We start from the raw sequence: 57,671 nt of genomic DNA on the forward strand, positions 1-57,671 counted from the left end.
GTCCGTCCCGTACTCGAAACGGGACGTCGTGATCCCGCGCCTCACGTTCACCGAGATCCCCGGAACGGACGCGTTCACAAGCCGGACCTCGGCGGGCGAGAGCGGCGCCGTCGCTCCCACTCCAAGCACACCTGTGAGGTTTGCAACGCCGTCCACGTCGCGGTCCGTGAACGCGATCGTCGTCGCGGTCTGCGGCGGGCCGTTGAAGTTGGGGCGCGGCGACAACGATACGGCGATGAGGTCCGCGTCGAATTGCGTCGTTATCTGGCCCAAGATGGACTCTTGGATGCCTGCGCCAAGGGTCACGATACCGATGACCGATGCGATGCCGAGCACGACGCCGATGGCCGCAAGAAGGCTACGAAGCTTGTGCGTCCCGATGCTCGTCGCCGTGATGCGGGCCGCGTCGGAAAGCCTCATTCACGACGCCCCTGTCGGGCGGCTCCGGGCGACGTCGTTTCCCCGGATACGGCCGTCGAGCATCGAAACCACGCGGTCCGCGCGGCGGGCGATCTCGCGATCATGGGTCACGAGGACGATGGTGCGGCCCTCGCGGCGCAGTTCCTCCAATATGTCCAGGATCTCCTTGCCCGTCTGGCTGTCGAGGTTGCCGGTCGGTTCGTCGGCGAGGATGACCTTCGGATCGTTCACCAACGCTCGTGCGATGGCGACGCGTTGGCGTTGACCACCCGAGAGTTCAGACGGGCTGTGGCCACTGCGCTCAGCCAGCCCGACGCGGCGCAGTATCTCGAGGCCGCGCTCGCGGCGCGCGGGTCCTGAGAGCGTCGCCGAGTAGTACAGCGGCAACGTGACGTTCTGGAGCGAGGTCAATCGAGGCACCAGGTTGAATGACTGGAAAACGAACCCGATGCGGCGTCCGCGTAGCGCCGCGAGGCGCCGGTCAGAGAATCCGGCGACACTCGCGCCCTCGTGGAGGATCGCCCCTTTGGTGGGCGTGTCGAGGGCACCCAGAAGATGAAGCAGCGTCGTCTTCCCGGATCCCGACGGTCCCATGAGCGCCACGTACTCACCTTGGGCGATTGAAAGGCTCACATCGGAAAGTGCATGGAACTCGGAGTCCGTGCCAACGAAATAGGTCCTCCAAACGGCGCGCGCTTCGAGCGCCGGCGCGCTGCCCTTGGATCTGTCGGCAGAGCCCCGATCGACGACCGTGAACCCCTTCACAGGTCACCGACCCGCGCGGCAGGATCGTTCATCGCGGGGCTTCGACCGTCGTCGCATCGCGTCTGGTCCCGCTCATCCATGATGACGTCCACGCGACCAGGAACCGGCGGCGATTATTTAGCGACTCGCTGTCTTGGCCGCGACGTCTTCGGGACAAGGGTCGCCTCTTCCACCGTCAGGATGCCCGAATCACGACGCCATTCTTTCGATGATTTCCCGATTCGGAGCCGGGCCTCGAAATCCGGACCGTCGAGCACCAGGGACTCGTACTCCCCCCCTTCCCCGCCGATGTGGATGCCGTTCGTCACGTGCAACCGTTCCAAGGCGGCGACGGCCTCCGGATCGATCCGTCGCCCAAGCCACGTCTCGTCGAGCCCGTCGGCCGCACATGCGACGATCCGTGCATCGAAGCCGCCCGCGATGATGGAATCGAGAAGATGCCTCGGGTCCTTGTGCCAAAGAGGCGCGTATGACCTGATCCCAAGCTCGTGGCAGACGCGATCCACGCGCGTCCTTTGGTACTCGCTCGCGACCGCGCCGCTCACGATGCCGTCGATGTCGAGGCCCGCGAGAGCGTCGCGTAGCGCATCGAGTTCGTGTTCCTTCTCGCCCGGGGTATCACGTGTCACGAGCGGGATCCCCAGCGCTTCGGAAAGAAGGGGTGTGAGATGGAGGTTGGGGACGTGGAACATGTGGCTGTCAGAGGCCGCCGGCTTCACGGTGACGAGGTGAGTGACGTCCCAGCCCCAGTTCTTGGCGACGTGGATCGCGTACGTGGAGTCCTTTCCGCCGGAAAAGAGCGCCGCGACCTTCACGCCGCGTAGTAGCCGGTAAGTCGTTGAAAAAGGCGGCGCATTAACTCTAAATAAGCCGCGGCCGCTGGGCGAGCGTGACCGGGCCGGCGGATGAGAAGAAGGAGGTCCGTGTCCGTCGCATGTTCGAGCGGATAGCCCCGACATACGACCGGGCCAACACGATCCTCACTTTCGGGCGTGACGCGGTGTGGCGACGACGCGCCATACGTTCGCTCGACCTGAAACCAGGTGAACGCCTCATCGACATCGGCTGCGGTACGGGGAGGCTCCTTGCGGAAGCTCGACGCCAACAACCGGCCATCCTCCTCACCGGCCTCGATTTCGCTCGCGAGATGCTGCGCCAGGCAGGAGACCAGGGAGCGGGCGGCTACGCGCAGGGCGACGCGCTCCGGCTGCCGTTTCGAGACTCGTCCTTCGACGCCGCGGTGACCGCGTGGGTGCTTAGAAACGTCAACGACATCGACCTGTTCTTTTGCGAGGCCACACGCGTTTTGAAGGCGGGCGCCCGGATAGCGAGTGTTGAGATCGCGAAACCAACGGGAGCGGCCGCGCGGGCGGTCCATTCGCTCTACTTCGACACCATCATGCCTCCCATCGGCGGCCTCATCTCGGGCGAAGGATGGGCCTACTCCTATCTTTCGGTCTCCCTGAAGGAGTTCCCATCGCCGGAAAAGATCGCCGCCTCGATGAGAACCGCCGGTTTCGAGGACGTGCGGTTCAGGCGCATGGGCGGCGGGGCGATAGTGCTACACACGGGCCGGAAAGGATGATGCGGTCTTGCCCCGGGCGCCGTGGGCATCGTAATGATGGAAACTATTAATCGGGACCATCGTCTCCACGCCCGATACCGTGGGCTATCGCGACCTTTCCGAGTGGATCGAGACCCTTGAATCAAAGGGCGAACTGAGACGCGTCAAGGCGCCCGTCAACGTCGAACTCGAAATCAGCGAGATAACGGACCGCGTCACGAAGACCGGCGGCCCCGCGCTTCTTTTCGAGAACCCCAAGGGCTACGACATGCCGGTGTTCATCAACGGTTTCGGCACCGAGACGCGCATGAACATGGCGCTCGAGACGCGTGACCCCAAGGAGATAGGCGAACGCCTCGTGGGGTTGATGAAACCCAAGATCCCGCGAGGGCTTGGTGACATCCCGGAGGCCCTCGACACCGTGAAGGAACTCTTCTCCTTCCCGCCGAAGAAAGTTTCGAACGGCCCCGTGAAGGACATCATAGCGACGGGCGCCGAAGTCGACATCACAAGACTACCGGTGCTCAAATGCTGGCCCGGCGACGGCGGACGATTCATCACGCTTCCCCTCGTCATCACCCAGGACCCGGAGACGGGCACGAGAAACGTCGGCACCTACAGGATGCAGGTCTTCGACAAGAACACGACGGCCATGCATTGGCAGACGCACAAGGGTGGCGCAAAGCACTTCTTCAGGGCCGAGAAGCTCGGCCAACGCCTCGACGTCGCCGTCGCGATCGGCTCCGATCCCGCCACCATGCTCGCCGGGATCATGCCGCTACCCGAGGAGTTCGACGAGTTCATGTACGCGGGGTTCGTGCGAGGCGAGCGCGTCCCGCTCGTGAAATGCGAGACGAACGACCTCATGGTGCCTGCGAACGCGGAGATCGTGCTCGAAGGCTACGTCGACCCGGGGGAGCGGCGCGTCGAGGGGCCCTTCGGCGATCACACGGGCTACTACAGCCTCGACGACGAATTCCCGGTGTTCCACGTGACAGCTCTCACGAGACGGGAGAAACCGGTCTACGCGACGACGATAGTCGGCAAGCCCCCGCAGGAGGACGGTCCCATCGGAAAAGCGGTGGAACAGATGTTCCTTCCAATGATGCAGCTGCAGTTCCCGGAAATCGTCGATATCAACCTCCCCGTTGAATCCATCTTCCACAACCTCGCGATAGTCTCCATCAAGAAGCGTTATCCGCATCACGCGAAGAAGGTGATGATGGGGCTTTGGGGCCTCGGCCAGATGATGTTCACGAAGATCTTCATCGTCGTCGACGACGACGTCGACGTGCACAACATGCGGGAGGTCCTTTGGGCGTTCACAACAAGGTACGACCCTGCACGGGACACGGTGATACTCTCGGACATGCCCGCCGACACCCTTGACCATGTCGGACCGCGAAAAGACGTTGGGGGAAAGGCCGGCATCGACGCGACGAAGAAGTGGAAGGAAGAAGGTTTCGATCGCCGCTGGCCGGACGTGATCGAAATGGACGATGCGACGAGGAAACTCGTCGATTCGCGGTGGCGCGAGTATGGACTCGGCCCTTGACGCCCCGGCGATCGCCCGCCCCGGCGGCGCGACGTTGGCCACGCGGCGCCCGTTGGCGATGCGCCTCATGGAATTCGTGAAGATCGAACACTCGCTCTTCGCCCTTCCCTTCGTCCTTGCCGGCCTCGTCCTCGGCTTCGAGGCGGTCGCCGTCTCGCCGTTCACCGCTCCCGGCATCCGCATCGTCGCGCTCTCACTCGTGGCCGCCGTCGCGGCGCGGACCCTCGCGATGACCTTGAACAGGCTCATTGACGTTGGGATAGACTCGCGTAACCCACGGACAGCGGAGCGCTCACTTGTGACCGGTGAGATCTCCAAGGAGACCGCCGTGGGGATAGCGATACTGAGCCTCGTGGCCCTCGTCTATGCGGCGGGGGAATTGAACCCGTTGGCCTTGCTCCTCGCGGCCCCCCTTGTCGGGCTCTTTGTGTTATACCCGTACACGAAACGCTTCACTTGGGGGTGCCACTTCGTCCTGGGGCTGGCACTCGGATGCGCGCCCCTCGGCGGCTACATCGCGGTGACCGGTTCGACGGCCGGCATCGCACCCGTGACGCTCCTCGGGTTCGCGGTCTACCTATGGGTAGCCGGGTTCGACATCCTGTATTCGCTGCTTGACATCGATTTTGACAGGAAGCACGGTATTGGATCGATTGCCGGTGCTTTCGGGGCGGACACGGCCAAGTTGACCGCCCTGTCGCTTCACGCGGGGATGCTGGCGGTGTTGGCGATGTTCGCGGCCGTCAAGGACCTTGACATCGTTTTCACGGGTGCCCTGGGGATCGCGACGCTACTCTTGTTCATGGAGCATCGCCTCGTCAGGAAGGGCGATGTGGCCAGCATCAACAAGGCGTTTTTCAACGTCAACGCGATGATCGGTTGGATCCTCCTTGCCGGGATCTGGTTGGGGCTCGGGCACCAATAGTGGAAGACCATTCGCCGGCACAAGGTAGGTTACGCTTCGATTGAGAGCCCGGATTCCCGCGCCAGCCCGACCCGCTGTTGCTCGTCACCTTGCCAGCCGGTTCTAATTCCAGAACCGGCGCGCCGCGGTGACTCGCTGTTGCTCGTCACCTTGCGCGTAGATTCAGTTCCAGAATCTCCGCGCCCTCGCGGACTCGCTTCGCTCGTCCGCTTGCCCGTCGCTTCAACTCCAGAAGCGCCGGGCTTCGATGACTCCGCTTCGCGTCGTCATCTCCCGCTCCGGTCCTAATTCCAGAACCGGCGCGCCGCCCGGATCTTCTCGACCTTCACGGCGGTCGAGGCGACCTCCTTGAGGAGGTCTCCGAGCATCACATCCACGATCGCGTCTCGGAAGTCAGGCGTGATCGTGTAGAGATCGCAAAGCAATTCGCCGTTGTTCGGCACCTGATCGAGGGAGCATCGGCTCTCCACCATGTTCGAGCAGTTGCCGCACGAAGCGTAGAGCTTGCCGCCATCGGCCATTCTAGGGCCCGAGGGGGGCGGTGATTGTGGCCCCAGGGACGGTTCCTTCGGCAAGTTTTCGTCGTGTTCGCCAAGACGGTCTTCGGTGTTCACGCCTCCAAATTATTCCGGCAACGTTATAAAAACTTCCGGGAGTCCGGTTCCGGGGTGGAGATGTCGTTGAAACTAATCGTCCAGGGAGTGACCACGTTTTCATATATCATCGAAGATAATAGTTTCGGGCCGCATCAAAGTGGGGTTCCACGCGAAAACGTTCATCAGCAAAAACGCGCTTTCCGAGGCGTGCATCACGCGGAGATTGTGCGCCGGTTCGTCTGGTTGAGCTTCGCCGTCGTGATCGCCGCGATCGCAGTGGCCATCGCCTACAGTGTGTTACGGGCCTTGGCCGGCGACAACCCAATCGTGGGCCTCATTGCGTTCATCTTCGCAATCGCCGCGCTCATGTTCATCGTCGCCGCCATGTTCTTCTCAAGCGGGCCGAACCTGGGTTACTTGTTGAAGCGCGGGAAGGAAGAGTAGGGGCGCCGCCGCGGATCTTGGCGAGCGCCGACCCGTGACGCAGGACACTATCCTCCGGCGTTGGCCGCGTTTCATCGGACAAGCCCACCAGACAGGCTCAAGGCCGGGGGCGCGTATCCGGCATCATGCGAATCAAGCCGCGACGCGCCGTGCGCGCGATGACGCAATACGTCCCCGGAAGACCCATCGAGGACGTGAAGCGCGAACTCGGGCTTACGAGCGTCTTGAAGCTTGCAAGCAACGAGAACCCGTTGGGACCTTCCCCGAAGGCCGTCGAAGCGGTGAAGACGGCCCTCGCCGAGGCGCACCGCTACCCCGAGCCCACGAGCCGGGCGCTACGCGAGGCGATCGCGTCGAGATGGTGCGTCGCGCCAGACGCCGTCTTCGTGGGTAACGGCAGCGACGAGATCTTCAGGCTCCTCGCGGAGACCTACCTCGAGACCGGCGAGGCCGTCGTCTCGCCGCGGCCGTCCTTCTCCGTCTACGCTTCCGTCGCGCGCCTCGTAGGGGCCCGGGCCGTGGAAGTCCCGTTACGCGGTTTCGAGCACGACCTCGAAGGGATGGCGGAGGAGGCGTCGCACGCTCGATTGGTTTTCCTATGCCGCCCGAACAACCCGACGGGGACGACGTTCGACGAGGCTTCGTTCAAGACGTTCATGGGCGCCGTCCCGCCCGACACAATGATCGTCCTCGACGAGGCGTACGCGGAGTTTGATGATTCCGGGTTCGACGCGAGACCCTTCCTTTCGAGGCACCGGAACCTGATAGTGAGCCGGACGTTCGCCAAGGCATATGGCCTTGCGGGGTTACGCTTGGGATACGCGGTCGGCGACCCCGAGGTCTTACGCCCGCTCTTCACGACGCGCGATCCTTTCAGCGTGAACCGCCTCGCTCAAGCGGCAGGGCTTGCAAGCCTCGAGGACGAGGCGCATCTTCGAAGCACGCTCGAAACCGTCCGCATGGGGCGAACGCAGATCTACGACGCGGCCAGGGCCTTTGGACTATCCTACACGCCGAGTCAAGCGAATTTTGTCCTCTTGGAGATCGGCGACGCGGCGAAACACGTGACCGATTCGCTGCTCAAGGAAGGCATCATCGTGCGTCACACGGAAAGTTTCGGCCTTCCGCATCACATACGGGTGACGGTCGGGACGAGGGACGAGAATGAAAGGTTCATCCAAGGGTTGAGGCGGGCGATCGGAAAGTAGGCGCCAAGGGGTTCACTTGACTTCCATGACGGCGGCGTCCGGTCCCTCGGCTCCCCCGTAGATCTCATCGAACTTGTAATCCTCCCACTTGCGCCTGCCGAGCACTATCTCGACCTCTTGCGGCGTGAGCATGGGGACCGGGTAACGGGCGACGTCCTCCACGGCTATCCGCGGGCAACTCGTGTTCACCCACGCCCCGAGGTGCCGGAAATATTGGAGGATGTCGGGGCTGAAGTAGTTGACCGAGATGATGACCGCCTCTCGACCGTCGGCTTCGAGCACCCGCTTCAGGTGATGGGCGTACTTGAGCCTGTTCTGCCCCACCTTCGTCCCCACGAACACGCCCCACTTCTTCGCACCTTGCGCGCGGGCGATCGCAGCGTAGCGTTGGCGGAGTATCTTGTCCTTGAGAGCGGCGATGTCCCTCGCCGTGTTGTCGACGGGGTCGGCCACGATCATGGGCTTTCCGGTCGCCATCGCAAGGCCGAGGGGATGGAAGTCGCCGGTGCCCACGTAGAGGAAACAATCGACCTCGTCCTCGTGGAGGCTTCCCGCGGTGTAGTTGCAGCCCAGAAGCTGCCCCGCGTCGGCGAGCCGGTTATCCCCCTTGCCGACCAGTGGTTCGAAACCGCCCCTCACGAGCGCCGCTTCGACCTGCGGCAGTTTGTGGCTATGCTGCGCGGTGGACACTATCCCCACCTTGCGGGCGCCGATGCCGGTCAAGAGAGGCACCGCCGCTTCCACGGCCTTTTCCACTTCGACGCGGCTTCTCGCTCTCACGTACATTATCGGCGTGTCTGGGATCAACTTCTCGACGCTCGGCATGGGGGCGTGGCCGAAGTGGACGAGCAGTTCGACGCCTTGGCCGAAAAGGTCGAGTGAAAGGTCGCAAGCCCCATAGCAGGGGTCGCCGCTCACGATGGTGGAAATGCCCGTCGCCTTCTCGATCCCTCTCGCGATGTCGGCGGCGCGGTCGCGAAGGCCATCCGGAAACTGGAGCCCGACGCTTTTCACGCCGCGCTTCCTGATCGCCTCGATTATCCCATCGAGCTCAAGGTCGTAATCGGCGAATGTCCACTTCTCGACCACGGGCGGTCAGATCTCCCCGTGCGCCCGGAGCACGCGGCGAAGAACCGGCAGGAAGCGTTTGAGCGCCGGGCGCATCACGTGCGGCATGACGGTGATGCGCAGTCCCACGGTAAGATTGGCCGGTGTGAGGAGCCACCCTTTCCTCTTCAGCGCGTCCCGTACGACGCTCGGCCGCTTCACGCGAAACGTGACGATGTTGAGGACCGGCGGTGTCGCGAGTCCGACGCCCATCGCCTGGAGTTCGCTTGCGAGGAAGCGGGAATCGGCGATGCACGTCTTCACCACTTTCCGGTAGCCTTCGACGCCCAGGTGCTCCATGACGGCGTATGTCGCCGCGGAGGCGGCGCCCGGTCTCGTCCCGCGGATGGTGGGTTGCCTTTTGGTCGAGACGTACGGCGTCTCGGTCCCGATGAGGTCGATGTCCGCGCCGTCGCGCGCCGCGAGAAATCCGGACGGGATGGGCGCCATCCCCATCTTGTGGCCGTCGACGGCGATGGTCGAGACGCCGCCGTTCTTGAAATCGAAGGCCGGGCAGGCAACGTCGCGCGGCAGGAACGGGATCACGAAGCCGCCGAAGGAGGCGTCGACGTGAAGGTGGACGCCGGCCGCGGATGAGATCCTCGCGAGTTCCGGGATGTCGTCGACTGTGCCGAGTTCCGTCGTCCCCGCGATGCCGACGATCGCCGCGGTCTCTCTACTCACCAGTTTCCGGACCGCTGTCGTGTCCACGGTGAAATCGGTCCCTACGGGTGCCGTCACGAGCGTGAGGCCGAGGTAATCGGCGACCTTGTTGAAGCTGAAGTGCGCGGTCTCCGGGACGATGACCTCCCGTTTTCCGCTGCGTTTCGTGGCGATGCGCAGCCCCGTGAGGTTCGCATCGCTTCCCCCCGAGGTCGGCGCGGCCCACCCGGCCGCGGGGGCGTTGAGCATCCGAAGCACTCCCCGCAAGGCCTTCACCTCGATCTCGGTGGTCCCCGGATGCAAGTGCGGGTCGCCCATGTTGGTCTCAAGGAAGGCCCCGTACGCGGCGACGGCGATGGGGTGGGGAGCGGTGCACATCGAGCCGAGGATGCGGCCCGACCGGAAGGTGTGGTCTTTCTTTCGGGCCCGAGCGAGTTCGGCGACGACCGATGAACGCGAGCGTCCCCTAGGTTTCATTTTGTTATCAAGGGGCGCGTAAGGGCTTCCCGTTGATAAGCGTATCCGGGTCCCATGTGGAGGACGGCGCTACGGGCCCGCGCCGTTATCCACGCCGGTCGGATAGTTCTGGCTTTCAAAAAGGCACGAAACAACGCCTCTTGAGCTTTTACCCGCCGGTCTACGTCAAGAGCCGTTTTCATTCAGACAAGGTTATAAATCCCTTGGAGTGTGGAAACAGTATGTTCCGCAAGGATGGGAAGCGGGAAGCGGCGCCGTCACGCCCGCACGCGTTCGGCCACGGCGGCGTCGGGGCGCTCGCCCCGTTGTCGCGTTGGGTGGCCGAGACGCTTTCCTACAACGACGCCGACGACGAGGCACGACGGTCGGCCGCGCGAAAGCACTGAACGCGCGCCGGTCCCAAGCCGATCTGGACGGCCTCTTCTTCCGCCCGTTTCTCGCCCCGGCACCCTTTAAGGGACGATTCGCCATTGTGAACCCGATCCACGTGGGCAAGGCCGACAACTTTTCCGATTGGTACAACGACATCGTCGAGAAAGCCGGGCTCATTGACAAGCGTTACCCGATAAAGGGCATGGACGTGTGGATGCCGTACGGGTGGGAGATCATGCGCGCAATGGACGGGCGCATCCGCGCGGAGATGGCGGCGACCGGTCACAAGGAGGTCCTTTTCCCGCTCCTCATCCCACAGACGGAGTTCAACAAGGAGAAAGACCACATCAAGGGCTTCGACGCCCAGGTCTATTGGGTGACCAAGGGCGGCAAGAACGACCTCGACGTCCCGCTCGTCGTCCGGCCGACCTCCGAGACGGCGATGTACCCGATGTTCGCCCTTTGGGTGCGTAGTCATGCCGACCTCCCATTGAAGATCTTCCAAATAGTCAACGTCTTTCGCTACGAGACGAAGCAGACGCGCTCGTTCATGCGTGTGCGGGAGATCCACTTCTTCGAAGCGCACACGGCGCACGACACGTTCGAGGACGCCGAACGCCAGATCGTGGAGGACCTCGAGATCGCCACAAGGTTCGCCCGCGGCCTCGGCCTCCCGTACGTCCTCTCCAAACGCCCCGATTGGGACAAGTTCGCGGGCGCCGACTACACCGTCGGCGTGGACGTCTTCATGCACGACGAGGCGAAGACCCTTCAGATCGCGAGCGTCCACCAGTACAGGCAGAACTTCGCAAAGCCGTACGGGATAAGCTACGAGAAGCCGGACGGCTCCCGCGAGCACTGCCACCAGACGACCTACGGGATGAGCGAGCGGCTCATGGGAGCGGTGATCGGCGTCCATGGGGACGACCGCGGGATAATAGTCCCCCCCGGGATCGCGCCCATCCAGGCCGTGATCGTTCCGATCATCTTCAAGGGCAAGGAGGCGGGAGTCCTCGAATCATGCCGCGCTGCCCTCGCGGAACTCAAGTCGGCGGGCCTACGCGTGCACCTCGACGACCGCGACATCACCGCCGGGTCGAAGTACTTCGATTGGGAGATGAAAGGCGTGCCGCTACGGATCGAGATAGGCCCGCGCGACATCGAGAAGGGCGAGGCGGTCCTCGTGCGCCGGCACGTCTCCGATTTCAAGGCGGCGAAGGTGACGGCGAAACGGGCCCAGCTTGCCGCGGACGTGGCAAAGGCGCTCGAGTCCATAACCGACGACCTGCGGGAAACGGCCGTCCAAAGGATGCACCAGAACGTCCGCACCGTCTCGACCCCGGAGGAGGCGAAGGCGCGCGAGGGGATCTCGGCTTTGAGCTGGTGCGGTGTCGAGAAGTGCGGCCTCGACATCGAGGCGCGAACGGAGAAGACCGTGCTCGGCATCCCGAAAACGCTCGAGGCGCACGATTCGACGCACGTGGTCGTCGATCTCGAAAAGGGCCACCAAGGCAAGTGCGTGATCTGCGGCTGCGAGACGAAGACGCTCGTCTACGTCTGCAAGACCTACTGATCGCGCCGCGCGCGGGGCGGTGAACGCGCGACGCGGGATGCGCAATCGACGGGGCAACCGGTCCCGCAGCAAGGCCTCGGGAAGACGCGCGGCCCCTCGTCTTTCGGCCTCCCTCGGAGCGGGATCGGATGAGGAAGAAATCAACGTACATCCACGGGACATCGGAGGGAGAGCAAGAGCGTCTACGCCGTCTCAACGCGCTCACGAACCTGCCCTTCGTCGATTTTCTATCGCTCTCGCCCGGGGAGAAGGTGCTCGACGTCGGGTGCGGACTTGGCACTCTCGCCCGTGATGTGGCGACGAAACTCGCACCTGGCTCCGTCACCGGTGTCGAGTTCTCGCTCGACCAGCTGCGGGCGCGCCCGGCCCTGCCGGGAAACGTGCGTCTCGTGCGCGGCGACGCCCACGCGCTCCCCTTTGGCGACGACGGGTTCGACGTCGCGTATTGCCGGTACCTCCTAGAACACGTCCCGGGGCCCGTCGAAGTGCTTCGTGAGATGAGGCGTGTTCTCAAGGTGGGAGGCCGTGCGATGGTGCAGGAGAACAACATCCTAGCGACCGCCTTCGATCCAGATTGCGAGGCATTCGACCGCGTGTGGGCGCGGTTCGCGACTCTGCAAGAGCGCCTCGGTGGCGACGCACTCATCGGCAAGAGGCTCTATGGATTGTTTCGCAAGGCCGGTTTCAAGGACGTCTCCCTCAGCGTGCAACCGGAACTCCACCACGTCGGGATGCAAAGCTTCGCCCCGTGGGTCGAGAACCTCATCGACAATCTCAAGCCCGCAGCCCCGGCCCTTGAAGAGCACGGCCTCGCAAGTCGGGAAGAGGTGGAGACAGCGTGCGAGGAGTTATCTTCGCTCCTGCGTATGGAGCACGCCAGCGCCCTGTTCTACTGGAATCGCGCATCGGCCGTGAAGTGACCCACGGCCATGGGACGCGACAAACCGATGATCCGTGGCGATTCCAGGAACCTTTGTGCAATAAAGCTTAAAGACCACGCAAGGCACTGGCTATTTAAGCCCATGAGAGCCACCCCCGTTTTCGGCGCGTTGATCATGGTCGCGGCAAGCCTAGCAGGTTGCGTCGACCCTGGTGCTGCGCCCGTTTCCCCTGCGTCCACCGACGACCAGTCGAAGGTGACCTTGGATTTCGATGCTCGGCTCGACGAGTCGCGCCCGGGAGCGATACTCGGCGTCGTCGGCGACCTCACGTTCGCGCCCCTCAAAGGCGCCAAGGTGTCGATCGACACGATGAACGTCTCGAGGGTTACGGACGAGTCCGGGCGGTACGAGTTCATCGATCTTGAGAACGGCCGCTACCTCGTGAGCGCTTCGCTCGAAGGCTACTTCACGAAGACCGCTAGCGCCGTGGTGAAGAACGGCACCATATACGAGCTCAACTTCAAGCTCGAGCAGATACCTACGAAGAACCCGTACTCGGTGCCTGCCGAGGCGAAGGGCCAGATATCCTGCCACGCGATCGCAAGCCACCCGTTCACGGGGGACGGGACGGAGTACAGTTGCGGCCAACTCGACCCGAACAACAAGGACCGGTTCCGGTGGGACTTGAACGAGGACGCCGCCGGCATCGTCATCGAGATGCGCTACACTCCGCAGACGTCGGCGAGTTCCCGCCTCTCCCTCACGGCGAGCACCGAAGGCTTCGGCGACCTCGACACGGACCTTGGACGCACGATCGGGGAGAACGGTTACGCTCGAATCGACGTAGGCCCGAGCGTCTTGAAGCGGTATTACGCGCGCGGCGGCACGTTCACGTCGTTCACGAAGCTCGCCCCGTCGCTCGGCGACGACGAGCAGGACACGAGCGGCGGCCTCGCCGTGAACCAGCAGTTCGAGATCGTGGTGACGGTCTTCTACGTCTTGCCAGGGCCGGCCAACTATTCCGTCTACCAAAAATAAGGCCTGGCAGCGCGGTCCGGCCTCACGCGCACGGATCACCCCGTTTTGATGCCCGCCGTGGATTCTGCCGGTGCCGAAGGATTAAGGTTAAGTCGGGGTGCCGTATTCCTCGAACCCCGGTGCGCCATGGGAATCTTTGACAGCATCAACCGCGGTTGGAACCTCACGAAGGCGAGCTACGAGGTCTTGAAGCTCGACAAGGAGCTCCTCCTCTTCCCCATCATCTCCACGATCGTCATGGTCATCCTTGCGGGCGGCGTCTTCCTCGGCATCGCGATCCCCGCGGCATCGTCTGGCAGCGAGATGTTGTTCTACCTTGCTCTTCTCGCAGCATACATCATGGGGACCTTCGTCGTCATCTTCTTCAATGCGGCCATCATCGCGTGCGCGAAGATCCGCTTCAGCGGCGGGAACCCGACGCTTGCCGACGGGATCAACGCCTCGATGCGCCACATAGGAGCGATCTTCCTGTGGGCCATCATCGCCGGCACGGTCGGTCTTGTCATCCGGATGCTCGAACGCGACAGCAGGTCGTGGATCACCCGCATAGTCATCGGCTTCGTCGGCGCCGCCTGGGCGGTGGCCACGTTCTTCGTCATCCCTGCCATCGTCCTCGAAGGCAAGGGGCCTGTGGAGGCGATGAAGTCGAGCATAGAGGTCGTGAGACGCACGTGGGGCGAGATGGCCGTGAGCCGCTTCGGGACGTGGGTCATATTCTCGATCCTCGGTCTCATAGGCGTCATCATGCTATTCGCCGTGATCCTCCCGGCGAGCGCGGCACTCGGGCCTTCCGGCTTCATCATCGGTGCCAGCCTCTTTGTGCCCTACGGTTTCATCATCGGTGTCGGCATCTTCGTGTTCTACATGGTGCTCGTGTCCGCAAGCTATGCGGCGATAAACGGCATCCTCACGGCCGCTCTGTACGAGTACGCGAAATCAGGCCGCGCCCCCACAGGGTTCGACGCCAACATGCTCTCCTGAAGGGCAGTGGCGGTCGATCGACGCCGAAGAGAAAGCCAGGACCCCGGGGAATCCCGCGGACAGATATCCACGACGGACCCGTGGGCGGCCGCGTAGGCCCCACCTTAACTGGCAAAACGCCTCTCCTTGAATCTCCCCCTTTGGGCCATATCCCGTAACCTAGGCCTTAAAAGCCGCCTTCCATAGAAGCAATTCCGATGGACGCGTGGATCGAGTTCCTCCTCAATGAGGTGGAAAGCGTCAAGAATCGCGGTTGGGCGCAAGAGAAGGATGCGCAGCGTGCGGGCCTCATCGACGCTTTCATGACGAATTTCAAGTTCCCCGTGGAATCGCGGATCAAGGGTTACGTCGTGGGGACGAGCAGCGTGCGCATCCCGCGCCTGAAAGTGAACGTCCGTGCGACGACCCGCAGCTCGCGTGGGAATCCTGGCTCCTCCGCTTCGGGTTCCAGCACGTCCCCGCGAAGCGTCGAAGCGAATGAGACGCGACGCCCGCACGGCGTGATGCTCGATTGTATCGAGGTGGTCCCCGAAGGGTGGACCGACGCCGCGTACGATCTCCTCGGTGGCCTATTCGTGCCCTGCGAACGGAAGCTCGAAGCCGGCTCCGTGATAAGCGCCGACATCGCGATACTGGACCCTAAGAGCTACATCTACAGGAAACCGGGTTTCGCGTGCGAGCCAAGGCGGCTCGACGTCCTCGTGGCGGTAGAAGCATAGACGGGGCCGCGAAGGAGCCCCATGCCACGATACATGTAGGCCGTGGGGCCCGACGCTCGTCAATTTTTCTTTGGAACTTCAAGTCCTAGGCCGCGGGCCACCTTTTCCATGGCTTCGACGTAGGAGTCCGGGCCGCACTCAAGAAGTTCCTTCACCAACGCGGTCGCGTACTCGGCGAGTTCCGCCTCCTCTTTCGAAAGCAGCCATGCGTCGTCGCGCGTCCCGCCCAACACGCGTCGCACCGCCGCGGACAGCGGCCTCAACGTCGGCATCTTCTTCTCCTCGGCGATGAGGATGCGCAGCGCTTCGGAACGGCCGTGGGCACGGTATTCCTTCGCCACGGCATCGAGGACCGCCAACTCCGGTGCGATGCTCTTGAAAGACGGGAGCTTGCCGACGATCGAAGTGCGCTTCGAAGCCTTCTCGGCCGAGCGCAGTTTGTCCATGGGGCTTCCGCCGCCCGCGAGGATGCGTTTCGCTGCCGCTTCGTCGCCCGCGACGGCCGTCAACGCCGCTTCGCCGCGGGTCGGGAAGAAGCGTTCGATGACCTTTGCGGCCGTGTCGTCCTCGACCACCACGACGCCGTCGTGACCGTCGAGCATGGCCTTCAATGCCGTCCTTTCGAGCGCGTCGGGGTCGAGCGCCTCGATGAACGCCCTCGCGTCGCTTGCGAAGAATGAATCGCCACGGACGTAAAGCGGCCCCGGAAGGGCTTGGAGCGCCTGTTTCCTTTGGGCGCGGGTCTTGCGCAAAAGGTCGCCGTCGCCGATCTTGCCCTTCCAATAGTCGTCGAGGATCGAAGCACTTGCCTCACTTGGGACGTTAGGCTCGTCTCCCGCATAGAGGTCGAGGCGATGGAGCTTCGCCTCCACTTTGAAATGCTCCCGTGGGGACGCCGTGCCGATGTGCCCGAAGAGCCGCGACAGCGAATTGGCGTTGCCGTCGCATCTTGCGCATTTGAGGAAACGGGCGTTGGCGCCTCGCCACGTGATCATGAGGTGGTCGGACTCCGGGACGACCGTGATGTGCGGGCATGCGTGGAAACCCGGGGCCTTCTCGATGAGACCCAGGAGCTTCGCTTTCTCCGCGATGAACCCGTCAGGCGGCTGCGGCGTCGTCCCGGAGCACAGCATTTCGTCCTCCATCGCATAGAAGTTGAGGCCCTTCTTCACGACGAGGTTGTGCATTGAAAGAAGCCTCAGCATCCGGTCGTCGTGGTGCTGGAACCCGACCAATTCTTCCTTCAGGGCGCCTCCGCGCACCGCATACGGGACGACGTTCGTCCCGATCCGCATGTTGGCGACGTAAGGGACGGAGCCCGTGAGGGCAAGAAGGAGCGTTGCCGCATACGCCCTGACGACGCGATGCGTGAAGAATCCCTTCGTGTGCCGGATCAAGCGTTTCTCGTCGCCGCGGTCGCGACTCACACGTTCGAGCTCTCTTGCAATCCTGCGGGAAGGGCACTTGTCGTTTCCACAGATGCAACGCGGGGCCGCGGTCTCGGGGTTTTCCGCGAGGTGCCTGGCGTTTCGGATGAGGTCGGCCTCCTCGACGCGGCCGGTGCTTCGAACGAGCGACCTACGCTGTTTCTTGGCCAATGCGCTTCACCACGTTAGGCGCGAAGCGTGGAATAAGGATTCTGTCCGAAGGATGCATGTGGGAGGGTCGTCTCCACCTCGAAAAGGGGTCGCGGTCACTTGGCCTTGACCCAGGAGAAGTTCCGCAAATACGCGGTCTTCCCGAAGCCGCAGGACGCGCACACGCGATGTCCCGCATGGAAGGAGTGCTTCCCGCAGCGGCGGCACCGGACGTGGGTCTTGGAGTTACGCTTGCCCTTGGACGCGGTTCCCTTGGACATCGGCTAGACCGTGGAAGCGAGGAATGGAGCACCCATATAAAAACGTTCCCAGCACCTTTTGCGAAAAGGTGCGTCAAAAGCCGGCCATCTTCGCGACGCTTCGCGTCGCTCGATGACCGTTAGGGACTGATATAGATGATATTGTCGCCTCTGATTATGACCGTCTCCCGCTTCGTCGTCTTTTCCTCCGGGGTCCCCGTCTTCTCGACCTCTTCCACGTTCTTCAGGACGAGATTCATGTGCGGGTGGTCGTAGCCGTCGAGTGTGCCTCGGTACTCCCGGTTGCCACGTAGATGCACGATGACGCGGCCGTTGAGGCTTCCGTGGAGGACATCGAGCGGCTTCTTCGACATGGACACTCCGCGATGATTCAAGAGTTACTTATACGCTCGTATCTCAGGGTCAGCGGCGGCGCGACGCGATGGCAAGAAGTAGCGCTCCGGTGGCTGTCGCCATCAATACGGCGCCCATCTCGAAGCCGGGCGTCCGCGTGGTGTTCCCGCCTGCCGTCGCGTCTTGTTGTGTGGGGTTCCCGCCCGTCTCGCTGGCGGGTGTTGCCGGGGCGGCGCCAGTCGTCTCTTTGATCGTGAGCGTGCGCATGTTCCAGAGATCGCCAGGATCCGGCACGCCGTCGCCGTTCACCGCGTTCACCGAAAGTCTGAAGGTAACGTCGCCTGTCCCTCGCGCGGGCGCCGTCCAATGGACCATCCATTCGCGCTGGTCGTTTCCTGCGGCCGTATGCGTGGCGGCACCGGATTGGATGCGATAGCTCGTCTCGCCGCTTGGGGCGTGGAAGCTTCCGGCCGAGCTTGCGAGAGCGAAGCCGCCTTGGTTCTGCTGCACGGGGAGTGTGGGAAGCCCTCCGCCGATGACGACTTTCAGGGAGTACGACTGCATGGCCACGTATTCGCCGGGCGCTTCGAGTGTCGCTACGATGGTCGTCGAAGGTTGGAGGCCGTGGCAGCCTTGTCCGCCGCAGCCAAGGGCGGCCCGGTCGCCGAACCCGTCGGCATGCGCCGCGACGTCGCTTGCGATGGAAAAGAACGACAATGACATCGCGACGAGGAATACGCCGACCTTGAGGGCCCTGGCCTTCATGCGCTCTAACCATGGGGCGCGCTGATAAGCCTTGTTGGGCGGCAGTCGGCCTTCCAACCTCACCGGCCCGCGATCATCTCGAGGAGCTTGTACCGCCGCACGCGCCCCACGCCGGAGCGTTCCTCCTCGGGGACAAGCCTCACCTCGTCGTAGATGTGGAGGAGTCTGTCCGTCGTGCCTTCTATCGCGTAGCTTTTCGCCGTCTCGATGGCGGCCGAGCTGACGCGCTCGCCGTGCCGGTACGCCTCGACCGCGTGGCGCGCGAGGCCACGCGAGTCGCCGGGGTCGAACATGTACCCGTTCTCGCCATGCCTCATGTAGTCGACGAGCCCGCCGGCCGATGCGCAGACCACCGGTGTGCCCTTGTGCATCGCTTCGAGTGCCACCATACCTTGTGTCTCGAACTGGCTTGGCATCACGAAGACGTCGGCGCGCTCGTACAAGGCGCCGAGTTGGGCGTCGGGGATGTATCCTGTGAAAGTGAAACGATCGGAGAGCCCTGCGTTTCTCACTTGGTCTTCGTAGTGTGCTTTGGCCGGTCCTCTACCGGCGACGATGAACTTCGCGTCCGGGAGGGCGTCGATGATCTCCGGCGCCGCACCGATGAGGGTCTCCAGCCGCTTCTCCAAGGCGATGCGTCCGGCGGAAAGCACCACGGGTGTGTCTTGCGCGAGGCGTAACCCATCGAGGATCGAAGCGTCGGTGGCCGCGAAGCGCGAGTAATCTACTCCGTTCGGGACGACGTAGAGCTTGGCGATGTCGGTCGGGCGTTCGGCAAGGATCGCGTCCTTCGTCGCTTGCGTGGGCGCTATCACTGCGTCGCACCGGCGGAAGTACCATCCGAGATGCGTCCAGATGAAACGCGCGAGCGTCCGCTCGCCGAGTTCCGATTTCGCGATGTAGTTCGTGGCGAGGTCGACGCGCGTGTGGTACGTCATGACGAGCGGCAGGTGCAGCCAGCGCGCGACCCACACCGCCCGTAGCCCCATGAACGCCATCCCGTGGCTGTGGACGAGGTCTATGCCGAGCCTTTTCACGTGCGAACGGACGGGGTACGGAAGGACCGGCAACCTGTAGTCGGGGTATGAGCGAAGGGGACGTCCGGGGAAGAAGATCACGTTCGGGTCTACGTTGGTCTCGCGGCTCGTGGCATCGCCCGGGGCGAAGATGAAGACCTCGTGGCCCTGTTTTTCGAGAAGCCGTCGAGTCGAGACGAGCGATGTGACCACCCCGTCGATGGTGGGTAGGTACGTGTCGGTGAACATCGCGATGCGCAATTCGTCCTCACGGCTCCTTGGCCGGGTGAATGCCGGCGTCGGTCACGACGCCGAAAGCGGCGAAGGGGCCTATTAGGTGCCGTGTCCCGCGCAGCCAAACAGCCGTATTTTTCATGGTCGAAGTTCGGCTTTTGCCGAACCTCCATCTTTTGATATTCTGAAAAGCCTCAGCCGCTCCAGGTTGACGCTGTCCCGGACGCGCCAGGCGACCGTGAACGCGATCCCCGCAAAAAGCCAACCAGCGAGGATGTCGACGAGCCAATGGACGCCGATATAGAGGGACGCTATCGGGATGCCGACCGCAAACAGCGTCGCTACAGCGGCATAACGCCTGTGGCCGCTCGCCCACGCGACCGCCGCAAGGCCCGCGGAGAGGCCGCTATGAAGACTCGGGATCTCGTTGTTCGTCGTCGTGAACTTCCAATAGGATTCGGCGACCCCGGGCCAGATCTCCGGCATCCGGAAGTCGATCACGGGCCCCGCGTACCACGCGTTCGCCGGGTCCTGCGAGACCACCCAAGGGTCGTAGACCGGGAAGAAAAGGTAGAGCGGGATCGCGAAGACGTACGTGATCGCGACGGTGAGGACACAAAGCCGCAACGCCTTCGCGTCCTTGACCAGGATGTAGAAGACCGGGCTGAAATAGATGAGGAACGGATAACCGAAGAGATAGATCGCGAGCAGTGGGTAATCAATGGAAGGATGGCTCACGGTCTGGAAGACCGCGACCGCGTGCCCCTCGAACGAGTAGACGAGTCCGGTGAAGTCCCAACCAAGTGCGTCCGTCACGGCTTGATCGACGTTTATCTCGACGAAATGCACAACCATCACGAAAAGGAAGAGGACCACGAACGGGACGCTCTCGTCGACGGAGTACGCAGTGGGCCAATCAAAGCGCCCCCGTGAATACACGGGCGGTTCGGCGAGGACGAAGAGCGCCAACGCGATGAGCAGGAAGTTTCCGCCGAGGATGATCCCCCATGTCGTGATCGCATCGGTCATCTAGGCGTCCCACCCCCTCGCGTTCCGTCCACCTCCAGCAACGCCGTCTCCCGTCGCCTAGAACTTCTCGCCCGTGATGCGCTCGTAGAGGTTCATGTAAAGAGCGCTGACCTCGGCCGTGACCGCCCCCGGAAGGGCCGGGATGTCCGGCTCGGGTGTACGCGCCTCCCGCGCTTCCTGGAGCTTCTCGTAATAGCCGACTTTCCTGTAATACTGCCTCACGTGCTCTTTGGAAAGCTCCACCGTCTCGCCGGCCTCGAACCTCTTCTTGTCCCACCACCGGTCCTCGTCGGCGGTGCCGAACGTGTCGATGAGCATGAGTTCACGGTCTTGGTCGAACGCGAACTCCTTCTTGCCATCGACGTGGACAAGCCCGCGCTCCGAGGCACCCCTCGCTATCTCCTCGTCGATTCGAAGCACGGTGCGCTTCACGTTCTCGAGCTCCGTCTCGTTGAGCCCGGAGATCCGTTTCGCCTCGTCCTCCGACAAAAGGCGATCCACTTTCTCGAGTTTCGTCGTGAATTCGAGCATGGGCCTTGGAAGCTTCTCCGCATACTTCGGTGCGTGTGCCTTGGAAAAGCCGAGCGTCTCGGGCTTTACCTCACCGGCCTTCAATCGATCATGGAGCGAGCCTGCGACGTAGTGGCGGCAGATGACCTCGAGCGGGATCAAGTAATTGGTCGTCTTGTGGTCCAGCTTCGCGTAGTCCGCGATCACCTGGACACGGCGCACCCGCATCTTGTCAGGCGCGTTCTGGGAGAGGAAATGCGTCTTGATCCCGATGCGTTCGACGCGCTTGAACCAGAATGCGCTGGTCCGGGCGAGGGTCTCGCCCTTTCTTGGGATGAGCGTCGGGATGACCTTGTCGAAGACGCTTATCTGGTCTGTGAAGTGGAACTCAAGTTCCGTCTGCGAGACACCGTAGACCTCCTTCACCTTGCCCTTCCTGAGAAGCTCCATGCTCATCGAAGGGAAGAAAGGATACACCGTTTTTACGCTTTCTATGCTTGGATTTTTATGCGGTACGCACATACGCGTGGGCGTGGCTCGGACAAGAGGGCGGTTGGTCACCTTCGAAGGTATCGACGGTTCTGGAAAGACCACGATCGCGAGATCAGTAGCCAAGGAGCTCCGGCTAAGGGGGCGGGAAGTGCTCGTGACGCGCGAACCCACGGGGTCCTGGCTCGGGGACGTCGTGAAGTCGAGCCTACGGAACAAGCCGGGTCGCCTGGCGGTCGATCCGTTGGCGCAGGCGCACTTGTTCATGGCGGACCACGCCGGGCACTTGTCGGGCATCGAGAAGGTCCTCGACTCGCCGAAGACCTCGGCGATAGTACTTTCCGATCGCTTCAGTGATTCAATGATCGCCTACCAGGGGGCGACCCTCGCCTCGCGCCTCGGCGGCACGGGGAAGGCTATGCGCTGGCTGGAAAACGTGCAGGCCGCGTACGACCGCGCCCCCGACGTCACGTTCCTCATCGACGTGCCGGTACCGGTGGCCATGGCGCGCCTCGAAAGCCGTCGCACGCTAACGGATTTCGAGCGTCCGGCGTTCCTTGCCAAAGTGCGGGCCAACTATCTCCGCCTCGCGAAGCGCGAATCACGCTACGTCACCATAAACGGTAATAAGCCCGCAGGCGAGGTGGCTGCCGATTGCATGGCGGCGCTTCGACGCCGCCGCATCGTCTGACGCAATCGAGGATATAAATGGCCGCAGTCGATATCCGCTCCGCCGTGGCGACGAGGCGTCCTGCCGTGGACTTCAGGGGCAGATCCTACGCCCCGGGAACCGTGTTCAGGAGCGGCCTCGCGGTCGCCGTCTTGTCCCTCTTCGTACTCATCTACTCGTACAGCGGCGAACGAATCTACTTCGTCCAGTACTTCATCCTCGCCATCATCTCGGCGATCGTCCTTTCCGTCTCGACGGTCGTCGCTTGTTGGGGCCGCGTCAACATGCCCCGTTCACAACAGGCAAGGCGCGCCCCTTCGAACCCGGGCAAGGCCCGCGGCACGCCGATCATTCTGACGACGGCGCCTTCCGCGCCGCCCGCGGCCCCGGCCGAGGAGGGTGGCGTGGAGGTGGTCGCCCGCCCACGTGCCGTATTGGAAGAAGGCGCGCCGGAATCGCGGGCGGGGCCGTCCACAGCCCAGGGTGAGGCATCCGTTCCTCTCACGACCGTCCATATCGCCTGCCCGAGATGCAAGACGCGGTTCAAGGCGGAAGGGCTGAGGCCGTTCGTCGCGAAGTGCCCGACCTGCGGCGCCAAGGGCAGGATCAAATGAAGGCCTGAAGCAAAAACGGAGAGAGAAAAAAAAGAAAAAGAGCCAGCCTTATCTCTTGCGGCTCTTCTTCTTTGCCTTTGCTTTTGTTTTCTTCTTTTTCGCTGCCAAAGTCTTCACCACGTTTTTTCTGCGTAGTCTGCTGATCTTGACCCGACGCGGCGGCCGCGCGGGAACCTGGCGTGAACGCAAACTCAGAAGCGTCGACTCGAGTCTTCCTATCTCGGCCCGAAGCATCTCGTTCTCGGCTTCAAGCGTCGACAATTCCTGCCGGGCAGAGTGCAACTCGTGCTCCAGCATCCTCACTTGCTCGGGGTCGGCGCCGGTCTCGACCGGCGCAAGCGAAGCATCAGACGACGTTGGATCGGAACCGGCGACCGTTTCCTTCTTCAATTCCTCGAAGACAGCGCCGTTCCCATCGTCAAACGCCATGGTCTTCTGGAACGAAATTGAGTAAGTCGATAGATAAGTGTTGTGAATTGGTTCGATGAAAAGCGCGCAACGTCGCGTTCCGTGCGCGTTTCTCCTATGATTCTTCGCGGATCGATCAGCGATTCGATGGCGTGTGACGCTTGCGGATCATGACCTCGCCCGTCGCGGCATTGCGGATGCGCGTGCGCAACACACCACATTTCTTGCAACGGTAGCCCGCAGTATCTCCGAACGGGACGGTGCCTCCCGGCGTGCCGGAATCCTCGAAGAACGCTTGTTCGGTGTTGCACGTTTCGCAAAGGCCACGGATGTCGGGCGGGCGGGGCATCGCCAACGCCAACGAAGTGGGCGCGAAAAGACTTTTCGAACGCCACGACCACGTTGTGTGACCCGTGCACGGCGCTCCGCGGACTTCGGCTTCGCCTTCGTCCGCTTACTCCGATGTTCTCGCTGACGCTCGAAGATCGTCACTTCGATGACTAGCTTCGCTCGTCATCTTGTCCTCGCGTTCTCGCTCACGCTCGAACGCTCGGATTTCGATGACTAGCTAGCACTCGTCATCTCGCTTCCGAACAACTCGCTGACCCTCGTTGTTCGTCAGCGTCGCCGACTCCGGCTTTGCCGTCGTCCGCTTGCGCCGATGTTCTCGCTGACGCTCGAACATCGTCACGCCGCGGAACGGATTTGAACCGTTGACCGTCCGGTTAACAGCCGGACGCTCCACCAGACTGAGCTACCGCGGCACGACCCTTTTTGGCCAAGCCAAAAAGCGGCGTACGTAACCCCATATCGCCTAGCCCGCGCGGAACCGACGGTTCCGCCAGGGTCGACAGAAAAACTCCGACGGACCGTTCGGCACGGGCCGGTCGTTTTTCCCTCGGCTCTGCCGACAAAGAAGCGCCCGATAATATACTTGCGGTGGCACCGTCACTGTTGACCGAGGGTCTTTCTCAGGTCCGCGACCGTGTTCGCCATCGAGTTCAGCAGGTCTTTCAGGTTGGCGAGGAAATCGTAGACCTTGGCCGTCGTCACCGCGCCTTGAGGCGACGGCTCGATTAGACCCTCCGATTCGAGGATACGCAGCGAATACCTGACCTTGTGCTGGGGGAAGCCCGTGATCTCGGCGAGTTTGATGATGCCCACGGGTTGGTTGTCCATCACGGCCTTGAGCATCATCACGTGCCGCTGCAAGAGCTCTATCTCCTGCTCGATCTTGCCCGTTATGGTGCTGGCCTGGTCTGGGCGGGTTGCCTCAAACTCGCTACCCTCGTCAAGACTCATTCAGGCTCAGCCGACCCCGTTTCCTGGCGAATAGACGAGCCGGACCTTCGACCCCGTTTCCCGCCTGCGCCTTCTTCGCGTCGCGGCCGCGATTCCACTCTTCGCCCTTAAATGTCGCGGTATCTCGCAATCACTCCCATCTTAGGAAAACAGCGCCGGGAACGGCTAAGGCCAGGCAAGTTGCGGTGGAGGTGGACTCGGTTGGCCGGCGTAGATGACGAGGACGATCATCAGGAAGTCGAAGAGGAAATGAGAGACGATGGGCGCGATGACGTCCCCGGTCCGCCTCCGGATCAAGCCGTAGACGACGGCTAGGGCGAATGTCACTAGCACTTGGAGGACGTTGAGGTAGCTTGCGTGCGCCAGGCCGAAAAGCACGGCTTGGCCCCAAAGGCCGATCCGGGGTTGGAGGAACCCCCGAAAGAAGAGTTCCTCGCCTACACTTGCGAAGGCCGCGACGAGAAACGCCGTGCGAAGGTCCAACGCGGAGGCGATCTGGAGGGCTCGCGGGTTCGTGGGCGCTTCGATGCCGTAGCCGAACAAGAAGAGCCCGATGACGCCCAACGCGCCGAAGATGAGGAGGGTCGTCGCGACGCCGAGGAACACGCGGTTCGGGAGGCGGTCTGTGGCAAGGCCTAGTGCCCCGACCGTACCGAGCCCCGGTTTTCCGTCCACGAGTCCGACCCACACGACGACCGGGACCATGTACAGGATGAAGTTGAACATGAGCGCGACGACGATGCCGGTCGCGGACGGTAGCGTAAGGTCGTCGAAGGTCTTTCCGAGCCGGTCGATCGACTCGTAGTTGTACAACGTCTCCCCGACGATGCCGATCCCAATGATGACGAAGAACAGGAGCGCCATGACGCTGCCGGCGAAGACGTGGTCCCATCGGCGCACTTCAAGGCCGGCCCGTCGACATAGGGGTTCGAGCAGGCGCGGCGAGATCGCGTAAAGGCCGAAGGCCGCAGCGAGAAGCGAGCCGACCACACCCACCGCCCATGGCGTGTATGTGTAACCCTCTGCGACGAGCTCGGCGGCCCGGGCGAACACGTACCAGATCACCGCGGCGCCAAGGAGTGCCGTGGTTAGTCGAAGGCCCACGAGACGCTTGGCATCCGGGGGGCCATTCTCTTCGTTCGGCTGCAACGGCGCCCCATCGGATGGGGCGATATAGTATCTTCTAGGCGGGCCGGGCCACCCCTGCCTCTGGCGCGCAAGACAGGCGAGACGTCCCGCCGAAACTACTGAGATCGGCATGCCCGCCGTTCGACGGTTCCCGGCATTTGTTGAAATCTACATTAGGGGGTTGAACCCATATGGATTCGGTCATGAAATTCACGGTGGTCCTCGAAGAAGCAGCCGAAGGGGGTTACATAGTCCAATGCGTGGAAATCCCCGGCGCAATATCCCAAGGCGAAACCGTCGACGAGGCGCTCGCCAACGCGGCAGACGCGATCAAGGAGATCCTTTCCGTCCGTCGTGCCGACGCCAAGCGTGTGGCAGAGATCCAGCACGGCACCTTGGCGACGGTCGAAGTGGATGCATAGATTACCGCCCGTTGTCCCGCATGGCCGATGGGTCCTTTTGGCCGGTCCCGGATGATTCGATTCGCTCATCATCCGCGCCACGATTCTGCTCTCTGATACAGGTCGAACCGCGGGCGCGCTAGACTCTTATACTCGGATTCGCTTGGCGATTCCTCGGCCCAGAATGAAACGCAAGTTTCATTCGGGCCAGGTGAAGTGAGGCTTCACCCCGGCCCTCGTGGACTCGCCATGGCTCGTCCACCGGGCCTCGCCGAGCTCGCTTCGCTCGCTCGGCTTCGGGCTCATGGTCTAGTTGGTTATGACGGCGCTCTCACACAGCGCAGATCTCCGGTTCGAATCCGGATGAGCCCATGAAAGGCCGAGCGAAGGCGAGGCCGCTTCATGGGTCATCCGGAGTCAAGATGACGAGCGTTTGCGAGTCATCGAAGAATCCGGATGAGCCCATCGACGAGCGTCGCGAGGACATGGGCGAGGCCGGATTCAAGGTGGCGAAGCAATGCGGAGTCATTGCAGAATCCGGTTGAGCCCATCGCGTAGCGAAGCGAGGAGGTGCACGAGCGCGGATTCCAAGTGGAAGACGGACCGGAGTCCACGGAGCCGCGGTGAAGCAAGGGTTCACCGGGGAATCCGGATGAGCGCAACTTGACTCACGTGATTCGGTTCCACAGCCTAGTCGCTGGTCGGCCGACGGACCTCGTGAAGGGACGCGACAGCATATCTGGTAGCTTCCCCTCGCCCCGATCTCTTGACCAGGCCCAGCCCTTCGAGATCCCTCAGGCGGCGTTGGACGGTCTTGTCGCTCGCTCCTGGAAAGAAGACACGTGCCTCTCGGAATCGGAAGGATGCCGCCTTGTGGATGTAGACCCATTCCAGAAGTTCTTGTCCCCCAGCCTCGAGATTCGGAGGGATCCGTTGGAGGCGGTCGCCAAGCAAATGGATCCTTACGTATCCGTCGACCACTGTACTGGCGAAGTAGTTGGCCCAGCGTTCTGGTCTGCCAACGTCGGCCTCCTCGAGCCCAGCGTAATACTCCCCTCGGTCCTCGTTGATGGTGTCGTCGATCGGGCAGTACCTGATGTTCGGGAGGCCACCGATCGCGAGCACCGTAAGGGTCGCAAGCCGGCCGAGACGCCCGTTTCCATCGCCGAAAGGATGTATCCGTTGGAATTCGTGGAAGAAGTAGGCAGAGCGCGCGAGTACGGGTAGATTTTGGGACGGGCCGTTGAGCCATGTGAGGAGTTCGTCCAGGTCTTTTTGGACGCGTTCCTTTGGCGTGGTCTCGAGGACGCCGTGGGGTCCGACGACCACATTGTCCTGCGTTTTCCATTGGCCGGGTTTCGCGTCGTTTTGGAGGGGGACGCCCGCGAAATATTCTCGATGTAATTGGCGCAGGTCATCCTTGCTCAAGGGAAACGACGCGCGTGGAAGGTCTTCGACGAGACGGAAGTAGTTCAGGACTTCGACCTCCGTTGGGAGAACGCGGCCGGGTCTCACCGCTCCGGCTTTGTAGGTTCGGTAAAGTTCCTCGACGCGGGCAAGCTCGATCGGTCCGGCGTCGATGTTGGTCGTTCCCCACCCATTGCGGATGAGTGCGTATTGGTAGAGGGTTTGGCGGACGCGAAGACTGAGGCGATCGCTGGGGACCCCCGCGTCCAACCGGCGGGCTTTTTCGCTTTTCTCGAGAAGGAATAGGCTGGATTCCAATGTCCGCATTAATACGGTCATATATCTGATATAATATTTATAATTTATTAAAGAATGACTGTGTTAATCAGGTCGCCAATCCTGTCATCACGCTCTTCGATCGGGTAATCGGTTGTCGGTCTTGTTCGCCAATGGTCGCCTCCAACTGCTTCCCCAAAATGAAGGTCTCGGCTCATCCTCCAGCTGGCCATGACGGCGCTCTCACACAGCGCAGATCTCCGGTTCGAATCCGGATGAGCCCATGAAAGGCCGAGCGAAGGCGAGGCCGCTTCATGGGTCATCCGGAGTCAAGATGACGAGCGAAGCGAGTCATCGAAGAATCCGGATGAGCCCATCGTCGGCGCGTTGCCGGTCTTTCGTGCCCGGGCCGTTCACGAAAAAGACGGCGCGCGGCGTCGCAGCCTCCAACTAGGTCGGAACGGCAGTTTTGAAGAAGGGAACGCCCTGGAGCCGTCTTTTACGATAGCACCATAAACATTAAGAACAAACCCCCTCTTGACCTCAAACAGCATATCCAATATGCTTAATTAGGCTCCTCGCGAGTCTAAGAGTGGTAGCGGCCCAGACCCAAGAGCAGAAAAGGCCTGTTTTTCGGGGCGGGGAAGCTATCTCGTGAATAAAATAGAAATGGGTAAATACTTCGCGTCCGTAGGACGGAATCGAAGGAAAATACACTAAAAAGGAGACAAGGGAAGATGACGAGCAAGAAAGTCTTGGGCTTGGCGTTCGTGGCGGTTGCAGCATTGGCGTTCATAGTGCTTGCGCCGGCTGCGGAAGCACAAGCTACACAGACGAACACCAATGTCATCATCACGCCAATAAACGAGAAAGTGAAACCCCTCGCCGGATCTGTAAGCATGCCGATCAAAGTATGCTACACATACACGCCATCCTCGACTGCCAGTTTACTTCCCACGAAGGTAACGATTACGGCCGCTTCTGAACAATCATACTTCATTGTGACGCCCGTCCCATCCACCAGATTCTTCGCCATCAAGACGGCCAATCCGACCCAGCAAGGATCCGGAGCACAAGTCCAGGATTGTAGCTTGGATGGCGAGATTGTGGTCCAGGTCAGCGCGACCGCGGAGGCACCGGCGTTCACGCCTACAGGCATCACCGTCGATGCAGCGGCCGCCGCCAACGGCGCCAATCTCGAACCGAGCAACAGCAACACGAAGGTGACCGTCGAGGCCGACTTCTTCTCGATACTGGATGCATCCACCCCAATCAGCATCATTAAGGCAACGCCGCAACAGGAAGTCCCCTATCCGATAACAGTCACGAACCTCGGTAACGCACAGACGAAGGTGTTCTTCGACGTGGATTCGAAGCCCCCTGAATGGCAGGTGACGGTTCCCCCGCCGATCACGCTTGAGGCAAAGAGTGCGGGCGGAACGAGAAACCAGAAGGTCGCGACCGTCGTGGTGCTCACGCCCTACAAGAACGGGTACATGAATATCGCCGGCGCGATTACGATCAAGATCACGTCGAATTATGCATTCGATCCCCAGAAGATCGGAGATAGGACGCTGGTGTCAACGCTGACCATCGACAAAGGTTTCTATGTGCCCGGGTTCGAGCCCCTCGCGCTCCTTGGCGGCGCATTGGGTGTTGCAGCCGCGACTGGAAGGTTCCGACGGCCTGGTTAGCGCAAGGGACGGACCGCCGATATGAAGGCCGAACGGCTTGCAGCGCTAATCGTGTTGCTGACGTTATCCGTCTCGGTTCCCACGGCTCGCGCCCAGAGCGACGTATACGGATTCTCCGTGGATGTGGAAAAAGGGTCAATCGATGTTGGCCGGTTGAAAACCGCGCTATTGCCGTTCACCGTCAACGACTTTTCTCGTGATCAGAACCAGCAGGCGATGTCTCATTCGTTCAATGTCCGAGTACAACCCTTGACTAACGACACTAAGGGTTGGGGGGCCGTACCGACAAGATCGTTTTTCAGCACCGTGCCTGGACAGCTTGTGACGTCCGAGATATTGATCTCCACGACCGGGAATCCGCGGCCATACTTCACGAAGTGGAGCGTACTTGTCCGGATGTCCGTCTTCAACGGCTCGTATTACGACGACTCGTTTGAGTTCGAGGCGCGGCTTATCCCATTCTATGAACCGCATCTCCTTATCGCGGACGCCCCCGTGAGCATCGGGCCGTCCGGCGAGGTCCATTACAATGTCCAAGTGACGAATGCTGGCGCATACCCAGACAGTTTCGATCTCAGCGTGGTCCCCACGCTCGGCTGGTTCGCCGGAATACAGCCCAATATCGCCCTGGAGCCTGGCGAGACCGAGATTGTGAAACTCACCTTGGTGGCCCCGTCGGCAAAGGCGTTTTATCAGGGGGAGACGGCGACATTCACGCTCGTCGCGGTCTCAAACACCGACCCTGACTTCGCCTACACGACAATTGCCGTGGCGTCAGTCGCCGGCTTCTACGTCCCGCCGTTCTGGTGGCCGCAGATCGGTCTTGGCGCGGTTCTCCTGTCGATCGTGGTTTCTGGGACTCGCATGAGGGCGCGGCAACGTCGCCTCGAAGACGGGCCTCCGCGTCCGGTGCGGCTCACGCCCGCCCAGGAGGAAGCGATGTTCCGGCTCAGATCCACGGATCCGGAGGCTTACAGGGTGCGTTCGGCGGAACTGCGTCGCATCTACGAGGCGCGGCGCGCCGATTACAAGGCGCACATCAAGGAGCGCCATCAACATTTCCTCGTCGAGAAGCGCCATCAGCGCGCCGAGGCCGCGCGGATCCGCAGGGAACGGAAGGCGAAGGCGAGAGCCACGTCAACGCAGCGTCAGACGGCGGCGCGCGAAAAGGCCCGGATACGCAAGGAAGCCGCCCGCGCCGCGCAAGATAAGAGAAAGCAGATCCAGGGGATCGCGAAGCTCCAAAGGAAAGCGCAGGTGGAAAAGCAACGGGTCGAAAAGAAGGCTTGGAAGGCAGACCGGGGGAAGCGCAAGGCCGAGGCGCGCGCCGCGAAGATCGCCAAGAAGGAAGAGGCGAAGCGGCGTAAACAGCTCGCAAAGCTGGAGAAGGTCAAGCGGAAACTGGTCGCCAAGAAGACGAAGGAGCTCCAGCGCCAGAAGAAGGCCCAACTCAAGGCGTTGAAACAGCAGGCCAAGATGGCAAGAAAACAGAAGTGAACCCCGGTTTCTTCCAAGGCAATCTCGTGGGTGACGGTCGTAGAGGAGACCCAGCCCGAAGCGGCGACGCCCATGGCGGCATCGGCGGGCGGTGGACGCCAACCTGGACCGGCAGTTTTCCGGCTGCATGGCCATGTTCGTCCATTGAAGCCGCAGAAAACGTTAATAGGCCAAAAGCCGAGAGGCGTCAAGATGCGAAAGAGTGGCGGACACCGGGGGCGACCGGCCCTCCTTCTCATGCTCGTCCTTCTCGCACCCACCCTTTCAGGCTGCGTCTCGTTCCAGAAGGACGTCCGTTTGATCGTCGTCGGTTCAGCGCCAAAACAGACGAACGGCCTCACGATCAGCGCGTTCTCCCAGGTCCCTATAATCGGCGGGATCGCCAACGGCCTCGCGACCTACTCGGTATCGAAGGACGGTCACTCGGTCTATCCTCCCGCGGGGGGAAGCGCCATCCTCAACATCGAGGCCGGTCGCGGCACCGTCTTCATCCCCTACAGCAGCTTCGTCGTGGATAACGGGCCCTACGACATCGTCGTGGAGTTCAACGGGGACCGCGGTGTGGCAAAAGTCGACGTGGAAAAATGGGTGAACCACGTCTTCGTGAAGCCCTACGTGGTAAAGGATTCCCTCATGGTGGACGCTGTCTTGGAGAAGAACCGGGGCGACCCGAACTCCAGGATACTCGCGGAGGGCACCTTGCTCCTCGACATCAACTACCACCGCACCGGTTGCAAGGACTCGGCCGAGCGCGTCTTCTCGCTCTCCGTGACGACGCCTAGCGGCGGCCGGGACCCGACCTTCACGCGGGTCTCCGTGCCGTTCTCGGCCTTAAAGGCGACGAGCGGGTACTACACCGCGGAGTCGACCTTCCACAATCTGGAAGCGTATGGGAACAACAACGTCAAGAACGACCCGACCGTGTACGAGGGAAGCTATCCGGCGAATTGTGTCTTCGTCCAACGATGACGGGACTGCCTGGAGCTGCGCGTTTACGAAATCTGGAAAAAGCCCTGCGGCGTTCGGAGGATCGTTGACATGATGGCGGATACCGGGTCTCGTGGCGCCGCATTGGCGAGGGTGGTGGCCTTGGGGCTCCTCCTTCCCATGGTCTCGGGTTGTGTGGGCTCTTCCCCCGACGCTGATTCCGACCGCGACGGCCTCACCGACGCCTTCGAGGCGGCGGAACGCGGGGTCGCGATCAACGGGATCCTCGGGATCGTCATCCACAAGGTCACGTCGGACCCGTTTGACGCGGATACCGACGGTGATGGCCTCGACGATTTTTACGAGGCCCAAGCCGGGACCGACCCGAGCCTCATGGACTCGGATGAGGACGGCCTCTCCGACAAGGACGAGGTTCATCTCTGCACCGAATCAAACGCCGCCACGCATTTCGATAGCGACCGGCCGCTTCCCGATGGGCTTCCGGACGGGGAGGAACTCACGGGGTGGAAGATCGTCGTACGCGGCGTCGCGAAGCAAGTGACATCCGATCCCTGCGACCCGGACTTGGACGACGACGCCGTGAGCGACCTTGACGAGAAACGTCGTGGGACGGACCCGAACTCCAGAGACACCGATTCCGACAAGGCGGTCGATTCGGCCGATGTCGATCCCACGTGGGACCTAGGCGTCGCCTTCACTCTTCGTATCGCGCGAGTGGAGAACAGCAGCGTCCAAATCGACAGCCCCGTCCGCGTCGAAGTGCGTAGCGACGAAGGGGCGAAAGTCGACAACATGAGCCTCAAAGACGCGCCGGGACTCGCCTATTCAGGTGTGGTGGACGCGGGCGACGCGGGGCTTCCCGGAGGCCTTGCGCCGCGCTCCCTTTTCATATTCGTCATCGATTCGGCCGGCCGTGTCCTGAACATCTCGAGCGGCGCGGACCCCCGCGTCTTCCAATTCACTTTCGACCTCACCACGGGAAAGGCGAAATGGGCGTCGGGCGAATCGACGACAGGCACGGGTTTCACATCGGGAACGGAAGCGCGCATTGATTTCATCCTGAAGACGGCGCGCAGTTAGGCGACCGGCGAGAGCGAGGCGATTCGGGTCAGAGCGCGGAGTGTGTCTTCATGGCTTCGAGCAGGGGCGGACAGAATGGCTTCCTGGGCATGGCGCCGGATAGGCGGCTTTTAGCATGGCCAACCGACCCTTACTACGTCCTCTCGAACTTCTTAAGTATTGCCAGCGTGTAGTCCGCGCGGTGCAATAGGGATAATCGTCAAGCACGACAACATCACGCTCATCGGGACGGCGCACGTCTCCCAGAAATCGGTCGACGAGGTGAACGCGACCATCGAGGCGGAGGCGCCCGACATAGTCGCCGTCGAACTTGATGAATTGAGGCACAAGGCCCTTACCGACAAGCAGCGCTGGCAGGAGACGCCGCTCATGGAGATGATGAAGGGCGGGCGCTCCTACTACCTCCTCGCATCCGCCTTCTTGGCAAGCTACCAGCGCAGGATCGCGCGTGAGGCCGGCGTCGAACCAGGCGCGGAGATGCTTGCAGCGGTGAACAAGGCGCAGGAGAAGGGGATGCGCGTGGAACTTGCGGATCGCGACATCTCGATAACGTTGAAGCGCGCCTGGGGCAGGATGGGTTTCATCGAGAAACTCAAGATCGGTTGGGAGTTCATGAAGGCCGCCACCGGCGCCGGGGATGAAGCCGTGGACGTGGAGGGCCTCATGGAAGAGGACGCACTCACTTTGATGATGGATGAACTCTCCCACCACGCGCCGTCCGTGACCGAGGTCTTGGTGAAGGAGCGGGACGCCTACCTGGCAGGAAAGATCCTTGCCGCGGCCAAGGGCGGAAAAGTCGTTGCAGTCTTGGGCGCCGGCCACTTGAAGGGCGTCAAGGCCCATCTTGAGAACCCGGCCGGGATACCGCGGCCAGAAGACCTCACAAGCATCCCAAAGCCGAAGTTCGCGTGGGGAAAGTTCATCGGATCGGCGCTTGTCCTCCTTATCGTGGGACTCATCGTCTACGCCGGTTACCAGGGGGTCCAAAGCGGGAACTTCGACAAGCTCCAGGAAGCGCTCATACAATACGTCCTTATCACGGGCCTCCTCGCCGCCCTCGGCGCGGCTCTCGCTCTTGCCCACCCGTATTCCATCGTTGCAGCCTTCGTCGGCGCCCCCTTCGCCGTCATCCATCCTCTCATCGCGTCGGGCTGGATCTCGGGTTACGTGGAGGCGATGGTCCGAAAACCCACCATGAAGGACTACGAGGGGCTCGCCGAGATGGAAAGTCTCCGCGACTTCTACAAGAACCGCGTGACGCGAGTCCTGCTCGTGGCCGCCTTCACCAACATCGGCGCAATGGTCGCAAGCGTGATAGTCGTGCCGGCGCTTCTCAAGGTCGTGGTCGGATGAACTCGAGCCCGTTCAAGCGAAGCGGTGGCGACGGCGGGGTGAACGACGTGGGTGCGCCGGAGGATGCAGGGGACTACAACGATTATCCCGACCCAGGGGCATTCACGCTTTCCGGAACGGAAATCCTCCACCTGGTCCTTTCCATAATCGTCCTCACGATCGCGTTTGCATTCGCGTTCACCGATTCACGGCTCGTCCAGTTGCCGGGATTCGGAGGCCAGCAGGGGTTCGCGCGAGCCATAGAAATCATGCCCTATTCGGCCCTCATCGTGGTCCTGGGCTTTGCGCTGCACGAACTCTCCCACAAAGTGGTGGCACAGGGTTACGCGATGTGGGCGGAGTTCAGGGCGAGCGCGGGCGGCCTCCTCATAGGCCTGGGGTTTGGCGTCCTCACGGGGTTCGTGTTCGCAGCCCCAGGCGCCGTCCACATCTACGGGAGCAGGGACGACTTCGACGACGAGCGCGATTTCCTCGAGGCGACGGGGAAGATTAGCGTCGTGGGCCCCCTCATGAACATCGTCATCGCCATCGGCGCAGTCGCGGCCTGGATCTACGTGTTCGGCGGCCGGGGCCCGCAGGCCGGCGGTGTCTTCGTGATGCAGCTCATGGCCTTCGTCAATGCGTTCCTCGCCGTATTCAACATGCTCCCGGTGATGCCGCTTGACGGTGCGAAGGTCCTTGCCTGGAACAAACTCATCTACCTGGTCGTCGCCGGGTTCGCGGTCTTCCTCCTCTGGTTCACGGCGTTCGGCGGGTACGCCGCCTTCGTGCCTGGGCGATAGGCGGGCGCAAGGGCAATCGTCGGACGCCTTCCCCGATCGTCGAACCAACGCAAAAGACGGCTCGAACAGGCCACCAAAAAGGTTTCCTCCATACTCTTGTGCCGGCGACCATGCCCCGAGACGCGTCTTGCAGTAGGGTTATCTACCAGCCTCCGGCTTCAAAGGCGGTGGCACGATGAAGGAGAACGTGACGGGGAAGGGCGTAGTCCGCAAGGAAAAGGATTCCCTCGGCGAGGTGTCGGTGCCGGCCGACGCGTATTGGGGCGCGCAGACGCAGCGCGCCGTCGAGAACTTCCCGGTGAGCGGCACGACGATGCCATCGTCCTTCATCCACGCGCTTGGACTCGTGAAGTTGGCGTGTGCCCGCGTGAACCGGAAGCGCGGTCGCCTTGACGGCAAACTCGCGGACGGGATCGAGAAGGCGGCGAGGGAGGTCTGGGAAGGCAAACTCGATGCCCAGTTCCCGATCGACGTGTTCCAGACCGGAAGCGGCACCTCGTCGAACATGAACGCGAACGAGGTGATCGCTTCGAGGGCGAACGAGATCCTCGGCGGGAAGCGCGGTGACAAGTCGCCGGTCCACCCGAACGACCACGTGAACATGGGCCAATCCTCGAACGACATCATACCGACGACCCTCCACGTCGCGGGCGCAATCATGGTGGAGAAGGACCTCCTCCCGTCACTGCGGCACCTCCACTCGGCCCTGGCCAAGAAGTCCCGTGACTTCGACGATGTGATCAAGATCGGTCGCACGCACCTGATGGATGCGGTGCCGATCCGGCTCGGCCAGGAGGTGTCTGGCTGGGCAAGCCAGGTCGAGCACTCGATCGAACGCGTCGAGGCGACGCTTCCACACCTACGCGAACTCGCGGTCGGTGGCACGGCCGTGGGAACGGGACTCAACACGGCGCCAGATTTCGGCTCCGACGTCGCAAAGGAGATCTCCGACCTTTGCGGGCTCAAGTTCGTCGAGGCGAGAAACCACTTCGAAGCGCAGGGAGCACAAGATGGCGTCCTCTGGAGTTCCGCCGCGCTGAACAGCACTGCGGCGAGCCTCATGAAGGTCGCAAACGACATCCGGCTCCTTGCCTCGGGCACCCAGGCGGGGCTTGGTGAGATAATGCTTCCAGCCCTTCAGCCTGGCTCCTCCATCATGCCCGGCAAAGTCAATCCTGTGATTCCGGAAGCGGTCATCCAGGTGTGCGCGCAGGTCCACGGCTGCCACGTCGTCGTGACGCAGGGCGCCCAATGGGGGCAACTCGACCTCAACACGATGCTTCCCGTCATCTCCTCCAATTACCTCTTCAGCATCGGGATCCTCTCGAACGCGTCCCGTGTCCTTGCGGACAAGTGCGTCTCAGGTATGGAGGCGAACCGCGAACGCTGCGCCAGTTACATCGAGTTCAGCGTCTCGATGGCCACGGCACTAGCCCCGAGGATCGGGTACGACAAGGCAGCGGAGATAGCGAAGGCATCCGTCAAGGAAAAGAAGACCGTGCGCGAGATGGCCTACAAGATGAGCGGACTCACAAAGACCGAGGTCGACACGTTGCTCGACCCCAAGGCCCAGACGGAGGCCAAGTGGACGGGCGCGGGAAGCGGCGGATAGCTCAGGCTTTCCGTCGCCCGATGATGAAGAATTTCCCGGGCGCCCTCGGCCCCGGCATGATTGAGCCCTTGGCAGCCTCGCTTCCCGTTGGCCCGCCAGTTCCGTCGCCGTGAAACGCGGTTTCATCCGTTTTCCTCAGACCGGGCGCAGATTTTACGTCGACGCTTTTTTCGCCCCTGGGCGAAAAAAGGGTCGGGGACCACCAGTTCCAATCCCCCATGAGCCGCATCGTCGCCGGCACGATGAGGGCTCTCACGATCGTCGCGTCGATCGCGATTGCGATCGCAAGCCCTATGCCGATGGCTTTGATGAGGACGACGTCGGCAAGGCCGAAGGCGGAGAAGACGATCACCATGATGGCCGCGGCGCCAGTGATGAGCCGGGCACTTCGCTCCAACCCCTCCGCCACGGCGTGCGTGTTGTCCCCGGTGCGCACGTACTCCTCGTGCATGCGAGACAACATCAGGACCTCGTAGTCCATCGAGAGACCGAAGACGGCGCAAAAGAGGATGACCGGTAGCGACGGTTCGATGGAAGAGGGGCTGAAACCGAGAAGGCCCGAGAGGTTTCCCTCCTGGAATATCCAGACCAACGCCCCGAAGGACGCGCTGATGGAGAGGACGTTCATGACGAGTGCTTTGAGCGGGAGTATCACGGAGCCGGTCTGGACGAGGAGGAGGAAATAGGTCACGACCACGATGAACGCGACGGCCGTGGGCGTGTGTCGAGCGATGAGTCCGAGCGTGTCGATGTCCACTGCGGGAAAACCGGTGACGACTATTTCACCGTCGGCGCCCAACGCGGCACTTCGCGCCGCGTCGACGATGGAGCGGGCGCCGTCGCTCGTCGCGTCGACGTCGGCGACGACGTTAACGAGCACGACATGCGCGCCGACACTCTGGTGCAGCGCCGCGGCGACTTCGCTCGGGAGCGTCTCGCGGGGGGCGGAGTACATCGCCTGGTAATCGGAGCGAGCGAGCGTCGGGTCGAGGTCCACGATGGATTCCACCCGGATCACGTGGGGGATCATCGAGAGATTGCGGGACAGGTCGTAGAGCGCGCCTACCCGGGCGGCGGAGAGCGGGTCGCCGGAGCCGTACTCCACGATGACCTGGACGCTCGAGCGGCCCCGATCCGGAAAATCGGCGGCGAGGATCTCGTCGCCGCGGTGGGACTCAGCGTAAGCCGGCAGTTGCGCGACCCCCCCGCTTGCAAGATGCATGTTCAACGCGGGCGCTCCTGCGATGAGGAGGATGGCGACGGCCGGCACGAGGACCGCCAGCGGGCGTTCCATGACGGTCTTCGCAAAGTTTCGCCAGAACCCGTGTGCGCCGCGGCGCGCGGGCAAGGGCAACCTCCAACGATTCACCCCATGGCCGATGATCGAAAGGACCGCGGGAAGGAAGGTGAGAGCGTAGAAGACCGCCAACGCGACGACGAGGGCGCCGGCAAGCCCCATGCTGGCGAAGAAAAGCCCTTGGTAGAACATGAGGGCGGAAAGCCCGATGACCACCGTGAGCCCCGAGAAGGTTATGGCCCGGCCGGCCGTCTTCATCGTGACGGCCAGTGCCTCCTCCACCGTCCTCCCGCTCGCAAGCTCTTCGCGGAAGCGTGCGACTATGAAGAGCGAATAATCGATCGCGACCCCTATGCCGATGAGCGTGACGACGTTGAGCGCGTAGATGCTCACGTCGGTCGTTTGAGAGAGAAGGAACACGGCGGCCACCGCCCCGGACACGGCGAGGAGGCCGACACCGAGCGGCAGGACCGCGGCGACGACGGTGCCGAAGACGACCAGGAGAAGAAGGAGGACGAGGGGGAAGGTCACCATCTCGGCGCGTTGCAGGTCCCGTTCGAGTATCGCGTCGAAGTCGTGGTATATCGCAAGGCCCTCTGCCGCGGTCACCTCGAGGCTTGTCGATGTCACCTTCGAGCGCAGTTCGAGGTATTCGGTGCGCGCCTCGTTCAACGACTCGTTGACCGAGACGAGGGCCAAGGCGCGCCTTCCGTCGCGAGAGACTAGGATCGCCGCCTGGGCCGCTGGGAGGTCGTAGGGGGTCACCACCTTCGAGACCCGTGTGTCGTTTGCCAGCGGGGCTAGCGCTTCGAGCATCGCTTGCCTGAACACCGACGAGTTCACGTCCTCGGTACTGCTTTCGAAGATGAGGGCGAAGTACGAATCAGAGAAGGCGGGAAGCTCGTCCGCAAGAAGGGCTATCCCGCGGCCGGATTCCGTGTCCTTGGCGGGCGTGTAGGCGAGGAGTTTTCCGCCCTGTGCGGCGATCGCGGCCGAGAGCACGAGGACCACGGCGGAGAGCACCAGCATCCCGCGCCGACGACGATACACAAAACGTCCCCATCTATCGAACAAACCGGAACCATCCACGCTCGCGTTTTCGCCCTAGGACTTCGCCATGTATAGCCCATATTTCTCCCTTCGTAAAACGTGCCAACGAGTGTGGTTTGGTGCGGTAAACCACTGCCTCATCGGGTCGGGTCACGAGGCCTGTAGGGAAAACGTCGCACGCTTGGGCCCACAAACGCCCCCGCCCGGTCACCAATACGGGCGCGCGATGCGGCGATCAACGGTCGCGGTTTGCAAGGACCTTGGCGAAGCGGGCCAACTCGTCCCTGTAGGGCGATTGTTGGAGGGCGTTCAGGGAGAGGAGCGCCTCTTCGCTGTACGCTTTCGACATGCGCCTCGCGTCCTCGATCGCCCCTGATGCCCGTATCTCGGCGATCGCCTCAAGGACCTCGGTCTCGGTCTTCACGCTCTTCGCAAGGACCGCCCGCAGTTTGCGGCCGTGCCCGTTCTTGAGTGACAGGAGGCTCGGCATGGAAAGGACGCCGCTACGTAGGTCGACGCCGAGTGGTTTCCCGGTCGCCCCGTCGTCCGAATAGACGTCGAGGAGGTCATCGTTGATCTGGAAGGCGATCCCCAAGCGGCCGCCGTAGGTCGTGAGGGCGTCGATCTCCGCTTGGTTTCCGCCGCCAAGGTACGCTCCGATGCCGGCCGCGGCGGCTATCGGGGCCGCGGTCTTCCTGTCCGCGATCTCGATGTATTTCTCCACCGTGAGGTCGAGGTCGCGTAGGCATTGCAGTTCCAGCACTTCGCCCTCGGCGAGTTTCGTGCAGGCCTTGGCCGTCATCGACACCACGTGCTCGTCGAGGTTGCCGGCGAGCTCGAATCCCCGGATGAAAAGGAAATCGCCGGCGATTATGGCCCTCTCGAGGCCGTACTCGCGGTACGTCGCGGCGACACCACGCCGCTGGTAACCTCCGTCGATGATGTCGTCGTGGATGAGTGTCGCTGTGTGGATGAGCTCGATCCCCGCGGCCGCATCGACCGCTTCGGAAAGGCGCCTTGCGCCGCACGCGGCGAACGCGAGGAGCGTGATCCGGGGGCGGATGCGTTTGCCGCCGGCGTAGACCATCTTCGAGGCCATCTCGAGTAGTTGCGGGTCGTCGCATCGGAGGACTTCTCGCATCCTCTCCTCGACGCGTTGGAGTGTCGCTTCGAGGTCGAATCGGTCGAGGCGTGGGATCGCTTCCATGGCTACCAGGGCAATGCCATATGCGGAATGCGGTTTATATGGTGATTGTCGGGCCGTTATCGCGTGAGGCCTGCCGTCTCCAAGGGTAAGGGCAAAGGGTCTAAACGGTGCGAATGCGGGCACGGGGGCCCACGGGGAATCGGCACGCTAAGGCAGGAGGCCCCGACCCGCTTCATTCCACCGTCTTTCAGGCGCCTCGTTGCACCTCAAAGCCTCGTATCCCCTGTTCGGGCTCTTCGGCGACGTCCATGCCGTCCACGCGGGAAAGCGCGGGACCACGTCTCAACCAATCGAGGAAACGCTTGACCTTGCCAGCATCGCGCTCGACGACGATCTCCACGCGGCCGTCCGCGAGGTTGCGGGCCCAGCCTGCGACGCCAAGGAGGTCGGCTTCCGTCTTGGCGCTTTGCCTGAAGAACACGCCTTGCACCCGACCGGACATGAATGCGTGGAAGCGCACCACGTCCTAAGCAAGGCGTCACGTCGGAAACGTCTTCCGCCCTCCTCCGGGGGCGCGGGCCCGACCAACGCCCGCGGGTAGGATCGGGCCGGTTCCATCGAGGCTCATCACGCGGCGATCCAGGCCCGTTGGAATAAATAAGAAACGCTTTATAAATGGAGGTTCTGGAATACAGCGGGATGCATCGCCGCACGCCCTCACGTGGAGGAATACTGTGAAGACTCTCATCAAGGAGATCCTGGAGGAAGGCGTCAAGAAGAGCCAGGACCAAGCGCCTCGCAAGAGCACCGGCCCGTCGCCGATCGACCAAGAGGCGGAGGATAAGAGGCTCGAAGAGCTCGTCGGCGAGATCCGGGCGCGGATAAAGGTCGTCGGTTGCGGGGGCGCCGGCTCCAACACGATAGGTCGACTCGCGGCCGAGAACCTCGACGGGATAGAGGTCTACGCCCTCAACACGGACGCGCAGCACCTTCTCGCCTGCAGGGCCCCGAATCGCATGCTCATCGGCAGGAACCTCACTCGCGGCCTCGGCGCCGGCTCGCTTCCCCAGGTGGGCGAAGACGCGGCCTCCGAGAACGAGCAACAGATCAAGAGCATCGTGGAGGGCGCCGACTTGGTCTTCGTCACTTGTGGCCTTGGCGGCGGGACGGGGACCGGTTCAGCCCCAGTGGTCGCCAAGGTGGCACGTGACGCGGGAGCGCTTGTCATCGGCATCACGACGATGCCGTTTCGCTGCGAAGGCGGCGTGCGCCGGTCGAACGCGGAAGCGGGCCTTTCGCGGCTACGCGAGACGGCGGATGCGACGATAGTCATCCCGAACGACAAGCTCCTCGAGATCGCGCCACGCCTCCCGTTGAACCAGGCCTTCAAAGTCGCCGACGAGGTCCTCATCAGGTCGATTCTGGGACTCACCGAGATGATCACGAAGCCTGGTCTTGTGAACCTCGACTTCGCGGACCTTCGCACCATCATGAGGCACAGTGGCGTTGCGATGATCGGCCTCGGCGAAGGCGAAGGCGAGCATCGGGCCCGCGACGCCGTGGAGGAGGCCCTCCATTCGCCTCTCCTTGACGTCGACGTTTCCGGCGCAAAGGGTGCCCTGGTCGACGTGATGGGCGGACCCGACATGACGCTTTCAGAGGCCGAGGAGATCGTGGAGACGGTCCACGAAAGGCTTGATCCCGACGCCCGCCTCATCTGGGGCGCCTCGGTGCATCCGGAGCTCGAACACAACATCCGTTGCATGGTGGTCGTGACGGGGGTCAAAAGCCGCACCGAGACGGTCACCCCGGCGCAAGCACGGCCGGGTAGGCAAGCGGGGACCGTCCGCAGGCGCGGCGAATTCGATCTCGTCCTTTGATCTCGGCTCGTCCGCTCCGCTGAGCACGCCTTCATCACTTGCGCTTTCGTCGCGCCCATGATTGAAGCTCCGTGAGAGCGCCTCATCGTTTCTAGCCCCTCTTCAATCCGGACGCCCAAAGATATTACGTCCCGGATGCCTTTTTCGCGACCGTGCCCGAAGACGCTGGCGCGGCCGCATCCGATTCCGCTTCTTCCGAAGGTACCGCGGCTTACGCCTCATCGATCAGGGCGGTCCCCGGGCATTTTCGCGCCTGGCGCACGTTGATCCTTTCGTCTCTTGGCCTCGGGACCTACCTGGGCGAAGTCGGCGAAGCGTGGAACCGAGCGTATGAGGACGCTATCGTGGCCGCCCTTGAAGGCGGTGTCAACGTGCTCGACACGGCGATAAACTACCGCGACCAACAGAGCGAGCGCGACGTGGGCCGGGCGCTCCGGCGCTTCGGCCGTCGCCGAGGCGTCGTGGTCGCCACCAAGGGCGGTTTCCTCCATGGCGACGCCCGAGAAAGTGACGGCAGGGCCTGGTTCCAGAAGACCTACGTGGAGACCGGACTTCTTCGCCCCCTAGACATCGCGGGAGGTGCGCACGCGATGACGCCCACGTACTTGCGCCACGAGCTCGAGCGTAGCCTCGAAAACCTGCAACTTCGCTCGGTGGACGTCTATTTCGTCCACAATCCCGAGAGCCAGCTCCAGGCCGGGGTCCCGCGTGCGGCTTTCGAGGAACGTCTTCGAGAGTCGTTCGTGGAGCTTGAACTCCAATGCGACGCCGGCCGCATCGCCTATTACGGTACGGCGACGTGGAACGGTCTACGTTCGCCGGTCGGGACGCAGTCGCACTTAGGGCTCGAGAGGCTTCTCGGGATCGCCCACGAGGCGCGTTACGAGGTCGGCGGCAAGGGGGAGGCGCACCACTTCGCCGCCGTTGAGCTTCCAGTGAACCTCGCGATGCCCGAGGCCGGCACACAGAGGAACCAGCCTTGGATGGGCCGTGTCACGACGCTTCTTGACGCGGCGCGCGAGGCCGACCTCGCCGTCTTCGCAAGCGCCTCCTTGATGCAGGGCAAACTCCTCGGTCGCGTGGATCAAAAGATCCGCGAGGCGCTCGCCGCCAAGACGGATCTTGAGGCCGCGATTGATTTTGCGAGGGCGCTTCCGGGCGTCACGACCGCGCTCGTCGGGATGGGAAGTCCCGAGCACGCCCGCGAGAACGTCGCCCTTGCCACTTCGAGGCCGCCAGACCCCGAGGCCGCCGCGGCTCTTCTTGCCTCTTGAGCCCCGCGCCTCCACCGGGCGAGCGCGTGAACGCGTCAAACACTTTAAGCCAAGAGTCGCCGGTTGTCCGTTGTGACGCGGGAGGAGGTCGACTACGACGGGCTCGCCAAGAGCATGCAGCTTCTCTCGGACCCGCAGCGCCTGCGGGTCGTCCGCGGCCTCATCGAAGGCAAGTCCGCCGAGGAGACCCTCGCGGCGGATCCGAAGTCGCAATTCGCCGGGACGACCGAACGGTTGAGGAAGGCCCGTGAAGAGCTAGCGACTTTGAAGCAGGGGAATTTCATCTCCACGAAGCAAGGCGACCGCGTCGAGGCGAATCCGCAGGCGCTTTACCAGTTGGCGCAGGAGATAAAGCGCCTCGCAACGAAGGGAAGCTCCGAAGTGCAGGACCTCGGACAGACCGTGATGGCGCCGCGTGAGTTCACGCCGATGGGGGCCCGGGGCCCCCGTTTCATCCTGGTCTCGGGCCTTGGAGAGGGGAAGACCTTTCCGCTCGCGGTCGGAAAGAAACTCGTGTTGGGAAGGGCGACCACCGCCGACGTATCGCTCGATTACGACCCGTTCGTCTCAAGCCTCAATTCCATCATCGAGGAGGAGGGTGGGCGGTTCAGGATAATCGACGTTCCGGAGGCAAGGAACGGCACTAGCATCAACTTCAGGCGAATCCCCCGCGGTTCGTCGGCCGTCCTTGAGAACGGGGACATAATAGGGGTGGGGCGGAGCCTGCTCGTTTTCCGCGCGTGAAAAAGGCAACGGTGCGCGGGTACGTACTTGTATGTATCCTCTTAGCCGGCCGTCGTTGCGCCCGGTCTCCAGTCGCCCAACCCTTCGATCCCAGCCCGCAGTTCATCGGCGGTCTGGTAGCGCGCCGCAGGATCCTTGCCTAGTCCCCGCGCGAGTACATCGTTGAGACCAGCGGGGATTTCCGGCGCGGGCAAAGCCGGTGCGCGTTCGACGATCGCCTTCCTCATCGCGTAATCCGTCTTCTCCTGCTCGCCCAGGTAGTACCGGCCCGTGAGCATCTCGTAGACGACGGCGGCCGCGCTGTAGAGGTCGGACCTCGCGTCCACCTCGTCGCCTCGCACCTGTTCGGGGCTCATGTAGAGAAGCGTCCCCGGTTGTACACCCGGCATCGAGAGGTGCGCTTCCCCCGGAGTGCGGGCGATGCCGAGGTCGGAGATCTTCGGCAAGAGTTCGCTGGTGAGGAGGATGTTCGCGGGCTTGATGTCCCGGTGGACGATCCCCGCCCGGTGAAGAGCCGCAAGCCCGCGAAGGATCCGCGCCGCCATGAGGAGCGCGACGCTTTCTTGCATCGCTCCACGCTTCAACGCGTCTTCGAGGCTTCCGCCCGTGACGTGCTCCATCACCAACACGTCCTCACCGTCGAGCTGTGTGACATCGTGGATGGTCACGAGGTTCTGGTGCGTGACCATGCTCGCACTTCTCGCTTCGCGTAGAAGCATCTCGCGGGTCTCCGCGGCAAGCCCCTTCGAATGGATCTTCTTGATGACGACGCGCCGCCCGAGAAGCTCGTCGCGTGCAAGGTAAGCCGCCCCGGCGCCACCTTGCCCGAGTTGTTTCTCTATCACGTAACGCGTCGGGCCTCCGGGCCGCGCGGCCAGTTTCTCTCGAGGAGCGAAGATTCGGGTCGTGAGCCGGGAAAGGCCGGAGCGCATCTTGGGGTTGGTGACGGCGAGCGCGATTCCCGCGGCCGAGACGAGGGCGACACCGGGGAGAACGAATTGGCCGAGGTCCAGCCCCGCCGCGCCTTCCCCGCCGACGATCGCTGGGGGAAGGTTCCCGGTGGAGGCCGTCGCAAGCGACGGCTCGAATTCGACGATCGAACGCAGCCGCTCCTGGGTCGAGCTCAAGCCGCCGAGGATGTACGCCTTGCTTCTCGACGCGTCCCAGACGGGCGCGGAATCAGTCGCGGGCTCCGAAAGCCGGGCGGTCAATCCCTCCACCGTGGATGACGCCGGGTCGAACCTGTAGACGACTTTGCCTGAGTCGGCGCCCGTTCCGAGCCCGAGGAGGTAAGCGTGTCGCCCATCGTAAAAGGACGTCATGCGGAGCGGGCCACCGGCGATCCTGGCATCCGCTTCGGGCTCCTCGGTGGCCGCACCGCTCCGAAGCTCCCCACTGGGGATGACGGCATCCACAACTTCGATTTCGTCGCTCACGGGGTCGTAGCGAAGGATATCGGTCCGCGCCGCGCCCGTGGCGCCGTCCGTTCCCCCGAAGATATACACGTGGCGTCCGTCCCAGATCGCCGTCGCGTTGTAGAGCGGGTGCGGCAGGCGCGCACTCATCTTCTCGACTTCGTCCGTGGCAGCGTCGAAGCGCAGCACCTCGTCGGTCGCGGTCACGCCATCCGTCCCACCGAAGAGGTAGGCATCTCGACGGAGGTCGTCGAAGGCCGCGGCCATCGCGTAGCGGCCGGAAGGAAGAGAGGCCACTTGGTAGTACGTCTCATCGCCTGCGTTGTACGGGAGGGTCAGGCCGCGAGACGACGCTTCGTACGTAAGGACCACGTCCGTCGCGCCGGAGACGTTTCTCCCGCCGAAGACGTACGCCCTCTCGGAGAGCGCGTCCCACACCGCAGACTGGTAGGCGACCCCGGGGTAATCGTCGAGATCGTCGCCTACCGAGGCCCCATACTCCGGCATGTACCTCACGATCCTGTCGCGGAACGGTTCAGAGAGGCCGCCGAAGAGGATCGCCTCGGTCCCGGTCCAAACGGCCGCGGCCCCGGCAATACGCGCGGGGAGGACGCTCGTGGACTTGCGCACCGCCTCCGTGGGCGAGACCACGGCCGGGCCGCCGTTGATCGTGACGTTGACGCGCACGGAGGCCGTAGGCCCGATCTCCCCGCTGATAAGCACGGGGTAGACGCCGGACGGAGCGTCTCTCGCGGCCGCGTACTCGACCGTCACGAAGTTCACGTCGCCCTCCTTCACGTCGAATTGATCGGGACTCAGCACGACGGCAAGCCAAGGGCTGTTGAGCGTCGCGAGTTGCAGGTAACCGGCCGCGACGTCGCTTGTCACCGTGAGCGGCATCGAGACGCGGCCCCCGGCCGGGACCACGACATCCGTCACGGTCTCCATCCGCCATGACCCGGGCGGCGCCTCGACGAAGACCTCGAACGAGGCGTTCACCTCCACTCCGGAGGAAGCGGCGATCGCCTTCATCGGGAACGTTCCGGGGATGAGGACCTGCCCGGGCGTCACGTCGATGTTGGCCGAGACGCGGCTTCCCCGGGAAACGGTCAAAGTCGGGGGCTCGATCCTCATGGTGAAGCCTGAAGCCCCCTCGGCCCGAAGGCTCACGTCTCCAGCGAAGTCCGCCGAGATCACCGTGGCCTCGATCCTAACGGTCTCGCCACCGGGCTCGAGCGAGATCCAGTTGGTGCTGAGTTCGAGCGCGAACCCGGGGGCGCTTTGAGTCTCAGGTTGGGCGGCCGCGATGGAAAACGACGCCGACGCGACGACAAAGATGGACAAGAACGTCGCCGTGATCCACGTTCCTGGCGCCTCGTCGGACTCGTTATAGACGTATCGGCGGTGCAGGATCTCCCCGACCCGGCCTATCGGGATTTCATCTAATAAACTCATCTGGATGGCGGTTCCGGAAAGACGTGCAGGCCGCGACCGGTCGTCGGGGCCAGCGCCGCCCGGGACCGCGCGACCATCAGGAGACGCCAGGTTCCCCGCTTGCGCCGGCGCGCCCCCGCGCCGCCACGCGTCCGACGTTCCAGGCCCATATCGGGTAGGTGAGCAACATGAGCACGAATCCGAGCGGGGTGGGCATAGTGTCTGCGGCCTCGGACGTCATGTAGTAGGTAATGATCCCGGTGGTTCCCGCGATCACGAGACCGATTCCAGCAAGGGTCCCGGCGATGCCCGCCTTCGTCCCGAGGCCATCCGGCGACCGCGCTTGAAGGACCAGCCACAGACCGACGAGACCGAAGCCGGACGCGGCAAGGTACAATGGCAAGGTGCTGGAGCGGACCATGATGATGGAGGCGAGCCCGATGGTCCCGATGAATGCCCCCAAGACTGCTACGGTCACGAGGATGCTCCCATGTATGGACCGAGTGGGGCTCTCGGCGTGCACACCCCACACTGTGGCGCCGATGGAGAGGCCGAAGAAGACGAGGATCGTGCCGATTACTTCGAGGACGGGAGGCTGGCCGCTGGCCGCCGTCGCGATCAATGCGATTATGCCTGCAAGCTCCAGGAAAACGCTCCACTTAGCGGCCGTCGCCAGGGGTACGGGGGCCTCCATCGTCGTCGATAGCCTAGATGCGGGACCCCTAAAAATCCTATGGCCCGCGCCCCCGTTTTCGATGATGCGGGGGGCCGGGAAGGACGCTCGTCAGGACGAGGTCAGTTGGTCGCCGTCTTTCCCGGGTCCCAATCGGCAAGGGATTCAAGCGCCGAACGTAATTCGTCGGCCGACTGGAAGCGATCCGGCGGGCGCTTCGCGAGCGCCTTCTCCAATATCGCGTTGAGGCCGGCTCGCACATTCTCTAAAGGCAAGACCGGGGGACTTTCCACAATGGCCTTCCTCACTGAGTACTCGTTCTGCTCGACCTGGCCCAGGTAGAACTTTCCGGTCAGCAGTTCATAGATCACGGCCGCGATGGAGTAAAGATCAGAACGCTGATCGATCTCTTCGCCGCGCGCCTGCTCGGGGCTCATGTATAGGAGCGTGCCCGGCTGCACCCCGGGCATCGAGAGGTGGGCCTCGCCCGGGGCACGGGCTATCCCCATGTCCGAGATCTTCGGCATCAATTCCGCCGTAAGAAGGATGTTTCCGGGCTTCATGTCCCGGTGCACGATTCCGGCCCGGTGAAGCGCCGCGAGGCCGCGTAGCACCCGTGTCGCCATGAGTATCGCGACACTCTCCTCCATCCGACCGCGCTTCAACGCGTCCTCGAGACTGCCGCCTGGGACGTACTCCATCACCAGGACGTCCTGTCCCTCAAGCTGTGTGACGTCGTAGATCGTGACGAGGTTCGCATGCGTCACCATGCTCGCGCTACGCGCCTCCCGAAGCAGCATGTCCCGCGCCTCCGCTCCAAGCCCTTTGGAGAATATCTTCTTGATGACGACCTTTCGACCAAGGAGTTCGTCGCGCGCCAAGTACGCCGTACCAGCGCCGCCTTTTCCGAGTTCGCGCTCGATCACGTATCGCACAGGCCCCCCGGTGCTCGAAGGGAAGCCCTCGCGGGGCCTGAAGACGCGCGTCGTCAGGGCCCCGATGCGCGCTCTCATCTTCGGGTTCGTGGCGACGTAGCCGACCCCGCCCGCAAGCGTCACGGCGGCCACTGGAGCGAGGAGTTGTCCCAATAGATCGTCTTGGGGGGCCCTCGCGTCGGTAAGGGTCGCGACGTCCACACTCAGGATGGTCGCCGTCGCTCCACTCCCCGCGATTTCGCCTCCCGCGAGGTAGATCCTGTTCGCCCCGGGATCGTAGGCCATCGCGGCGCCGCTGAGTTGCGTGGGGAGGTTGACGTTCAACGTGGTCGCCACATCCCCCACCGGGTCGTAGCGTGTTATCGAGGAGCCGGTGCCCGTAGCTGCGCCGCCGAGGATGTAGGCCTTCCCGTCCGCGACGAACGCGGCCGAACCCCAAGTGGCCGCCGGCAAACGGGCTGATTTCAGGGACACGGCGTCAGTCCGGATATCATATGCCATGATCTCGTCGCGTGCCTCGCTGTCGCGGCCGCCGAACACAAGTATCTGGTCCTCGAGAAGGACCGCACTCGATTCGTAGACGGGGAACGGGAGTCGGGCTCCCTCGGTAATCGTCTCCCTGGCCGGGTCGTAGATCAAGACAGTGTTCGTGCTTGCGCCGCCGGCGAGTCCGCCAAGCAGGTACGCTCGGCCGCTTGCCTCGTGGTACACCGCCGCGAAGTGCGACCGACCCTGGGGGAGTGCGGCGCCTCGCTCGACGACGTTAGCATCCCCTGGTACCCAGCTGTAGATGTCGGCGCTTGGGCTGCCGTCGCTCATGCCACCGATGATGAGGATCGTGCATTCCGCCTGCGCCGCGCACGTGCCATCTTGTTGGGGCGGCTTGTAGACCACGACACCAGGTGCCACGAGCGGCACCGAGAGCCTGCCCGTCATCGTAGCCTCGCTTGGACCGTTGTCGAGGAGCAGGATCTCGTTTTCCGAGGAACTTCCACCGATGACATAGATGGAGCCGTCTCGCCAGCGCACGGCGGCCGCGTTCTTGCGCGGCGAGGGAAGCGCGCCCAATTCGGAGAACGCGTTTCCGGGATCCGCGGGGCGCTCCGTCGCGGTTCCTTCATTGCGCTTCAGGCCTCCGCCCGCGTCACCTCCCTGGAGAGTGACGAGCAGTTGTCGCCTTTGTTCCTCGCCCCGATCCGCCTGTGCGATGAAGGTGATCCCGAACTCTCCGTTCTCCTTGCCGAAATGTTCGACGTTGAAGAAGAACTCCTCGATCTTGCCGGGCGCGAGAACGAGGTCGAGGGAGCCGGGTCTCACATCGATGCCTTGGGGCCACTCTATGTTGATTTTCACGACGCCGCTGTAGTTGTTGGCGATGACGAGACCCTTGACAGCCTTCAGGTCGCCCTGCCCGGCGAGCGTGGTTCTCGTTTCCTCGATCTGGAAGAGCCAATCGGCCTTGCCGATCGGTGAAGCGCCGCCACCCAGTAGTCGTTCTCGGTCGAACTTCATGATGCCGTTGGTCGCCGAGCCGTCCACCTTGCGACCGCCGAAGATCAACGCGGTTCCATCGCGGGGGTCGGTCGCGCCACTCGCCCAACCCACGGCCACCGGGAGAGACAGGTCGAGCGATTCCAGGGCGTCGGTCTTGGGGTCGTATCTCAAGATGCCGGAAGATATTGATCCGCTGGCCCCGCCAAACAGGAGGATCCGGTCCTCGACCAGGACGCCCGTCATCGCCGACGTCGGCGCCGGGAGCGTCGAGCCTTTCGTGATAATGGTGTCGGTGTGCGGGTCGTACTCAAGGATCTCCGCGCGAAGGTTGTCGGAGGTGTCCTCTCCACCGAATATGAGCACCTTTCCGTCATGCGCGACGGCTGTCGCTTGGAAGAGTGCGCGCGGAAGCTTTGCGCCCATGGTCCGCACCTCATCTTTGACCGGGTCGTAGCGCACTATCTGGTCGTGGCGCGTGCCTCCCTCGCGGTCGGCGCCACCGAAGATAAAAGCAGCGCCGACCTCGGGGACCCATGCGACGGCGGCCTCGGACGTCTGTTTTGGGAGCGCCACGCGTTTGAGCGCAACCGTGTTCGTCGCCGGGTCGAAGCCCAAGATGTAGTTCTTCGCGTTGTGGTCGTTGCTCCAGCCGCCGAAGAGATAGAGGGGGCATCCGGCCGCGTCGCACGTCCTGTTTCCGTCGACCAACTGCTCGGCTGCGACCGCCGAGAGTCCGGCCAGCGCGACAGGCAGGCGAGCCACCACGCGCGATTCGTCGGTCGCAGCGTCGTACTCTACCACTTCGTCGAGCATGTTTTCACGCCCCCCGAACACGAAGAATCTTCCTCCGCCGCCGTAGGCAGCGGCCGTCCCTTCACGCGGGCTCGGCAGGACAGCTGAAAAGCCCTCGTCCCCCGGCACCACCACTTCCAGGATCGTCTCCAGTGATGTGCCGCGGTTGTCGTTGGCGTGGATCACGATCTTGTAGGTGCCCCCGGCGAATCCCCCGCCCACGCCTACGTCCACGAAGAACCGAACCGATTGGCCCGGACCGACGTTCAAGTTCTGCGCGTTGATCGCGAACGGGGTCTGTCCCCAGTTGAAGTTGATATTCCCCGAGTAGGAAGCGGACGTGACTGTCCCCGAGACCAGTTTCGATTCGCCCGATTTTATCTCGACGCGCGGCTCATCGAAACGGAAGTTCCAATCGAACCCGGCGATCCTGAATATCTCTTTGGAAGGCCCGTTCGCGTCGGCGCCGCCGAGAAGATAGAGGACGCTGCCGTACCACGTCGCGTACATGCCGGCGCGGGGCGAAGGGAGTTTCACAGGGAGCGTTTCAAGCCTGTCGGTGCTCGGGTCGTAGGAGAAGACGTCGTCGTAGAAGGTGGTGACGCCGTTGGCGGTCGCCGAGCCGCCGGCGAGGATGATCCGGTTCCCGTTCCACGCGGCCGCCATGTGGGCGCGCGGTGTGGGAAGTGTTGCGCCCATCGTGAGGATGGCGTTGCTGTTCGCGTCGTACCTAAGGATGCCTTTGGTCGGGACCGTCCCACCGCTTCCCGCGTAGCCGCCGAAGAGGTAGAGTTCCTGGGATCCCGCTTGGCTGGCGGCGGCCCCGGCCAATGGCGTGGGCAACAGGGCCGGTTGCGACGTGACCTCGCCGGTCATGTGCCTATAGAACACGATCTCGCTAAGCATCCCCGCAGGGCTGTCGCCGCCGAGGATGAGCATCCCGTCGGCCCAACCGGTGCTCGCAGCGAACGCTCGAGGGCTTGGAAGGCGACCTTGGGCGACGCTTACTTTTTCCGTTGCGAACTCGAAGCGAAGGATCTCGGCCGTGTACTGGCCTTCACCGACTCCACCGGCGATGTAGCCCGCCACCGGCCCCTGGTTACCCCATTCGAGGATGGTGGCCGTCGCGCCGGCGCGTTGGGCGGGAAGGACCTGCGCCGAGTTGGTGGCCCTCTTGCTGTTCCCTTCGAAACGCAGGATCGAGGAGAGCGGCGAGGTCGGCGAAGACTCCCCGCCGAACAAGTACGTGCGACCGCCGCCGTCAAGGCCCGCCGCGAAAGCTCGTACCTCGGGTAGGCCCAAGCTGTAGGCCTCAGAGAAGATCGTCGTGCCTGTGGTCGCCTGGGCCGGAACGGTCGGCAGGTTCGCGATGAGGAGCACGAAGACTAGGGTAATCCCTGCCTGGATACGATGACCGCTTGACCTCACCGAGCCCTCCTGGGGAAAGGAAGCACGCGGGCTAATGAAGGTATTGCCCGCGACGCGCCGTATTGGCCGCGGCGAGGTGGGCGGTAAGCCTAATGCACCCGTCGACCATTGAAGGGGCGATCGGGGGAAGAGTCGTTCGAGCGAAGCAAGAAGGCCCGCGTTTCCGTCCGTGCTGATAGTCTCCACGCTCGTCATTGTCGCCGGGTGCCTGGATTCCGGGCAGAACCCAGGTGGAGATGCCGAAACATCGGGAAAGGGCTCTGGAAACGGGACGGATACCGACGGCGACGGTGTCACGGATTCGCAAGACGCGTTCCCCGGCGACCGGCGTGAATCGTCCGATCGCGACGGGGACGGCGTCGGCGACAACGCGGACGCCTGCCCCGATAATCGTGACTGTTCGTCGCGGCCGGACCTCATCGTCACCGACATCGCGTGGACGCCGGCAAACCCCATCGCAGGTGACGAAGTCTATTTCACCATCACTATCAAGAACCAAGGCGACGTTGCTGCGGCGGCATCGACGCGCCGCATGAACCGCACCGACGGGGGACAGGACGTCGCTACCGTCCCGGTACTCCTTCCAGGCGAATCGTCGGAAACGGGCACGTCAGGCATGCGCGTGAACACGGGCGAGAATTGCGTCGATGTGGTGGCGGATGTCCTCAATGTCGTAGTCGAAGCCGACGAGAGCAACAACGGCCGATCGGAGTGCTTCAACGCCGGCGCGAATCAAGGCGGATCATCGCAGGGCACTGGACCGTCGGGCGAGACCGAAAGTAACGCGACGGAGATCGACGATGAGGCGCAGCCCACGGGTAACCGCGCGCCGACGTTTCCGTCCCCGATGCGCGTCAAGACCACGACGGACTACTCCTACGACAACCAGTACGGCCTTCTCAACGACACGACGACGCACATAACGATCGAGACGCGGCCGACGGATCCTGACGGCGACGCGCTCACCTACACTTGGAGCGTCGCGCAGAACCGTTACAGCGTCCCAAGGAGTGCCTGTGGGACCCACAACCCGGGGGCTGTCTCCGGAAACGGGCTTCAAGCCACCTGGGATCGGGGAGTCTATTGCGGGAAGGCTTCGGCAGGCACGGTGACTGTCGTGGCGAGCGACGGCAAAGGCGGTTCGGCCAAATACGACGTGGAATTCGAGTGGGGCGCCGGCTGAGGCCCGGACGAGGCTTGGGAAGAGGATTGAAACGGCGTCACGCGGATCGTGGCTGGACGACGGTCGAACATCGACGCAGCGCGCGTTGAATCTGCGTTCCCGTCCCTCGTGATTTGCGCCGTGGCAACCAAGTCAAACTTAAATACGGGTTGTTCCCTCGCTACTCTCGCAAGGTCCATCTCGATGATGCAGGAACGCGAACTCAAGACCCCGGAAACCAGGTCCATCGTCGACAAGGCGTGGGACGTCCAGTACCGGATCGAGAACCGCGCAAAGCAGGTCGGGAAGGGCCGCTACGGGCGCGTCATCAAGATGGCCCGGAAACCCGACTCCGACGAGTTCCGCCAGGTCGCGAAAGTGACGGGCATCGGCATCGTGGTAGTCGGTTTCATCGGTTTCCTCATCTTTTTCCTCATGGGTTTCACGCTTCCGTGGTTGGGGAAGGTCCTCGGGTTCTGAGTCCGGCCCCACGGCCGAGGCGTAGGTTTCGTCGAATGTCCCGCTGTTCCACACTTTCCACGCTTGCCGGTAGGCCGGATTCTGGCATAGCCCTCTAGGGCGCGCCCGGAAAACGTTCCGATTTGTGCAATCGATTGCCGATTGCCATAGAAGCTCGCGAGAAAGCTTATCGTTGGTTTTTCGCTCTGTCTTTCGGGCTAGGCTATGACGGGAAGGAAGATGTTTGCTCTATTGCTTGCCATCGCGATCGCCGCACCGCTCCTGCCGATTCCATCGGCGACCGCGGACCACGCGGACGTGGGAACAGGACACGACCCCATAGTCGTGATAGCGCACATCGACGGCGGGATCAACCCATACAACCCGGTCTTTCGCGACGACGGGCCGCTCGCCTACGTCCATCCGTGCAATTACATCGCCGGATACCCGTGTTCGGTGCCCGAGCTCAAGCTGTCGCTGAACGAGAGCTCGTTTTCGGCCGCGTTCGCCCTCGACAAGCCCATCTGGGACAACCTCCTTGCGCGCTGGAACAACGCGTCGGACAGGGCGAACATCAGCGGTAAGCCGTTCTGGATCTCCGGAACGAAGATCGTCGCCGCGGTACGCATGGGCGCGGGAGGCACGGGCGGGCCCGACTGCCAACTCACCCAGATGCCCACGGCGATCGCGATCCAGAAAGACCCCACGGGCTTCAACAACACGTCCCAGCCCCTGATCATCAACCCGGGCGGCAACCCGACATCGGTGGGGCCGAACGGCGTGGTCTGGAGTTCCATCTTCCCGATAACCGTGGGCGGCAAGTCCTCGTGCCCGGACTACCCGATCCTTGATGAGCACGGGCACGCGACCATGACCGCCACCAGGATGGGCGGCAACGACGGCTCGCTCTGCCCGGAGTGCAGGATCGTCTCGATCGAAGGCCTCGGCGGCGCGTCGACGAAGTGGGCCGCGGACCAAGGATGGATCGATGTCCAGACGAACTCCTGGCTCGGGCTCATCCCTCCGCCCCTTGACCAACAGACCGGCGGCACGACCACGAGCGCGTTCATACACGCACAGGACAAAATGCTGGTCTTTGCCGCATCCGGAAACGGCGCGGCATACTTGAGCGGGTTCGCTCCCACGCCTACCGAGGTCCTTTCGACGGCGGCTCCGGGCGTCATCCTTGTCGGAGCCCACGACAATGGATACGTGACGCAATGGTCGGGCGCACCGGCCCACGTCGTCGCCGACGGGTACGGAGGCAACCGCGGCGAGAACCAAGGCTTCGGGTTCGGGCCCCACCCGGTCTCATGTTGCACAAGTGCAGCAAGCCCGTACGCGGCTGGAGGCGGCGCGGCGATCGTCCTTGAGGCGCGCCAGCTTCTTGGAGACAAGGGCACGGGGCTTCGCGTGGTCGGCGCTGAAAAGGCCCTCGCGGTGAACCTGTCAAAGGCGAACGTCTATGCCGGACCCCTTTCGGACGGCATTCTCACCCTCGACGAGGCGAAGAGCCTCATCGAGCACACGGCGGAGGCACGGCCTCTCGAAGGCGCAAACGACGGGCTACTCCACTGGGTCGCCACCGGCGACCTTTCGTCCGAGAGCGCATCGTACATCCCGACTTTCGGGCCGGGCGCGAATCCCTTCTGTAACGGTTGCTGGACGTCGCCCGTAAAGTGGGCGGACGTTCCCGCGGACGTACCGGCGTACGTCTCCATCGGGTACGGCGCGATCAATGAGAGGAGCGTCGCGCTTGCCGCCGACGTGCTTGCCGGGACCGAGACGGAGCCGACGCGTGCGGATGTTGACGACTTCTTCGCCGCGGAGGCGATCGTACGGGCGCCGTTCTTTGGGCCGGTGTCGGTCCCTGGCGTGATTCCATCGGGGCCAGTTCTCGGGTCAGGAACCATCCATTTGCCTGCGCCGCAGTCCCGCTCAGGGCCGGGCATGACTGAGGGGTCGTGGACGACCACCGGATCATTCGCGGCCCAGGGCGTCGACGGACTGGTCGTGGCGCTTCCTGCCGACGCGCCTGGCAAGACGATTACCGCGGCGGGGGTCTCGCCTTTCGACGAGACGTTGGGCCATGATCTGGACATCTATTTCTACGACGCACAGCGTGGCTTCGTTGGCGGCGCAAGCGAAACGCCCGACGAGTCGACTGTGGTTCCTGCCGGGGCTGCGTTCGCCGTGGTTGATTTGTTCCTAGGGGCTGAGGTGGATGTTGTGACTTACATCTCGTAGGGTGTCGGTTGCCGATCTGCCTGGCCTCTTACGCACCCTTTCGACAACGAAGGCGTTCCGGCATGGATGTCATCTTGGGAGGGCATCCGCGACGAGGATGATATGCGATTCGTCGCCTACATTCGCGATGTCGCGAACTCGGTGGTCGCCGTCACCACTAAACCACGTACGGACGGGACACCGCCGCGGGGCCCGCTGCGGAGAGGCGCTGAGACTCGCGCCCACTCAAATCCTCCCCGGTTCTCTCCCCGTTGTTGGGTCTTTTCCCGGTGCCACGCGATGGGCACTCAATCAGAAATCAGAAGGCCGCTTTTCCCAGTTGCGCTAAAAATCCTCCATGGCTCGCGCCAGGCAACACTTGTTTGCGTCGTCGGACTTCGGGGTCATGGGGTACTAGATTATGCGGCAACGAATTAGTCCAACACTTTTGGCTTCCATGGTTGCGATGATTATGTTTTCGAGCTCGGCGTCGGCCGTCCCGGATTGGTGGCATCCGACTGATTGTGTTGAGTATTCTCTGAACTATCCCAACGTGTATGTCGATCCAAACGAGAACTGTTATTTCCTAACCCACTGGCAGACGACGGCGTATGAGGTCGGAACCCACGATGTGATTGAACCGATCGTTGCAAATACGGTCGTAATTCGGGGTACCGTTTTCCGTTCGCTTCCTGGCCCAATTGAAATCGTGGCCAATGAGTTGGTCATGGAGGGGGCGGGAGAAATCCTCGGTTACAATGGCGCCCGGGGTTTGAACTCGGGCCCCATCGGGTTGGACGGCGAGCCGGGCGGTCCCGTTTGGATTTCGGCGACGTTGTTGACAATTTCGTCTGGTGCCCAGATTAGAGGCGGGTCGGGCGGTGCCGGCGGTAATGGCGTGGGCACCCTTGTGGCCGCTCATGGTGGAAGCGGCGGACAAGGTGGCAGCGTGAGGGTGATCGCGGCCCAAAGCACAATCTCCGGCACGGTGTTACCTGGCGCGGGCGGTGATGGGGGAAACTCCATAATAATTTCAGAAAGCTCTACAGCGAACGTTGGATTTGCCGTGGTTGGAGGTGCCGGCGGGGATGGCGGAGGCGTTTTCTTGAACGGCGTTCTGCAACCAAACGCAGTAGAGGTCGTGGGTCCTGCGAGCGCGACGAACTCGGGCGTCAGCAGCCCCGCCTCCGTCGCTGATTGTTACCAAGTTACCGGTAACCCGGGACAAAACGTGCTCCTAGGCAATGGTGGAAAAGGTGGCTCGGCATGCATCATCCTGCGAGGCGCGACAGGTCGCCAGGGGGATGACCAAGGGGCGGGATGTTCAACTCCTCCGCCGAGGGACGGTTTTACCGGAGAATCGCTTTTCCCACCCCCGGCCACAGGGGGCCGTGGCGGTCACAGCCTCGGGGGTCGCGGGGGCGATGGTGGAACGGCGACCGAGAACATCTACGGCGGTCAAGGAGGGCGCGGGGGGAACTCACACTTCGCGTTTCTTCTGGGGTATTGCACTCGAGGTGGCAATGGCGGCCAAGGAGGCGACGCCTTTTCGGGGAAGGCTACCGGC

Annotated in this window: 52 protein-coding genes and 3 tRNA genes (1 of these 55 cut by a window edge); 30 read left to right on the top strand and 25 right to left on the bottom strand. The window is 62.9% G+C overall.

The window, feature by feature from the left end; translation table 11 throughout:
- The 3 genes from HY556_09030 to HY556_09040 form a co-directional block, all read right to left on the bottom strand.
- Positions 1–420: the beginning of an ABC transporter permease gene (locus HY556_09030; protein MBI4393922.1), read on the bottom strand. 834 nt of this gene lie to the left of the window's left edge; the window shows 420 of its 1,254 coding nt (coding positions 1–420); the start codon lies at positions 418–420; its stop codon lies beyond the left edge, outside the window.
- Positions 421–1,185: an ABC transporter ATP-binding protein gene (locus HY556_09035; GenBank protein MBI4393923.1), complete on the bottom strand. Its 765-nt coding sequence runs from the start codon at positions 1,183–1,185 to the stop codon at positions 421–423.
- A 113-nt stretch (positions 1,186–1,298) separates the two neighbouring features.
- Positions 1,299–2,000 carry a TIGR00289 family protein gene (locus tag HY556_09040; GenBank protein ID MBI4393924.1) on the bottom strand — a complete coding sequence of 234 codons (702 nt, stop codon included), beginning with the start codon at positions 1,998–2,000 and terminating at the stop codon, positions 1,299–1,301.
- A gap of 74 nt (positions 2,001–2,074) precedes the next feature.
- On the opposite strand from HY556_09040, the gene HY556_09045 reads away from it, so the two are divergent.
- The 3 genes from HY556_09045 to HY556_09055 all read left to right on the top strand — a co-directional run bounded on the left by HY556_09045 (position 2,075) and on the right by HY556_09055 (position 5,229).
- Positions 2,075–2,770, top strand: coding sequence for a ubiquinone/menaquinone biosynthesis methyltransferase (locus HY556_09045; GenBank protein MBI4393925.1), 696 nt, complete (start codon positions 2,075–2,077; stop codon positions 2,768–2,770).
- Positions 2,771–2,849: 79 nt separating this feature from the next.
- Entirely contained in the window at positions 2,850–4,304 is a 1,455-nt protein-coding gene (locus tag HY556_09050; GenBank protein MBI4393926.1) for a menaquinone biosynthesis decarboxylase, read from the top strand.
- Positions 4,288–5,229, top strand: a complete 942-nt coding sequence (locus HY556_09055; protein ID MBI4393927.1) for a 4-hydroxybenzoate octaprenyltransferase — start codon at positions 4,288–4,290, stop codon at positions 5,227–5,229. Before HY556_09050 ends, HY556_09055 begins: the two co-directional genes overlap by 17 nt.
- Positions 5,230–5,513: 284 nt before the next feature.
- On the opposite strand, the gene HY556_09060 is transcribed toward HY556_09055, so the two are convergent.
- Positions 5,514–5,843 (bottom strand): hypothetical protein, encoded by a 330-nt coding sequence (locus HY556_09060; GenBank protein MBI4393928.1) that lies wholly within the window; start codon positions 5,841–5,843, stop codon positions 5,514–5,516.
- Positions 5,844–6,032: 189 nt separating this feature from the next.
- Here HY556_09060 and HY556_09065 point away from each other — a divergent pair, with 189 nt between their 5' ends.
- Together HY556_09065 and HY556_09070 are read left to right on the top strand one after the other, a co-directional pair.
- Positions 6,033–6,269 carry a hypothetical protein gene (locus HY556_09065; protein MBI4393929.1) on the top strand — a complete coding sequence of 79 codons (237 nt, stop codon included), beginning with the start codon at positions 6,033–6,035 and terminating at the stop codon, positions 6,267–6,269.
- A 125-nt stretch (positions 6,270–6,394) separates the two neighbouring features.
- Positions 6,395–7,477, top strand: a complete 1,083-nt coding sequence (locus tag HY556_09070; protein MBI4393930.1) for a histidinol-phosphate transaminase — start codon at positions 6,395–6,397, stop codon at positions 7,475–7,477.
- 12 nt (positions 7,478–7,489) lie between these two features.
- Here the strand turns inward: HY556_09070 and dph2 are convergent, their stop codons facing one another.
- Positions 7,490–8,566 (bottom strand): diphthamide biosynthesis enzyme Dph2, encoded by a 1,077-nt coding sequence (gene dph2, locus HY556_09075; protein ID MBI4393931.1) that lies wholly within the window; start codon positions 8,564–8,566, stop codon positions 7,490–7,492.
- 6 nt (positions 8,567–8,572) lie between these two features.
- Positions 8,573–9,724, bottom strand: a complete 1,152-nt coding sequence (gene mfnA, locus HY556_09080; protein MBI4393932.1) for a tyrosine decarboxylase MfnA — start codon at positions 9,722–9,724, stop codon at positions 8,573–8,575.
- A 221-nt stretch (positions 9,725–9,945) separates the two neighbouring features.
- Between mfnA and HY556_09085 the strand changes: the two genes are divergently transcribed.
- The 6 genes from HY556_09085 to HY556_09110 all read left to right on the top strand — a co-directional run bounded on the left by HY556_09085 (position 9,946) and on the right by HY556_09110 (position 15,288).
- Positions 9,946–10,110, top strand: a complete 165-nt coding sequence (locus HY556_09085; protein MBI4393933.1) for a hypothetical protein — start codon at positions 9,946–9,948, stop codon at positions 10,108–10,110.
- Between the two features lie 95 nt (positions 10,111–10,205).
- The gene (locus HY556_09090) at positions 10,206–11,669 is read left to right on the top strand and encodes a proline--tRNA ligase (protein MBI4393934.1); all 1,464 of its coding nucleotides are present in this window, start codon (positions 10,206–10,208) and stop codon (positions 11,667–11,669) included.
- Between the two features lie 128 nt (positions 11,670–11,797).
- Positions 11,798–12,589 (top strand): methyltransferase domain-containing protein, encoded by a 792-nt coding sequence (locus HY556_09095; protein MBI4393935.1) that lies wholly within the window; start codon positions 11,798–11,800, stop codon positions 12,587–12,589.
- Between the two features lie 102 nt (positions 12,590–12,691).
- Positions 12,692–13,588: a carboxypeptidase regulatory-like domain-containing protein gene (locus HY556_09100; GenBank protein MBI4393936.1), complete on the top strand. Its 897-nt coding sequence runs from the start codon at positions 12,692–12,694 to the stop codon at positions 13,586–13,588.
- A 126-nt stretch (positions 13,589–13,714) separates the two neighbouring features.
- The gene (locus HY556_09105; protein ID MBI4393937.1) at positions 13,715–14,569 is read left to right on the top strand and encodes a hypothetical protein; all 855 of its coding nucleotides are present in this window, start codon (positions 13,715–13,717) and stop codon (positions 14,567–14,569) included.
- 197 nt (positions 14,570–14,766) lie between these two features.
- Positions 14,767–15,288 (top strand): hypothetical protein, encoded by a 522-nt coding sequence (locus tag HY556_09110; protein MBI4393938.1) that lies wholly within the window; start codon positions 14,767–14,769, stop codon positions 15,286–15,288.
- A gap of 59 nt (positions 15,289–15,347) precedes the next feature.
- Here HY556_09110 and HY556_09115 read toward each other — a convergent pair whose 3' ends face one another.
- The 7 genes from HY556_09115 to HY556_09145 all read right to left on the bottom strand — a co-directional run bounded on the left by HY556_09115 (position 15,348) and on the right by HY556_09145 (position 21,483).
- The gene (locus HY556_09115) at positions 15,348–16,886 is read right to left on the bottom strand and encodes a hypothetical protein (protein MBI4393939.1); all 1,539 of its coding nucleotides are present in this window, start codon (positions 16,884–16,886) and stop codon (positions 15,348–15,350) included.
- Between the two features lie 95 nt (positions 16,887–16,981).
- The gene (locus tag HY556_09120) at positions 16,982–17,146 is read right to left on the bottom strand and encodes a 50S ribosomal protein L37e (protein MBI4393940.1); all 165 of its coding nucleotides are present in this window, start codon (positions 17,144–17,146) and stop codon (positions 16,982–16,984) included.
- Between the two features lie 119 nt (positions 17,147–17,265).
- A complete protein-coding gene (locus HY556_09125; GenBank protein ID MBI4393941.1) occupies positions 17,266–17,499 on the bottom strand; it encodes a small nuclear ribonucleoprotein in 234 nt (77 codons plus the stop codon).
- Positions 17,500–17,548: 49 nt separating this feature from the next.
- Positions 17,549–18,244 (bottom strand): hypothetical protein, encoded by a 696-nt coding sequence (locus HY556_09130; protein MBI4393942.1) that lies wholly within the window; start codon positions 18,242–18,244, stop codon positions 17,549–17,551.
- Positions 18,245–18,303: 59 nt separating this feature from the next.
- Positions 18,304–19,521 (bottom strand): glycosyltransferase, encoded by a 1,218-nt coding sequence (locus HY556_09135; GenBank protein ID MBI4393943.1) that lies wholly within the window; start codon positions 19,519–19,521, stop codon positions 18,304–18,306.
- A 111-nt stretch (positions 19,522–19,632) separates the two neighbouring features.
- On the bottom strand, positions 19,633–20,523 hold the full coding sequence (locus HY556_09140; GenBank protein MBI4393944.1) for a phosphatase PAP2 family protein: 891 nt from the start codon (positions 20,521–20,523) through the stop codon (positions 19,633–19,635).
- A gap of 57 nt (positions 20,524–20,580) precedes the next feature.
- A complete protein-coding gene (locus HY556_09145; GenBank protein MBI4393945.1) occupies positions 20,581–21,483 on the bottom strand; it encodes a phosphoribosylaminoimidazolesuccinocarboxamide synthase in 903 nt (300 codons plus the stop codon).
- Positions 21,484–21,565: 82 nt separating this feature from the next.
- On the opposite strand from HY556_09145, the gene tmk reads away from it, so the two are divergent.
- Both tmk and HY556_09155 read left to right on the top strand, forming a co-directional pair.
- Entirely contained in the window at positions 21,566–22,213 is a 648-nt protein-coding gene (gene tmk / locus HY556_09150; protein ID MBI4393946.1) for a dTMP kinase, read from the top strand.
- A 17-nt stretch (positions 22,214–22,230) separates the two neighbouring features.
- On the top strand, positions 22,231–22,806 hold the full coding sequence (locus tag HY556_09155; GenBank protein MBI4393947.1) for a hypothetical protein: 576 nt from the start codon (positions 22,231–22,233) through the stop codon (positions 22,804–22,806).
- A gap of 48 nt (positions 22,807–22,854) precedes the next feature.
- On the opposite strand, the gene HY556_09160 is transcribed toward HY556_09155, so the two are convergent.
- The 5 genes from HY556_09160 to HY556_09180 form a co-directional block, all read right to left on the bottom strand.
- Positions 22,855–23,235, bottom strand: a complete 381-nt coding sequence (locus HY556_09160) for a hypothetical protein (protein MBI4393948.1) — start codon at positions 23,233–23,235, stop codon at positions 22,855–22,857.
- 115 nt (positions 23,236–23,350) lie between these two features.
- The gene (locus HY556_09165; protein MBI4393949.1) at positions 23,351–23,563 is read right to left on the bottom strand and encodes a hypothetical protein; all 213 of its coding nucleotides are present in this window, start codon (positions 23,561–23,563) and stop codon (positions 23,351–23,353) included.
- A 341-nt stretch (positions 23,564–23,904) separates the two neighbouring features.
- A tRNA-Asn gene (locus tag HY556_09170) sits at positions 23,905–23,978 on the bottom strand.
- Positions 23,979–24,162: 184 nt separating this feature from the next.
- Positions 24,163–24,516 (bottom strand): hypothetical protein, encoded by a 354-nt coding sequence (locus HY556_09175; protein ID MBI4393950.1) that lies wholly within the window; start codon positions 24,514–24,516, stop codon positions 24,163–24,165.
- Between the two features lie 165 nt (positions 24,517–24,681).
- A complete protein-coding gene (locus tag HY556_09180) occupies positions 24,682–25,665 on the bottom strand; it encodes a CPBP family intramembrane metalloprotease (GenBank protein ID MBI4393951.1) in 984 nt (327 codons plus the stop codon).
- A gap of 182 nt (positions 25,666–25,847) precedes the next feature.
- On the opposite strand from HY556_09180, the gene HY556_09185 reads away from it, so the two are divergent.
- The 3 genes from HY556_09185 to HY556_09195 all read left to right on the top strand — a co-directional run bounded on the left by HY556_09185 (position 25,848) and on the right by HY556_09195 (position 26,590).
- Positions 25,848–26,066, top strand: a complete 219-nt coding sequence (locus tag HY556_09185) for a type II toxin-antitoxin system HicB family antitoxin (protein ID MBI4393952.1) — start codon at positions 25,848–25,850, stop codon at positions 26,064–26,066.
- Between the two features lie 277 nt (positions 26,067–26,343).
- Positions 26,344–26,417 (top strand) — tRNA-Val (locus tag HY556_09190).
- The gene (locus HY556_09195; GenBank protein ID MBI4393953.1) at positions 26,417–26,590 is read left to right on the top strand and encodes a hypothetical protein; all 174 of its coding nucleotides are present in this window, start codon (positions 26,417–26,419) and stop codon (positions 26,588–26,590) included. Before HY556_09190 ends, HY556_09195 begins: the two co-directional genes overlap by 1 nt.
- 145 nt (positions 26,591–26,735) lie before the next feature.
- Here the strand turns inward: HY556_09195 and HY556_09200 are convergent, their stop codons facing one another.
- Positions 26,736–27,770 (bottom strand): Fic family protein, encoded by a 1,035-nt coding sequence (locus tag HY556_09200; protein ID MBI4393954.1) that lies wholly within the window; start codon positions 27,768–27,770, stop codon positions 26,736–26,738.
- Positions 27,771–27,938: 168 nt separating this feature from the next.
- On the opposite strand from HY556_09200, the gene HY556_09205 reads away from it, so the two are divergent.
- The 8 genes from HY556_09205 (at position 27,939) to HY556_09240 (ending at position 36,694) form a co-directional block, all read left to right on the top strand.
- A tRNA-Val gene (locus HY556_09205) sits at positions 27,939–28,012 on the top strand.
- 453 nt (positions 28,013–28,465) lie between these two features.
- Positions 28,466–29,422, top strand: coding sequence for a hypothetical protein (locus HY556_09210; protein MBI4393955.1), 957 nt, complete (start codon positions 28,466–28,468; stop codon positions 29,420–29,422).
- A gap of 21 nt (positions 29,423–29,443) precedes the next feature.
- Positions 29,444–30,919 (top strand): hypothetical protein, encoded by a 1,476-nt coding sequence (locus tag HY556_09215; GenBank protein ID MBI4393956.1) that lies wholly within the window; start codon positions 29,444–29,446, stop codon positions 30,917–30,919.
- A gap of 192 nt (positions 30,920–31,111) precedes the next feature.
- On the top strand, positions 31,112–31,888 hold the full coding sequence (locus HY556_09220; protein ID MBI4393957.1) for a hypothetical protein: 777 nt from the start codon (positions 31,112–31,114) through the stop codon (positions 31,886–31,888).
- 69 nt (positions 31,889–31,957) lie between these two features.
- Positions 31,958–32,947, top strand: coding sequence for a hypothetical protein (locus HY556_09225; GenBank protein MBI4393958.1), 990 nt, complete (start codon positions 31,958–31,960; stop codon positions 32,945–32,947).
- 159 nt (positions 32,948–33,106) lie between these two features.
- Positions 33,107–34,300 carry a TraB/GumN family protein gene (locus HY556_09230; GenBank protein MBI4393959.1) on the top strand — a complete coding sequence of 398 codons (1,194 nt, stop codon included), beginning with the start codon at positions 33,107–33,109 and terminating at the stop codon, positions 34,298–34,300.
- Complete coding sequence (locus tag HY556_09235; GenBank protein MBI4393960.1) at positions 34,297–35,082, top strand: hypothetical protein; 786 nt, start codon at positions 34,297–34,299, stop codon at positions 35,080–35,082. Before HY556_09230 ends, HY556_09235 begins: the two co-directional genes overlap by 4 nt.
- Positions 35,083–35,257: 175 nt before the next feature.
- A complete protein-coding gene (locus HY556_09240) occupies positions 35,258–36,694 on the top strand; it encodes a class II fumarate hydratase (protein ID MBI4393961.1) in 1,437 nt (478 codons plus the stop codon).
- A 1-nt stretch (position 36,695) separates the two neighbouring features.
- On the opposite strand, the gene HY556_09245 is transcribed toward HY556_09240, so the two are convergent.
- The 3 genes from HY556_09245 to HY556_09255 all read right to left on the bottom strand — a co-directional run bounded on the left by HY556_09245 (position 36,696) and on the right by HY556_09255 (position 40,690).
- Positions 36,696–39,014: an MMPL family transporter gene (locus HY556_09245; GenBank protein MBI4393962.1), complete on the bottom strand. Its 2,319-nt coding sequence runs from the start codon at positions 39,012–39,014 to the stop codon at positions 36,696–36,698.
- A gap of 262 nt (positions 39,015–39,276) precedes the next feature.
- On the bottom strand, positions 39,277–40,248 hold the full coding sequence (locus HY556_09250; GenBank protein MBI4393963.1) for a polyprenyl synthetase family protein: 972 nt from the start codon (positions 40,246–40,248) through the stop codon (positions 39,277–39,279).
- Between the two features lie 187 nt (positions 40,249–40,435).
- A complete protein-coding gene (locus tag HY556_09255; protein ID MBI4393964.1) occupies positions 40,436–40,690 on the bottom strand; it encodes an acylphosphatase in 255 nt (84 codons plus the stop codon).
- A 244-nt stretch (positions 40,691–40,934) separates the two neighbouring features.
- On the opposite strand from HY556_09255, the gene ftsZ reads away from it, so the two are divergent.
- The 3 genes from ftsZ (at position 40,935) to HY556_09270 (ending at position 44,086) form a co-directional block, all read left to right on the top strand.
- On the top strand, positions 40,935–42,068 hold the full coding sequence (gene ftsZ / locus HY556_09260) for a cell division protein FtsZ (GenBank protein MBI4393965.1): 1,134 nt from the start codon (positions 40,935–40,937) through the stop codon (positions 42,066–42,068).
- Between the two features lie 152 nt (positions 42,069–42,220).
- Positions 42,221–43,342, top strand: coding sequence for an aldo/keto reductase (locus tag HY556_09265; protein MBI4393966.1), 1,122 nt, complete (start codon positions 42,221–42,223; stop codon positions 43,340–43,342).
- A gap of 72 nt (positions 43,343–43,414) precedes the next feature.
- Positions 43,415–44,086 carry an FHA domain-containing protein gene (locus tag HY556_09270; GenBank protein MBI4393967.1) on the top strand — a complete coding sequence of 224 codons (672 nt, stop codon included), beginning with the start codon at positions 43,415–43,417 and terminating at the stop codon, positions 44,084–44,086.
- Between the two features lie 41 nt (positions 44,087–44,127).
- Here the strand turns inward: HY556_09270 and HY556_09275 are convergent, their stop codons facing one another.
- From HY556_09275 to HY556_09285, 3 genes are all read right to left on the bottom strand, one after another.
- On the bottom strand, positions 44,128–46,956 hold the full coding sequence (locus tag HY556_09275; GenBank protein MBI4393968.1) for a protein kinase: 2,829 nt from the start codon (positions 46,954–46,956) through the stop codon (positions 44,128–44,130).
- Between the two features lie 76 nt (positions 46,957–47,032).
- Positions 47,033–47,629 (bottom strand): hypothetical protein, encoded by a 597-nt coding sequence (locus tag HY556_09280; protein MBI4393969.1) that lies wholly within the window; start codon positions 47,627–47,629, stop codon positions 47,033–47,035.
- Between the two features lie 101 nt (positions 47,630–47,730).
- Entirely contained in the window at positions 47,731–52,257 is a 4,527-nt protein-coding gene (locus tag HY556_09285; GenBank protein MBI4393970.1) for a protein kinase, read from the bottom strand.
- A gap of 169 nt (positions 52,258–52,426) precedes the next feature.
- On the opposite strand from HY556_09285, the gene HY556_09290 reads away from it, so the two are divergent.
- From HY556_09290 to HY556_09300, 3 genes are all read left to right on the top strand, one after another.
- Complete coding sequence (locus tag HY556_09290; protein MBI4393971.1) at positions 52,427–53,440, top strand: hypothetical protein; 1,014 nt, start codon at positions 52,427–52,429, stop codon at positions 53,438–53,440.
- 186 nt (positions 53,441–53,626) lie between these two features.
- Positions 53,627–53,899: a protein translocase SEC61 complex subunit gamma gene (locus HY556_09295; protein MBI4393972.1), complete on the top strand. Its 273-nt coding sequence runs from the start codon at positions 53,627–53,629 to the stop codon at positions 53,897–53,899.
- 219 nt (positions 53,900–54,118) lie between these two features.
- Complete coding sequence (locus tag HY556_09300) at positions 54,119–56,125, top strand: S8/S53 family peptidase (GenBank protein ID MBI4393973.1); 2,007 nt, start codon at positions 54,119–54,121, stop codon at positions 56,123–56,125.
- Positions 56,126–57,671: the final 1,546 nt, after the last annotated feature.

Source organism: Euryarchaeota archaeon (assembly GCA_016207515.1).
Lineage (GTDB): Archaea > Thermoplasmatota > SW-10-69-26 > JACQPN01 > JACQPN01 > JACQPN01.

Bases quoted from the DNA above. Each gene is read 5' to 3' on its own strand.
- HY556_09055 (MBI4393927.1), top strand. From the start codon at position 4,288: ATGGACTCGGCCCTTGACGCCCCGGCGATCGCCCGCCCCGGCGGCGCG.
- HY556_09070 (MBI4393930.1), top strand. From the start codon at position 6,395: ATGCGAATCAAGCCGCGACGCGCCGTGCGCGCGATGACGCAATACGTC.
- mfnA (MBI4393932.1), bottom strand. From the start codon at position 9,724: ATGAAACCTAGGGGACGCTCGCGTTCATCGGTCGTCGCCGAACTCGCT.
- HY556_09085 (MBI4393933.1), top strand. From the start codon at position 9,946: ATGTTCCGCAAGGATGGGAAGCGGGAAGCGGCGCCGTCACGCCCGCAC.
- HY556_09095 (MBI4393935.1), top strand. From the start codon at position 11,798: ATGAGGAAGAAATCAACGTACATCCACGGGACATCGGAGGGAGAGCAA.
- HY556_09100 (MBI4393936.1), top strand. From the start codon at position 12,692: ATGAGAGCCACCCCCGTTTTCGGCGCGTTGATCATGGTCGCGGCAAGC.
- HY556_09105 (MBI4393937.1), top strand. From the start codon at position 13,715: ATGGGAATCTTTGACAGCATCAACCGCGGTTGGAACCTCACGAAGGCG.
- HY556_09110 (MBI4393938.1), top strand. From the start codon at position 14,767: ATGGACGCGTGGATCGAGTTCCTCCTCAATGAGGTGGAAAGCGTCAAG.
- HY556_09120 (MBI4393940.1), bottom strand. From the start codon at position 17,146: ATGTCCAAGGGAACCGCGTCCAAGGGCAAGCGTAACTCCAAGACCCAC.
- HY556_09125 (MBI4393941.1), bottom strand. From the start codon at position 17,499: ATGTCGAAGAAGCCGCTCGATGTCCTCCACGGAAGCCTCAACGGCCGC.
- HY556_09130 (MBI4393942.1), bottom strand. From the start codon at position 18,244: ATGAAGGCCAGGGCCCTCAAGGTCGGCGTATTCCTCGTCGCGATGTCA.
- HY556_09140 (MBI4393944.1), bottom strand. From the start codon at position 20,523: ATGACCGATGCGATCACGACATGGGGGATCATCCTCGGCGGAAACTTC.
- HY556_09145 (MBI4393945.1), bottom strand. From the start codon at position 21,483: ATGGAGCTTCTCAGGAAGGGCAAGGTGAAGGAGGTCTACGGTGTCTCG.
- HY556_09155 (MBI4393947.1), top strand. From the start codon at position 22,231: ATGGCCGCAGTCGATATCCGCTCCGCCGTGGCGACGAGGCGTCCTGCC.
- HY556_09160 (MBI4393948.1), bottom strand. From the start codon at position 23,235: ATGGCGTTTGACGATGGGAACGGCGCTGTCTTCGAGGAATTGAAGAAG.
- HY556_09165 (MBI4393949.1), bottom strand. From the start codon at position 23,563: ATGCCCCGCCCGCCCGACATCCGTGGCCTTTGCGAAACGTGCAACACC.
- HY556_09175 (MBI4393950.1), bottom strand. From the start codon at position 24,516: ATGAGTCTTGACGAGGGTAGCGAGTTTGAGGCAACCCGCCCAGACCAG.
- HY556_09185 (MBI4393952.1), top strand. From the start codon at position 25,848: ATGAAATTCACGGTGGTCCTCGAAGAAGCAGCCGAAGGGGGTTACATA.
- HY556_09195 (MBI4393953.1), top strand. From the start codon at position 26,417: ATGAAAGGCCGAGCGAAGGCGAGGCCGCTTCATGGGTCATCCGGAGTC.
- HY556_09210 (MBI4393955.1), top strand. From the start codon at position 28,466: ATGACGAGCAAGAAAGTCTTGGGCTTGGCGTTCGTGGCGGTTGCAGCA.
- HY556_09215 (MBI4393956.1), top strand. From the start codon at position 29,444: ATGAAGGCCGAACGGCTTGCAGCGCTAATCGTGTTGCTGACGTTATCC.
- HY556_09220 (MBI4393957.1), top strand. From the start codon at position 31,112: ATGCGAAAGAGTGGCGGACACCGGGGGCGACCGGCCCTCCTTCTCATG.
- HY556_09225 (MBI4393958.1), top strand. From the start codon at position 31,958: ATGATGGCGGATACCGGGTCTCGTGGCGCCGCATTGGCGAGGGTGGTG.
- HY556_09235 (MBI4393960.1), top strand. From the start codon at position 34,297: ATGAACTCGAGCCCGTTCAAGCGAAGCGGTGGCGACGGCGGGGTGAAC.
- HY556_09240 (MBI4393961.1), top strand. From the start codon at position 35,258: ATGAAGGAGAACGTGACGGGGAAGGGCGTAGTCCGCAAGGAAAAGGAT.
- HY556_09250 (MBI4393963.1), bottom strand. From the start codon at position 40,248: ATGGAAGCGATCCCACGCCTCGACCGATTCGACCTCGAAGCGACACTC.
- HY556_09255 (MBI4393964.1), bottom strand. From the start codon at position 40,690: ATGTCCGGTCGGGTGCAAGGCGTGTTCTTCAGGCAAAGCGCCAAGACG.
- HY556_09275 (MBI4393968.1), bottom strand. From the start codon at position 46,956: ATGAGTTTATTAGATGAAATCCCGATAGGCCGGGTCGGGGAGATCCTG.
- HY556_09280 (MBI4393969.1), bottom strand. From the start codon at position 47,629: ATGGAGGCCCCCGTACCCCTGGCGACGGCCGCTAAGTGGAGCGTTTTC.
- HY556_09295 (MBI4393972.1), top strand. From the start codon at position 53,627: ATGCAGGAACGCGAACTCAAGACCCCGGAAACCAGGTCCATCGTCGAC.
- HY556_09300 (MBI4393973.1), top strand. From the start codon at position 54,119: ATGTTTGCTCTATTGCTTGCCATCGCGATCGCCGCACCGCTCCTGCCG.